The organism is Limosilactobacillus fermentum (assembly GCF_013394085.1).
Lineage (GTDB): Bacteria > Bacillota > Bacilli > Lactobacillales > Lactobacillaceae > Limosilactobacillus > Limosilactobacillus fermentum.
Genome location: NZ_CP040910.1, coordinates 767,509 through 813,543, shown reverse-complemented (window position 1 = coordinate 813,543; position 46,035 = coordinate 767,509). Strand labels below are relative to the sequence as shown.

The following is a 46,035-nucleotide window of genomic DNA, read 5'->3' as shown; positions in this document are numbered from 1 at the left end:
ATCGAGGCAGGGATTTTTTGTGTGTGACAGGAATATTTATGTCGAAACGATTTAATCATTGATTATTATGGATTTTATATTGTCAGTTTACTATAGTGATTGGTAAGAAACTTTCTTGGGGGGAGAATTATTATGGATATTCCAGAATGGTCGGTATATTTTCCTGAATTAAAAAATCATAGTGATGCGTGCAAAAAGGCTTACCAATATCTTAAAGAAAATTGGAAAAAAGGTAACAAGATTAGATTAGATGATAAGAGAAGTTCATACTTATTCTATTTTTGTTATCAACTTAATGATCAATTCTTGACAAAAGGCACAAAGACTGAGTTAAAAAAAGTATCTTTAAGCTATCGAAAATTTTTAAATATGTATGGGGAAGATTTTCCTAAACTAAATTATTATGCAACTAATTGGATGATGCTTATGTCAAAAGTTATTGAGAGTGAGGATATCGGAAATAAGTGGCTTAACTATTACCTAGATCACATTTGTAATGATAGGAAGACTTTAAATGATTTAGGGACTCTTTTATACAAGAATGAGAAAGAGTACGTTCCTACTAAATATTTTGCAGATATCTTTCCCATTAAATCAAAGCTTTCCTTATTCGGACAAACATTTGAGGATGAAATAAGGCAGTTTATTGAGCAAAAACTAGATAAGCACTTTCAAAAATTTCATCAAAACTTTATTGCTGAATTTTCAAATGTAACAGAAACTATTCACACTATTCCAACAACAGATACTATTCAAGATGATGACATAGTACAATCCGATAGAGTAAAAGGTTATTTTTTTAAGGCTAATAGACAAAAAGTACAAAAATTTATTAAAGATTAAGAAAATGAATGGAGAAAAAATAACAATTTACCTGAAATTGGGCAAGGATGGATTCATGAATCAAAACTTTATGAAGAATTGAAAAAAACTTTCTACTTTTTAGAAGTAGAGCAACACGCACGTCCAAAATTTTTAAGAAGGCAACATTATGATGTCTATTTTCCAAAATATAAAATAGCTTGTGAGTATCAAGGTATTCAACATTTTAAGCCAGTTAGTTATTTTGGAGGGAAAACCAGCCTTGAATCTAACAAAGAAAGAGATGAAAGAAAAAGGCGTATTTCAAAATTTAATAATGTAAAGTTAATAGAAGTACTTCCGGATTATAATTTAGAGCATTTAGTGAATGAGATTAGTGATTACATAGGTATTGATACTCCTAAAATTCAGTGTATAGATGAAAAAGATTTACCAAGTATAGATAAGTTGAATAAATATGGTAGATTGTAAGATTAAATAGAATTCTACCCAGACGAAAAATTTGGATAGAAAAAAGGCAATGGACCCGGTATTGTTTTAAGTGACAAAACTATAAACAATAGGAGTCCATTACCCATGAGTCACATTTTAACATTATCGGATAGAACTGTCATCCAAACGCTGCTTAAGGTTGGTTACTCACAAAAACAAATTGCTAAAGAAGTTGGTGTAGCTCCTTCAACCATCAACTATGAACTAAAGCGCTGTCCTAAGGGATACTATGACGCTGATCAAGCTCAGGAAGACTGCGAAAAGAAGCTAACTCGCCGGGGGCGGAAAACTCTTCTAACAGAGAATTTAAGAGAATTCGTCCGTGGGATCATTCTCGAACAGCGGTGGAGTTTTGAAGTCATCGCGCATATTCTCCAAATGCCATTCAAAACCCTCTATAACTGGCTGGACAAGGGCTGGTTGGACATCAAACGCGAGGTCCTTCCAGACCACGGTGTGCGGTACCGAAAGAGCCACGATGGTCGTGGTCAGTACACACGTGGGGCGAAGTTTATCGACCAACGTCCGGACGAGGCTAACCTGCGTCAAGAGATTGGTCATTTTGAAGTCGATACCATCCTATCAGGAAAAACCAGGGGCGAGGTCCTAGCTACCTTTACTGATCGTAAGTCCCGACTAATGATTATTCGTCGTTTACCGGGACGTGATAAGTAAAGCTATGACTAAGGCAATCCTAGAGCTTAACGAGGAGTTGCGCGGCTTGATCAAGTCAATCACCAGCGATCACGGTAAGGAATTCGCAGGCTTCAAGGAAATTGAAGCCTACGGAATTGCCCATTATTTTGCCCACCCGTATGCGCCACATGAACGCGGAACCAACGAACGGTTGAACCGCGAGCTTCGGCTACACATTCCAAAGAACCAGCCAATTGAGAGCGTTACGGACGAAGAGCTGACCATGATCTCAAAGTACTTAAATTGGCGTCCCCGGAAATGTTTGGGATGGAAAACGCCACTCCAAGTCTTCTTTGGTGACTTGTCCGAAAAATTCGATTAATTGTTGCAATCTACCATTTTCATAAAAATAGCCTCAAAAGTCATCACTTTTTATTTCTTAAAGTGACAACTTTTAAGGCTATTGTACGGCAGACCTAGTGCCTAAATACGACCTGCCCGGGAAGTCATTTGCCATCCTCCTTTACCCGGCACTCACCGTCGGCCGGCCCAGTTTAAACTGGCTTTTGAGCCGCCCGGCGATCATCATGGCGGCCACCAAGAAGATAAAGCAGGTGGCAAAACCGGCCTGGATCCCAAAGAGGGTCCCCCGGTGGCCCCACTGCCCCATTAAGCCGACGACAGAAACGAGCACCGCCGTTCCCAGCGAGGCCGCTACCTGACGGATGGTGTTAAAAGTCGCTACCCCGTCTGGCACCAGGTCAAAGGGTAAGATCCCCAGGGCGTGGGTTTGCAGGGGGATCAGCATCGAAACCAACCCCAGCTGGCGCACCGCCTGAAAGAGCGCTAAGACCACCGGCCCACTAGCGGCGCCAATCGTAGCTTGAAACAGGGTCCCCGCTCCGTCCACCACCAGTCCGAACAAGACCAGCCGCCGCACCGACAAGCGGTCGTACAACCGCCCGCTTAACCGCGACAAGAACCCCGTCACTAGCGCCCCCGGCAGGATCACTAGTCCTGACACCAGGGCGCTTTTTTGTTGAACGTTTTGCACTAGGAGCGGCAATAAGATGGTGTTGCCAAACATGGTCGCCACGATCAACATGTTGATCAAGGTTGCCACCACGAATTGATCATAGGCCATCACCGAGAAGTTAATCAAGGGCGCCTTAACCCCGCGTTGGCTGAAGTAAAAGATGACTAACGCGATCGCCCCGACAACTAAGAGCCCCAGCACCTGCCAGGTCCAAAACGGGCTGGTCGAAACGTTGGATAGCCCCATCAGTAATGCCCACAGGCCGATTGAGACAATCGCCATCCCGCGGGTGTCGAAGTGGGGGTTTTCGTTGTGGGGGATCCGGGGCAACTGGATCACCGCCGCCACTAAGGTGAGTACGGAGAAGGGCACGATTACCAAAAAGAGCCAGCGCCAGGATAGGTCGTCTAGGATTAGCCCCGACACGGTCGGACCAATGATCGGCGAGAAGTTAAAGGCCAGTCCAATGATCCCCATGATCGTCCCCTTTTTCTTGGGTTCGGCGTAGCGGATCGCCAAGACGTTGACCAGGGGCATCATGATCCCCGCCCCAGCCGCTTGAACCACCCGGGCAATCACGACCGTCCAAAAGGTGGGCGCCACCGCTCCCCCCACCGTGCCGACTAAAAAGACCGCCGTGGCGATGATAAAAAGGGTGCGAAAGGACCAGCGCCGAATCAGGTAGGCCGATAACGGGATCATCATGGCGTTCGTTAGCATGTAGGCGTTGATGATCCACTGCACCGTCCCCTCACTCACGCTAAAGACCCGCATTAACTGGGGCAACCCCGTATTCATCAGGGTGGAACACAATAACCCAAAGAAGGTCCCAAAGACCATAATGACTAGTGACCGTGCAATTCGTTGATCCTTCAATTTTCTTCTCCCGCTCCTAAGTAACGATAATTTCTTAAATATACCACTTAGCCGGGAACAAAAAAAGGCCGGGTAGCCCACCTTCCCCGGCCTCTTTAATCTTTATAACGCTGACTAATTTAACGGCCCCGCCGGTAAGGTCGGGGGGTTCCTTAAGATCGCTAGCGAGTTGATTTGGTCGGCGTGGAGCTGGTCAATTAAACCATCAACGCCGTCAAACTTAATTTCGCCGCGCAACCGTTGTATCCAACTGACGGTGACGTGCTCGCCGTAAATGTTACCCTTGAAATCAAAGAGGTAAACTTCGATCGTCTTGTGCTTATTTTGCCCAAAGGTGACGTTGTAGCCCACCGAGGCCATCCCGCCGTACCAGTGGCCGTCAACCAAGAAGTTGACCGTGTACACACCCACGGCCGGGATCCGTTCGAGCGGGTTCCAGGCGACGTTGGCGGTCGGAAAGCCGATCGTCCGGCCCCGGGCCAGACCGTGAACCACGATTCCGCTGGTTTGGTACCGGTAGCCCAGGAGCTGGTTAGCGTCTTCCACCCGGCCCTGGTCAATCAGGTCGCGGATCCGGCTGGAGCCAATCTTTGCGCCCCTGGTTTCCTGTTTTTTAACCGTCACCACGTCAAAACGGCCGGCCGCGTACCCCGCCAAGCGGTCCATCGTGGCGACGTCCTTTTTGCCATAGGTGTGGTCAAAACCGGCCACCACCGCCACCGCGTGCATCCTGACTAGGTAATCGCTGACGAACTCTTCGGGACTCAGGCTGCCGAGTTTGGCCGTGAAGTCAACCAGGTAAACCAGATCGGCGCCCAGCTGTTCCAGCAGGGCCAGCTTCCGGTCAATGGTGGTCAGGTAATGGACCCCCTCTTCGTAGCGCTGGTAGACGATCCCCGGTAGCTTTTCGTAGGTCAAAACGGCTAGGGGGACCTGGCGGCGGACCGCCTCTTCTTTGGCCCGGGCGATCACCGCTTGGTGGCCGCGGTGAACCCCGTCAAAAAAGCCCATTGCGACCACTACCGGACCGTCCGGTACCTGTTGCTCTAATAGTGGATGGTGTACCTTTATTACTTCCATTGTCTTCCCTCTAACTATTCTTAAACATCTTTTCGGGTTGGTAGTGGCGCTCAACGTGCTTATAAACGGCCTTGGTGTCCCCTTGGTAGGTAACCACCACCCGCGGCTCTTGGGGGGTTACCTCGCTTTGCTTGAGCCAGCCACCGTTTTGAACGGCTTGCCACTGCTCAGCGTTGAGTGCCAGGTGGGGCAGGTCCTTGACGGCGTAATCAAGCGGGTACAAGTTGACCATCCCGCTCGCCGTGACCATGTCTTGGATGTCATCAAGGCTCAGGGTCTGATCCAAGGTGAAGCCACCCGACTTTAACCGGGTCAAAGACGACATCACCCCCGGGTAGCCCAACTTGGCGGCCAGGTCGACGGCCAGGGTCCGCACATACGTCCCCTTGGAGCAGGCTACCTTAAAGCGGACCCGCTGGACTTGCCGTTCCTGGTCGTAACTGGTGGCTAGCAGGGTGAACCGGTCGATCGTCACTTGGCGCTTAGGGCGTTCCACGGTTTCACCAGCCCGGGCGTACTCGTATAAGCGCTTCCCCTTGACCTTCACGGCCGAATACATCGGCGGCACCTGGGTGATTTCCCCGGTCATTTCGGCCATTTTTTCCGCAATCATTTCTCGAGCGATGGGCGCCGGCACCGGCTTTTGGTCGACCACTTCCCCATCGAGGTCTTCGGTGGTCGTCGCTAGCCCAATCGTCAATTCGCCGGCGTACTCCTTACCCGAGGCCATCAGGTATTCCACGGCCTTGGTGGCGTTGCCGATCGCAATTGGTAAGACCCCGTCCACGTTGGGATCCAGGGTCCCCGAGTGGCCGACCTTCTTGGTGTGTAAAATCCGCCGCAAGCGGGCGATGCAATCAAACGAGGTCATCCCCCGCTCCTTATAAAGTGGAATGATTCCGTCCATTGGTCTTCCTTTCTGCTCTATAAAAAAGGCCCCAACGTCCACTAAACGAACGCTAGGGCCCAACTACTATTAGAGCTCGTTATTTTTGTGAAGCTCGTTCAGCAGCTCGTCAATGCGACTCCCGTATTCAATCGATGGGTCGCGGACAAACTTAATTTCCGGTGCCTTGAAAATATTCAGGCGGCTCCCCAGCTCGCTGCGCACCAGCCCGGTCGCCTTATCCAACCCGGTTTGGGTTTTCTCGGCGTCCGAAGCCAGCTTCGACAGGATCGTGTAGTAGATCGTCGCTTGCTGCAGGTCACCCGTTACGTCAACGCCGGTCACCGTTACCCCGTTGACCCGGGGATCGCGGACCCGCTTTAAGAGGATGTCGTCGACTTCGCGCTGAATCTGTTGCGCGAGCCGTTCCACCCGGAATTGCTTATTCGACATGGCGCTCCTCCTTTACTTAACCGGAACTTCTTTCATGTGGTAAGCTTCGATGACGTCGTTTTCTTTGACGTCGTTGAAGTTCTTGATCGTCAACCCACATTCAAAGCCCATCTTAACTTCCTTAGCGTCGTCCTTGAAGCGCTTGAGTGAGCCCAATTCGCCTTCGTAAATGACCACGCCGTCACGGATCAGGCGGACCTTGGCGTCGCGGGTGATCTTACCGGAGACAACCATCCCCCCGGCAATCGTCCCGATCTTGGACGCCTTGTAAAGTTGCCGCACTTCAACTTGACCCAGCACTTCTTCTTCGTAAACTGGTTCCAGCATCCCCTTCATGGCGTCTTCAACTTCTTCGATCGCGTTGTAGATCACCCGGTGTAAGCGGATGTCGATGTTGTTAGTTTCGGCTTCGGACTTCGCCAGCGGAGTTGGGCGAACGTTAAAGCCGATGATGATGGCGTTGGAAGCTTCGGCCAGGGTAACGTCTGATTCAGAGATCGCCCCAACGGCCTTGTGGATGATGTCGACCCGCACGCCGTCAACCTGGATCTTTTGTAGGCTTTGGGCGAGGGCCTCAACGGACCCTTGCACGTCGGCCTTGATGATGATCGGCAGGGACTTCATTTCACCCTTCTTCATCGTGTCAAAGAGGTTGTCCAGGGTCACGTGACTAGTGCGGCGCCGCTTTTCGTCTTCGGCCCGCTTAGCCCGTTCTTCCCCGGCGGCCCGGGCCGTCTTTTCGTCGTCAAAGACAACAAAGTGGTCCCCGGCTTCCGGCACCCCGTTGAGCCCGGTAATTTCGACTGGCGTCGATGGGGTGGCGTCCTTGATCCGCCGGCCGTTTTCGTTGGTCATCGTCCGGACCCGACCAAAGGTGTCGCCGACCACGATTGGGTCCCCTACGTGCAGGGTCCCTTGTTGAACCAAGAGGGTGGCTACGGACCCCTTCCCCTGGTCGAGGCGGGCTTCCACCACTGCCCCAGCGGCGTTTTGGTCTGGGTTCGCCTTTAATTCCATCACTTCGGCTTGCAGCAAGATCATGTCGAGCAATTCGTCGATGTTCTTGCCGAACTTGGCGGAAACCTTGACGTAAATCGTGTCCCCACCCCAGTCTTCTGGGATCAGGCCGTATTCGGTCAGTTGTTCCGTGACGTGGTCCGGGTTAGCGCCCGGCTTGTCGATCTTGTTCACGACGACGATGATCGGCGTGCCGGCTGCCTTGGCGTGGTTAATGGCTTCGATCGTTTGTGGCATCACCCCATCATCGGCGGCCACCACTAGAACGGTGATGTCGGTGATGTTGGCCCCACGCGCCCGCATTTCGGTAAAGGCGGCGTGCCCTGGGGTGTCCAAGAAGGTGATCAACTTGTCGTTGTACTTAACTTGGTAGGCCCCAATGGCTTGGGTGATCCCGCCGGCTTCGCCTTCGGTCACGTGGGAGTGACGAATCTTGTCTAGCAAGGTCGTCTTCCCGTGGTCAACGTGCCCCATGACCGTCACAACCGGTGGCCGGTCGGCGAGGTTGGCGTCGTTGTTGATCCGTTCGTCAAAGAAGTGGTCTAAGTCGGCTACGTCGACTTGGACCTTTTCCTTGGCTCTGATCCCGTAGTCGGCCGCCAAAATTTCAATCGTGTCCGCATCCAGGGATTGGTTTTGGTTCACCATCACCCCTAACATGAAGAGCTTCTTGATGATTTCGGCTGGTGACCGGTGCAAGATCTTCCCGAGGTCCTGGGCGTTCATGCCGTTCGTGTATTCCAATACGTCCGGCAGCGGCCGATCCTTGCGTTGGGTTGGGGCCTTAGGAGCCGTGTCGCGCAGGCGTTGGTTACCCTTGTTACGGTTCTTCTTCTTGTTGTTCTTCTTACCCTTTTTAAACCAGTGTGCACCCTGACCTTGACCGTTGTTATTGTTCCGGTTAGTGGCTTGGCCACCCTGGTTGTTGTTGTTTTGGTTCCGCTTTTGGTTCCGCTTTTGGTTCCGCTTTTGGTTGCCGCCGTTACCGTTAGCATTAGCGGAACCGTTATTGCTGTTGTGGCGGTTATTGTTGCCGTTGTTGTTCCGGTTCCCCCGGTTGTCGCGGTTCTGGTTGTTTTGGCTGCCTTGGTTGGCCGGACGGCTGGCTTCCTTCTTCGCCGGGGCCGACTGGTGTTCTTGGACCTTTGGTGCCGGCTTAACAGTAGCTGGCTTACCCGCCCCCTTGGCCATTGAACGCAGCTTGTTGGCTTCGTCGGAAGTGACGGAAGACATGTGGGTCTTAACGTCCATCCCCTCCTTTTTGGCTAAGTTAACCAGGTCCTTGCTTGGCATTTTGAGCTCTTTAGCTAATTCGTAGATTCTTTCTTTGGCCATACGCTCACTCTCCCTCATTTAGTTTGGTTGTTAATTGATGGATTTTCTTTGCAAACCCTGCCCCGGTAATTCCCACGATCGTGCGCGCCTGGCCGATTGCCTGGCTAATTTCCAGCCGGGTAAAATCGTTAACCACCCGCACTTGGTGGGTTTGACACTTATCGGTCACCTTTTTAATGGTTGCCTGGCCGGCGTCACTTGCGAGCAAGACAATCCGCACCTGGTCTTTTTGAAGGGCGGTTAAGACCATCCCTTCACCAGTCACTAGCTGTCCCGCGCGCCGGGCAAGCCCGAGGAGGTTTAAAATTTGCTGACGCTGATTAATCATTCTTACCGAACAGCTCTTGGCGTGCTTGTTGGTGATCAGCGTATTGAATTAACTCATCGTAAAATTCGTCAGTGAGCGTTACGCCAAAGGCCTTGTCAAAGGTCCGTTCCTTCTTAGCCTTTTGGGCAACCGCTACGCTCACGGCAACGTAGGCACCCCGCCCCGGCTTTTTGCCGGTTGGGTCAAGCGATACTTCGTTTTCCTTGTTCTTGACGACCCGGATTAATTCTCGCTTGGGCACCATTTCTCCGGTCACGATATCCTTACGCATCGGTATTTTTTTCTTTTTAACCATTTTTTCACCCCGTTGCTTTCTTGATAAGGATTAAGTCTAGTCTTCGTCTGCGAAGCTGTCAGCGGCTTGGTCAAGCTCTGGGGCTTGGGTTGGCTGCTCTACAACTTCTGCTGCTGGTTCTGGTTGCGCTTCTTCCAGGGCCGCCGCTTGGGATGACGACTTGATGTCGATCTTGTAGCCGGTCAGCTGTGCGGCTAAGCGAACGTTTTGCCCCCGCTTACCGATCGCCAGTGACAGTTGGTCGTCCGGTACGATCACGGTGCAACCACGGTGGATCCGTTCCTCGTGTTTGCGACCGTTTTCGTCGACGCTAGCCGGTTCATCGACTTCCCCGTTGTTTTCATCGAAGAGCACCCCTTCGACTTCGGCCGGGTTCAGGGCGTTGCGGATAAATTCTTCCGGCGCCTCTTCGTACTTAACGATGTCGATGTTTTCGCCGCCCAGTTGGTTGACGATCGCCTGAACCCGGGTCCCGCGTGGTCCCACGCAAGTCCCGACTGGGTCAACGTTTTCGTCGCGGGAGAAGACGGCCACCTTGGCCCGGTCACCGGCTTCACGCACGATCCCCTTAACTTCCACGATCCCCTGTTGAATTTCCGGCACTTCCTTTTCAAAGAGCCGCTTGAGCAGGTCCGGACTGGTCCGGGAAACGAAGACCAACGGCCCGCGGGCGCCGCTCTTGTCGTTGACCCGGGTCACGTAAACTTGGATCCGGTCGTGCACCCGGTAGTGCTCGTTTGGCATTTGGTCATGCTTGTTCATGGCCGCTTCCACACCGTCACCGAGGTTGACGTAGATGTAGCGTTCGTCTTCTCGTGAGACTTCCCCTTCGACTAAATCATCCTTTAACTTGTTGTACTTGTCAAAGATGATGTTTCGTTCTTCGTCCCGTAGCTTTTGCAACACCACGCTCTTGGCGGTTTGGGCAGCCAGACGACCGAAGTTGCGCGGCGTCACTTCTTCTTTGAAGATATCACCCAGTTCGTAACCGCGGTTAACCCGCAATGCGTCGGCCAAAGAAATTTCTTCCACGTCGTTAGTGACTTCTTCAACCACCGTCTTAGCGGCGTAGACCTTAAATTCACCGGTCCGGTCACTGATTTCGACTTCCACGTTGGCCGCGTTGTCTTCGTAATTCTTTTGGTAGGCGTTGGCCAGGGCGTCCTTTAAGGCCTCAATGATGACCTCTTTTTTGATTCCCTTTTCCTTTTCCAGGATGTCCATCGCGTCGAGTAGTTCTACCCGGTCTTCCTTCTTGCTCATTTTTCGACTCCTTCAACTCTTAAAACTTAATCGCTAAGCGGGCCTTGGCAACCTTGTCCCGCGGGATTACAACCTGCTTTTGGCGGGTTTTATCCATGTACTCAATGGTTAACTCATCCGGGCTCAATTGGCGAAGATACCCTTCAAACACCTTGTGGCCGTCAATTTGTTGGTACAAAGAAACGTTCACGTATTGGTCAAGGGCCCGTTGGTAGTCCACTTCTTTTTTCAGCGGCCGTTCAGCCCCTGGCGAAGAAACTTCCAAGAAGTAGGCCTGGGGGATCGGGTCTGGATCGGCGCTGTCCAGTTGTTCGCTCAACTGGTCGCTGACAAGGGCACAATCTTCCAGCGTGATGCCGCCTTCCTTATCGATGTAGACCCGCAAATACCAGCTCTTGGCTTCCTGGACGAATTCAACTTCGTACAGTTCAAAGTTGTGTTCAGCTAAGATTGGTTCCACCAGTGCCGTTACGGTCTCGACTACAGTCTTATTACTCATCTCGTCACCTCCCGTTTCATTACAATAAAAAGAGCGAGCATTTCTGCTCACCCCCTCAACGAGTTATTTCAAATACTAATATACCATTCTTTGCCCGCCCTGACAAGCTTGGCGACCAGCGATCTCTTTTCAGGGCTAAATTTTAGTCCTTTTTATAAATTAACCAGCGGCGCCCCCACCCTGCTTAACGACATGATTTCACTAAGGCTGGTGGCCGCCGTAAAGAGGGGCACCCCGTTACTCAGGGCGTAGTAGTTCAATGGTGCTATCGTGGTTTGCGCTTCGTCATCATTAACCACTGCCCAGACCCGTTGGTGTTCCAGCGTTGGCAATTGCTGGCTTGCCCAGACCTCGACCCGGAGCCCCGCTTGTTCAAGTTGAGCCCGTAATTTAGAGTTAGTAGCGGCAACTGGGTCAAGTAAGACGATTTGACCCTTCACCGGCGTTACTAAGCCATAACTATTAGCAAGCGCCTTGGCCAAAGCTACGGCCGGGCTTTCATCAATTCCAATTGTTTCCCCAGTTGACTTTATTTCCGGCGCCAACCGGCAAGTAAGTCCGGCCAACTTAGCAAAGGAAAAGACCGGCGCTTTGACGGCGAAGTGGTTACTTGGGGTTGCTAAACCACTTGGTAAACCTAAGTCGACCAAGGTTTCACCCAGGATTAGCCGGGTAGCTAGCTTGGCTAAGTGATACCCAGTCACCTTACTCATAAACGGTACCGTCCGGCTGGCCCGCGGGTTGACTTCAATCACATAGACCCGGTCGGCAACGATGAATTGAATGTTCATCATTCCCAGACAGTGGACCCGTTGACCAATTGCAATCGCAGTTTGAACAATTTCTTTTTGCTGGGCTGACGTCAGGCGAACTGGTGGGTACAGGGCCATCGAATCACCCGAGTGAATCCCGGACCCCTCCAAATGCTCCATGATCCCGGGGATCAAAACGTCGTGACCGTCGCTTAAGATGTCGACTTCGCACTCAAGCCCAGCTACGTAGTGATCAATCAGAACCGGTTGGTTGGGGGCCGCCTTCAGGGCCTTGTTGACGTAGGTTACCAATTCGGTTTCGTTTTCCACGACCGCCATTGCCCGACCACCCAGCACGAAGCTTGGCCGCACCATTACCGGATAGCCAACCACCGGTGCAATCACCTTGGCCTCGGCTAAATTGAGCGCCGTGGCCCCCTTTGGTTGGGCGATTCCAGCGTCCTTGAGTAATTCCTCAAACTGGTGGCGGTCCTCGGTCTGTTCAATCCCCTGGAGTGAGGTGCCCAGAATTTTAACCCCCCGTTTAACCAGTTCCTTGGTCAGGTTAATGGCCGTTTGACCCCCAAACTGAACGATCACCCCGCGTGGCTGCTCTAGGTTGACCACGTTCATGACGTGCTCAATCGTCAGCGGTTCAAAGTAGAGTTTGTCGGAAATTGAAAAATCGGTCGAAACCGTTTCGGGATTGTTATTGATAATGATCGCACGGTAGCCGGCCTCTTGAATCGCTTGAACGCAGTGGACGGTCGTGTAATCAAATTCGACCCCCTGACCAATCCGAATTGGACCAGAACCAAGCACTAACACACTATTACCCAGTGGCTGACTCTCGTTATTGCCCGGGAAATAACTGCTGTAATAGTACGGGGTCGCACTAGCAAACTCCCCGGCACTGGTATCAACGGTCTTGTAAACCGGGGCTAACCCCGCACTTTTAGCTAGCTGCTCAACGGTCGACAACGAACATCGGAGCGCACTGGCGAGCATGGCGTTGGTAAAGCCAAACCGCTTGGCACTAACCACTACCTCTCCCCCCTGCGATACTAATTCCCGCTTTAGTTGCCAAATGTGGGCCAGCTTGTGCAAGAAGAAGGGGCTGATCTTGGTCCATTCCGCTAAGTCAGCGGTTGAATAGCCCCGTTTAAGGGCGACGAAGAGCTCAAACAGTCGCAGGTCAGTTGGTGATTTAAGAGCTGCCACCAATTCCTGGTCGCTTAGCTGATCATCGTTAGCCGGCAGGAGGCTCGCCTGAACCCCAGGGTCAATTTCCAGCGAGTCAATTGCCTTTAAGAGCGCCTCTTCAAAGGTTAGACCGATGCCCATCACCTCCCCGGTTGCCTTCATTTGAGTCCCTAAGTGGCGATCGGCTCCACCGAATTTGTCAAAGGGGAAGCGCGGTAACTTAACAACTACGTAGTCGAGGGCTGGCTCGAAGGCAGCGATTGTGGTCTGGGTAACCGGATTGGTGATTTCACTCAAGTTAAGGCCAACGGCGATCTTAGCGGCAATCTTGGCGATCGGGTAGCCAGTCGCTTTGGAGGCGAGGGCCGACGAACGGCTAACCCGCGGGTTAACCTCAATCACGTAATAATCATCACTAATCGGTGACTGGGCCAGTTGAACGTTGCAGCCCCCTTCAATCTTTAGGGCGGCCACGATCGCTAGGGCTGCTGACCGAAGCCGTTGGTACTGAACATCCGGCAGGGTTTGGTTGGGCGCCACTACGATTGAATCACCGGTGTGAATACCGACCGGGTCGAAATTTTCCATGCAACAAACACTTATCTCGTCCCCGTTGGCATCGCGCATTACTTCAAACTCAATTTCCTTTAAGCCGGCGATACTTTGCTCAATCAGGCATTCCGTAACCGGCGACTGAGCTAGCCCCCGTTTAGCAATCAGCTCAAGCTCTTCCTGGTCGTTGGCGATCCCGCCTCCGGTTCCCCCAAGAGTGAAGGCCGGTCGAACGATTACTGGATAGCCCGCTTCTTCGGCAAACTGACAAGCTGCCTCGACAGTGTGAACGGTTAGGCTCGCCGGCACCGGTTGCCCAATCTCCTCCATTAACTGCTTAAATTGCTCTCGGTCTTCGGCCTCCTGGATCGTTTGTAAATCGGTGCCTAAAAGAGTGACGCCGAACTTCTTTAAGACGCCGGCTTGGTCGAGCTCGATGGCCAGGTTCAGACCGGTTTGCCCGCCCAGGGTTGGCAAGAGGGCGTCGGGGTGCTCCAGTTCAATAATCTCGGTTAATGACGGTACCGTCAGTGGCTCCAAGTAGACTTGGTCAGCAATTTGATCGTCCGTCATGATCGTAGCTGGATTGGAATTGACCAAGACCACCTGATAACCCTCTTCCTTAAGGCTGATGCAGGCCTGGCTGCCAGCGTAATCAAACTCAGCGGCTTGACCGATCACAATTGGTCCCGACCCGATCACTAAGATCTTGTGTAAATCCGTTCTCTTAGGCATTGACCGCCACCCCCGTTTCCATTAACTGTTTAAAGTGACTGAAAAAGTTCCGGGCGTCGTTTGGGCCCGGCCCGGCCTCTGGGTGAAACTGGACCGAAATGACCGGGTCGCCAACCAAGGTTAGCCCCTCTACCGTGTGGTCGTTGCCCTCAACGGCAGTTACCTTTAAGCCGGTCTTCTTGAGGCTGGTGGGATCAACGGCATAGCCATGGTTTTGACTGGTCATGATCGTTTGCTGTGAGGCCAACAGCGTCACCGGGTGATTAGCCCCCCGGTGGCCAAAAGGCAGCCGATAAGTGGTTGCACCATTAGCTAGGGCTAACAATTGGTGTCCCAAACATATTCCCGCCAGCGGGTAGTCGTGTTCCAAACCTCGAATTAGGGGTAAGACCGCCTGGTAGTCCAGCGGATCGCCGGGACCGTTTGAAATCAAGACCCCGGCCGGGTTGAGCTCATGGACCTCGGCGACCGCCGCCGATGGTGGTAAGACGACGACTCGACACCCACAGTCCACTAAATTATCAATAATCCCCTGCTTCACCCCAAGATCGATCAGGGCAACGGTCAGGTTGGCTGTTGGGTCCGTAGCACCAGCGTTTCGAGCGGGAAGTTTCTGCTGGCCGACCAACCGGCTATATAAGTTCGTAAACTCAGTTGGGGTCACCAGCTGATTAACTAGCAGGGTCTTAACGGTGCCGTCTTCGCGTAAGTGCATGGCAATCGCCCGGGTGTCAACACCCTCAATTCCCGGCACGTGATGGTCGACTAACCAAGCATCCAAGGTCTGGCCAGTCGGTCCCGGTTCGTTTTCGAGCTGACGGACGATCACGGCACCAGCGGTCACTTGCTTGCTTTGACTTTGGCCGGGCCAAATACCGTAAGTACCGATTAGGGGGTTAGTAAAGGTTAGTAGTTGGTTTAAGTAGGATGGATCGGTCAGGGATGCTTGGTAGCCAGTCATGGCGGTGTTAAACACCAACTCTCCGGCCACTTGCGCCCCCAGGTCCCCAAAGGCGGTCCCCGGGTAGGTGGTCCCGTCCTCTAAGATGAGGTATTTATTCATTTTAACGGCTCCTTTATTCGTGTTATGTGTATAAATATTTAGTGACGATCATAACGCCCTTTCACTCGCCACGCAAGGAGTAATTTTGAAATAGCGGAATTTATTGGTTATTTATGAATATTTAACGTATTTTATCCGTATTTTCTGGATAAAAATAAAAAAGATCTTGCTAATCCGGTCACTACGTTGTAGGCTGTTAGCAATCACAAAAATTTATAAAACTTGCATAAAAGAGATGAAGAAGATGAAAGTTGCCCTAATCGGGATCACCGGCTACGGCGGGATGGTCCTCTACCAAATGCTTAAAACCCACCCGGGGATCGACCAAGTTGATCTCTACGCCCGCCACTTGTCTGGCCCGACGCCCTTGAATCAGTTGGTCCCTAATTTATTTGATGACCAACCGGTGTACCCCTATGACAGCCAAAAAATCTTAGCTAACGACGGGGCGGTCTTTTTTGCCACCCCAGCCGGTGTCACGAAGACCGCTGCCCGACCATATTTAACCGCCCACTTCCCAGTAATCGACCTCTCTGGCGACTACCGACTGAAAAACGGGGCCACCTATGAGAAGTGGTACCACCAATCCCCGGCCGCCACCGCCGACCTCAAAGTCGCCCACTACGGTCTGACCGACTTCTGTGACGCTACTGACGAGAATTTGATTGCTAACCCAGGTTGTTACGCAACGGCGACCCTCTTGGGCTTGGCACCACTCATCATCGACCAGCTGATCGACCTTGATACCATTGTGGTAGACGCCAAGTCGGGAACCTCTGGCGCCGGCAAAAAGCCGACGTCAAGCACTCACTTTACTCAGGTTAATGAAAACGCCCAGCTGTATAACGTCAATCACCACAAGCACATCCCCGAAATTGTTCAACAACTGCAAGCTTGGGATCCGGCCGTTCATGCTATCCAATTCAGCACCACCCTCTTACCGATTACCCGCGGAATCCTAGCGACCATTTACGCTAAACCCAAACCGGGCGTTAACAAGGATCAGGTGGTGGCTGCCTTTAAACAAACCTACGCGACCGACCCCTTTGTCCGTTATACCGGTGAAAACTTACCCACCATTAAGCAAGTGGTCGGTACCAACTACTGCGACCTGGAGGTCTTGTTCAACGAGCGCGCCAACACGATCATGGTGGCCAGCGTAATTGACAACCTGATTAAGGGCGCCGGTGGCCAGGCAATCCAAAACTTCAACCAACGTTTTAACTTCGCACCGACCGCTGGTTTACCGACGGCTCCCCTCCTGCCGTAGCTTCAAAAGAGAAAGGAATTGTTACCATGACTAAACACGAAATTAACACCTTAACCACTTTCACTTGGCCCAAGGGTTTTTATGCCGACGGGATACACGCTGGTCTGAAGGAAGAAAAAAAGGACCTGGGCTGGCTATATTCCAAGGTGCCGGCCGCTGCCGCCGGGGTCTACACCACCAACCAGTTCCAAGCCGCCCCGACCAAGCTAACGAAGCAAACCGTCAACTTGGCCCACCAACTCCAAACGGTGGTTATGAACAGCGCTAACGCTAATTCTTGCACCGGGCCCCAGGGCATGGTTAACGCCAAAACAATGCAACACCTAGCAGCCAAGAAGCTGGGCTTAACCGATCAGTTGGTCGGCGTGGCCTCAACTGGGATCATCGGCGAACCACTACCAATGGATAAGATCACAAACGGGATTAGCCAACTCAGCCTAACCAAGTCCGCCGCCGTGACCGAGGCGGTTTTGACCACCGACAAGCACCCCAAGTCGATCAGCGTCCAGTTTGAGTTCAATAACGAACCAGTCACCGTGACCGGCTTTGCCAAGGGGTCGGGAATGATCCACCCCAAGATGGCGACCATGCTAGGCTTTGTGACCACCGACGCTAAGATTGACGGGGTGGCCCTACAGCAGCTGTTAAACCAGCAGGTTGACGAAACCTTCAACCAGATCACGGTTGACGGCGACACCTCCACCAACGACATGGTACTGGTCTTGGCCAACGGGATGGCCCAAACCTCACCAGTAACGGCAGATCCGGCTGGCTACGCCCTCTTTGCCGCCGCCTTCCACCAGGTGCTGAGTTTCTTAGCCAAGTCGATTGCTAAGGATGGCGAAGGGGCGACCAAGTTAGTCGAAGCCGACGTTTTGCACGCCTACAACCACGACGAAGCCCAAATGGTGGCTAAGGCCATTGTCGGCTCTAACCTGGTCAAGGCCGCCATCTTCGGCGAGGACCCGAACTGAGGGCGCCTGATGGGGGCAATTGGACAAACCAAGGCCCACTTGGACACCAACCACGTTGACGTTTGGCTCAACGACCAACCCGTCGTCAAGGACAGTCAGGCCTATCTGATTGACCCACAGGTGGTTGCCAGCCACCTCCACGAAAACCAGGTAAACGTTAAAGTCGACCTCCATAACGGCAAGGCGCTCGGCCAGGCCTGGGGGTGTGACCTGACCTACCAGTACGTCAAGATCAACGCCTCGTACCACAACTAGGAGGGGCTTATGACAGAGACCATCGTTATCAAAGTTGGCGGCCACGCCAGTAAACTCTTAGACGACCAGTTCTACCACCAACTTGCCAAGTGGCGCGCCCAGGAAAAACACGTCTTGATCATCCACGGCGGCGGACCCCAGATTAGCCAGTGGCTGGACCTGATGAAGCTGCCTAACCACAAGGAAGACGGGGTCCGGGTTTCCACCCCAGCCTGCCTAGAAGTGATTCAAGCCGTCTTATTAGGGGTGGTTCAACCGGCCCTGTGCCACCAGTTGACCACTCACCACCTCCCCGTGGTTGGCCTAAACACTAACGACCACCACTTACTAGCTGGTAATTACCTCGACCAGCCCCACTTTGGTGAGGTCGGCCAGATCACCGGGGTCAATCAGGCATGGCTGGACCAACTTCTGACCAACGAAATTGGCGTCTTAGCCCCGTTGGCCCAAACAGCCAGCGGTCAACTCTTAAACGTTAACGCTGACACGGCCGCCGCCGAAATTGCCACCCGACTTGGCGCCAGCAAGCTCGTCCTCTTAACCGACGTGCCCGGGGTCTTAAAGGCTGGCAAGGTCTTGCCACGCCTTGATCAGACCGGTGCCAACCAACTCTTCGCCCACCACCAAATCACGGCCGGTATGATGCCGAAACTAACCGCCGCTTTTTCCGCCCTAAAGAGGGGCGTTGCTAACGTTTCAATCACTAATGACCTCACCCAGTCAGGGACCGCCCTGGCCCACCAGGTCAGCGCTTAAAAGGAGCAGCCCATGAGTAATATTTTTAATACCTACAACCAATACCCCATTGACATCGTTGCCGGCCACGACTGGCACCTCACCGATAAAAACGGTCAGACCTACCTTGACTTCACCAGCGGGATCGGGGTTTGTAACTTTGGCTACAGCAACGAGCAAATCACCGATAACGTTTTCGAGCAAGCCACCAAGATTTGGCACACCTCTAACCTTTACCAAAGCCAATTGACCGAAGATGTCGCCGGCCTCCTTGCCGGTCCCGACAAGCTAGCCTTTTTCTGCAACTCGGGCACCGAGGCTAACGAGGCCGCAATGAAGTTCGCCCGTAAGACAACCGGGCGCTCCAAAATGGTCACCTTTCACAACAGTTTCCACGGTCGGACTTACGGGGCGATGTCCTTAACCGGTAACGAGGCGATTAAGGTTGGTTACGCCCCGCTGGTCCCGGACGTCACCTTTGGCGATTACAACAGCAATTCGGCCCTCTCCTTAATTGACGACCAAACCGCCGGCGTGATCTTGGAAGTCGTCCAGGGCGAAGGTGGGGTCATCAACGGTAAGCCAGACTGGTTGACCAAGGTCCAAACCGCCTGCCACCAAGCCGGCGCCCTCTTGATTATCGACGAAGTCCAAACCGGGATCGGGCGGACGGGCAAGAAGTTCGCTTACCAGCATTACAACCTGAATCCCGATGTGGTCACGGTCGCCAAGGGAATCGGCAACGGTCTGCCACTCGGGGCGATGCTCGGCAAAAAGAAGTTCGCCGCCACCTTTGGCCCCGGTTCGCAAGGGACCACCTTTGGCGGCAACAAACTTTCCTTGGCAGCGGCCAAGGGGGTCTTACAGCAGCTAACCCCGTCGTTTTTAGCGATGGTTGACGAAAAGGCCGCCAGCGTTTGGAACTACCTAAATGAAAAGATAGACACCCTGCCGGCGGTCGAAAGCATCTCGGGTTTCGGCTTGATGATTGGCGTTCACCTAAGCCCGGTGGTCGACGTCAATGACGTCATCACCCAACTGCAAGCAAAGGGCCTCTTAACCCTGTCGGCCAAGCACAACACTCTTCGCCTCTTGCCACCTTTGGTAATGACCGAACACGATCTAAAGAAGGGGCTGGACATGATTACGGATGTCTTAGAAAGCGCTGTAACTACGACTGCTTAAACAAAAAGAGACGATGACAAATTTGCCATCGCCTCTTTTTTATTCGCAGATATTAATGTAGTCGCTAACCCTTGCCTTAGCTTAGCCAGCCGACCCGCCGAGGAGGTTAGTTGCCACTCCCATTACAACATGTCAAACAAGGACAGCTGGTTTTCGTCTGGGAGTTGGTCTAAGACGTGGTTGACGGTCATAAACTCGATCAAGGTCTTGGAGACCTTCCCCCGTTCGGAGAGGTCTTGCTTGGACAAGAAGGGCTTTTCCTCCCGGGCGGCCACGATCTGCTTGGCAACGTTGATCCCCAGTCCCGGGATCGCCCGGAACGGCGCAATTAGGGTGTCGCCATCAATTAACCAGTCGGTGGCGTCGGAGCGTTCGATGTCGACCATCTTAAACTTAAAGCCCCGCTCCAGCATTTCGTTAGCCAGCTCCAGGATCGTCAGCAGTGACTTTTCCTTGGCCGTGGCTTCGTTGCCCTTGCTGGTAATTGCTTGCATCGCTGACTTAACGGCTTCCTTGCCGTGGCTCATGGCGACGACGTCAAAGTCATCGGCCCGCACCGAGAAGAAGGCGGCGTAGTAAACCAGCGGGAAGTAGACCTTAAAGTAGGCAATCCGCAGGGCCATCAAGACATAGGCGGCCGCGTGGGCCCGCGGGAACATGTACTTGATCTTCAAACACGAGTCGAGGTACCACTGCGGCACGCCGACTTCGGTCATCTTCTCTTGCCACTCTTCGGGGATCCCCTTTCCCTTACGGACGTGTTCCATGACCTGGAAAGAGGTTTCCGAATCCAACCCGTAGTGGATCAAGTCGGTCATGATGTTATCCCGGCACCCGATCACGTTGGCAATCGTGGCGGTGCCGTTTTTAATCAGTTCCTGGGCGTTATCGAGCCACACCCCGGTCCCGTGGGAGAGCCCGGAAATTTGCAGGAGTTGGGAATAGTTTTGCGGGTGGGTGTCTTCTAGCATCCCCCGCACAAAGCGGGTCCCAAATTCGGGCAGCCCGAGCGTCCCGGTCTTGGAGTTGATCTGTTCTTCGGTCACCCCGAGCGCTTCGGGGCTGGAGAAGAGGCTCATCACCCCGGGGTCGTCCATCGGGATCGACTGCGGGTTGATCCCCGACAGGTCCTGGAGGGCCCGGATCATGGTTGGGTCATCGTGGCCCAGGATGTCCATCTTCAAAATATTGTCGTGGATCGAGTGGAAATCGAAGTGGGTCGTTTCCCAGGCCGCCGATTGGTCGTCGGCCGGGTACTGAACCGGCGTGAAGTCGTAAATTTCCATGTCGTCGGGCACGATGATGATCCCGGCCGGGTGCTGGCCGGTCGTCCGCTTGACCCCGGTCGCCCCGCTGGCCAGCCGGTCCTCTTCGGCGCCGCGGAACTGAACTTCCTTGTCACGTTCGTAGGCCTTGACGTAACCGTAGGCGGTCTTATCGGCGACCGTCCCGATCGTGCCGGCCCGGTAAACGTTATTTTCACCGAACAAGACCTTCATGTAGTTGTGGGCGATCGGTTGGTAGTCCCCTGAGAAGTTCAAATCGATATCCGGAACCTTATTCCCCTTAAAGCCCAAGAAGGTTTGGAAGGGGATGTCGTGGCCGTCACCAATCATCTTGGTCCCACACTTCGGGCAGTCCTTGTCGGGCAAGTCAAAGCCCGAGGAGTATTCCCCCTTGGTGTAAAAGTGCGAGTACTGACAGTTCGGGCAGCGGTAGTGCGGCGGTAGTGGGTTAACCTCGGTAATCCCAGACAAAGTGGCGACCACACTGGAGCCGACCGACCCCCGTGACCCGACCAGGTAGCCGTCCTTAGTTGACTTGGCCACCAGCCGCTGGGCGATCAAGTAGTGGACCGAGAACCCGTTGGAAACGATCGAGTTCAGTTCCAATTCAACCCGGTCCTTAACCAGTTGCGGCAGCGGGTCACCGTACCATTCCTTGGCCGTCGTCCAGGTCCGGTCCTGAATTTCTTGTTCGGCCCCCTCCATGTGCGGCGGGTACAAGCCGGCCTTAACCGGGCGGATCCCGTCGTCGACCATGTCGGCAACCAGGTGGGTGTTATCAACGACAATCTGCTTGGCGACGTCCTCGCCCAGGAAGGAGAAGAGGTCGAGCATCTCGTCGGTGGTCCGGAAGTGCACGTCGGGGCGCTCGGTCCGGTTCAAGGGGTTGGCACCCCCCTGGGAGTTGATCAGAATCTTACGGTAAATGGCGTCTTCGGGGTTAATGTAGTGGGCGTCCCCGGTGGCCACGACCGGCTTATTCAGGGCGCTACCGAGTTTTACCATGTTCTTTAGGATGTCTTCTAAGTGGGCCTGATCCGTGATCACGCCACTCTCTAACAGTGGAGCATAATTAGGCTTGGGCTGGACCTCGATGTAATCGTAAAATTCTGCCAACCGTTTGGCCTCGCCGTAACCCTTTTGCATCATGGCGGTGAAGACTTCCCCGTCGGCACAGGCGGTCCCGAGCAAGAGCCCCTCCCGGTAGCGGTTCAAAACCGAACGCGGAATCCGGGGTACCCGGGCAAAGTACTCGACGTTGGACAAAGAAACTAGCTTGTAAAGGTTCTTCAAGCCAGCCTGGGTCGCCGCCAAGATGGTGACGTGGAACGGCCGGGCGTGGCGGTAAGCCCCGTTGTCAGTCATATGCTTGTTCAAGTCGTCGACGTAGGTCACCCCGTAGCGCTCCTCGGCGTCCTTTAAAAAGATCGCCAGCAAGTGGCCGGTGGCTTCGGAGTCGTAAGAGGCCAAGTGGTGGTGCTCCAAGGAGACCTTAAAGCGCTTGCTCAGGGTGTTCAAGCGGTAACCGCGAAAGTCCGGGTGCAAGAAGCGGGCCAGCGGCAAGGTGTCGATGACCGGCTGCTTGATTTGCCCCATCCCGTGCCGTTCGTAGGCCACGTTCATAAAGCCCATATCAAAGGAGACGTTGTGCCCGGCTAACAGCGAGCCGTCCGCAAAGTCGTCAAAGAGCTTGAGGACCTCTTCTTCGGTCTTGGACCCCTGCACCATGTCGTCGGTGATCGAGGTCAGGGCGGTCGTTTGTTCCGACAGGTGGAAGCCCGGGTCGATGAATTGGTCGAAGTGGTCTAAGACCTCGCCATCTTGCATCTTGACGGCCGAAACTTGGATGATCCGGTCGTAGATGGCCGACAGCCCGGTCGTTTCAATGTCGAAGATCACGTAGGGCTGGCCCTTGAGCGGCAGGTGGTTTTCGTTATAAACCAGCGGCACCCCGTCATCAACCACGTTGGCCTCGACGCCGTAGAGCATCTTAATCTTGCTTTCGTCCTTTTTCCCGTCGTACGAGGAGCTAAAGGCCTCCGGGAAGCCCTGTAAGCCGGCGTGATCGGTAATGGCGATCGCCGGTTGGCCCCACTTAATCGCCTGCTTAACGTATTCGCCGATCGTGTTGGTGGCGTCCATCGTCGACATGGTGGTGTGGAGGTGTAACTCAATCCGCTTTTGGTCGGCCGGCGCCGTGTCCTGGCGTTCCTGGTGGGAGACCTCGTTAATGTCGCGGGCGTTAATCACCAGGTCGCGCATGTAGGTGTCTTCTTGCACCGAACCGCGGACCTTGACCCACATCCCCTTTTCCAGGGCGGCAAAGAGCGGCTTATTGGTCCCCCGCCGGTCGGAGAACATCTTAACCGAAAACGAGGAGGTGTAATCGGTAATCTCTAGGATCAGGATCTGGCGCTCCGAGCGCAGTTCCTTGATCTCCTTGGCAAAGACGTACCCTTCGACGACCACCTGGCTCTCCTCTTCGGTGATCGTGGCCATCCGGGTCACCTGATCGTTCGGCCCGAGCTTTCTGCCGATCACAATTGGGCCGTCGGGGGCCGCACTGGCGGTCGCCTGTTTCTTTTGCTTGGCTTGTTCGATCTGGGTGCGGGCCTGTTTAACCAGCTCCTCGTCGGCCTTTTGTTGCTTGGCCTTTAATTCCTCAATCTTGGCTTGGGACGCACTCTGGTCGACCAGGGTGTGGATATGAAAGGCCGGAAAGCCCACCTGCTGGTAGCCCTCCTCGATCTTGCCTAGGAGCTTGGTGGCAAAGATCTGTTCGACGGCCTCGTTTTCCATCAGCAGGCTCACCCGCCCGTCGTCGAGCTCCGGCGAGGTCTTTAAGCAGATTTCCTGGGCCATCGGCGAATTGCCGGCCACCATCCGGACCACGTAAGGCCAGTAGTCGCTAATCAAGTTTGGGACCAGCTCCCCTTGGTCGGTCGTGATCTCAAAGCGGACCTGGGCCTTGGCCAGTTGGTGAAAGGAAACCGCCGTTTTTTGTTCCAGCTGGGTGAAGACGGCTAGCGGCAAGACCTCCCTTAAGTGAAGGTGCAACTCCCACACCCGTGACTGCTGGTGAACCACCACTTGGTCAATCGCCCCGCCCGTTAAGTGGGAGTCGGCATAGTCAATTTGCTCCAGTAACTTTTCAAACTGTTCCTGTTTGCTTAGGGCCACAAAATCCCTCCTCTTTCTAACACGCCGTCAGGGCGCACTCTTTCAAACGTTTGTTCGCAAACTAAATTCTAACATCTTACTGGGTGAATGCAAGAAAAAACAAAAGTGGCCGGTGAAATCCCCGAACCACTTTCGCTTGTTATTCAGCCGTTTGCTTAAGCAAGATGGCGATGTTGGTGGCCAATTCTTCCTTGTGCACTTCCAAGGTTTCACCGGTCTTGCGGATCTTGATTTCCACGATCCCTTCGCCGGCCTTCTTACCGACCGTGACCCGGATCGGCACCCCGATCAAGTCGGCGTCGGCAAACTTGACCCCGGCCCGTTCCTTGCGGTCGTCAACGAGGACTTCGTAGCCGGCCTCTTCTAGGTTGGCCGTAATTTCTTCGGCCATGGCCATCTGGTCTTCCTTCTTGGCGTTAACTGGAATCACGTGGATGTCAAACGGTGCCACGGCTTGCGGCCACACCAGCCCGTTTTCGTCGGCGTTTTGTTCGGAAATGGCGGACAGCAGGCGGGAAACCCCGATCCCGTAGCAACCCATGATCATCGGCACGTCGCGGCCATTTTGGTCCAGCACCGTCGCCCCGAAGACCTCGGAGTAGTGGGTCCCCAGCTTGAAGATGTGACCAATTTCGATCCCGTTGGTGAACTTGATTGGTAAACCGTCCGGCGCCGTTTCACCTTCTTGAACGGTCCGGAAGTCGCCAAACTGATCCACCTTAAAGTCGCGGTTGAAGTTGGCGTTGATGTAGTGGTAACCATCGTCATTAGCACCCAGGGCCATGTTAATCATCCCCTGCAGGTGTTGGTCAGCCAGGATGGTGACGTCTTCTTTGACCCCGATCGGTCCCAAGGAGCCCGGGTGTGCGCCTAGGTACTTTTCGGTGTCTTCTTCGGAGGCCATCAACAATTCTTCGCAGCCCAGGTAAGAAGCGACCTTGGTTTCGTTAACCTCGTCGTTGCCCCGCATCAGAACCATCACCGGCTTAAGCTCTTCGCCTTCAAACTTGGCTAAGAAGACCATGCTCTTTAAGATTTGGCTGGCTTCCAGGCCCAGGCTTTCGGCGGCTTCGTCAACCGTGTGGGCGCCCGGGGTCGCCTTCTTGGTCAATTCGGCCTCTTCACCGATTTGCTTCGTCGGGGTGAACTTGGTGGTTGCCTTTTCCAGGTTGGCGGCGTAATCGCCGTCCGTGTAGGCAATCACGTCTTCACCAATTGCGGCCGGGGCGGAGAATTCTTGGGAGTTCTTGCCCCCCATCGTCCCGGAATCGGCTAAGATCACCTTGTAATCAAGGCCAATCCGGTCAAAGATGTTGCGGTAGGCCTTAGCTTGCAGATCGTAAGCCTGGTCTAAGCCGGCTTGATCGGCAGAGAAGGAGTAACCGTCGAGCATTTCAAATTCCTTGCCCCGCAAGATCCCGTAACGCGGCCGGTCCTCGTCGCGGTACTTATCTTGTAGTTGGTAAACGACCAGCGGCAGCTTCTTGTAGGAGTGGATGGCGTCACGCAGGATGGAGGTGACCGTTTCTTCGTGGGTCGGCCCCAGGATGAAGTCGCGTTCCCGGCGGTCCTTTAACTTAAACAGGTTGTCCCCGTATGCCTCGTAACGGCCAGATTCCTTCCATAAGTCGGCCGGCAAGAGTCCCGGCAGGAGCATTTCGACCGCCCCGGCCTTGTCCATTTCCTCGCGGATGATTTGTTCAATCTTACGGATGACCCGGTAGGCCAACGGCAAGTAGGCCCACACCCCGGCGGAAACTTGGTAGATGTAGCCCGCCCGGACCATCATCTTGTGGGATAAGACTTCGGCGTCTGCCGGTGCTTCCTTTTGGGTTGGAATCAGCATCTGTGACTGCTTCATAAATCGATTCTCCTTCTTCTTCAAAAAAATTTGTTAATGGATAAAGTAGCGTTGAATGTCGTTATAGGTCACAAGGACCATCAGGATCATCAAGAGGGCAAAGCCAGCCAAATTCAAAATCCCCTCCACTTTTTCGGGAATTGGCCGGCGAATGATGCCTTCGACAATGTTTAAGAGGAGCTTCCCCCCGTCTAAGGCCGGGATCGGAATCAGGTTAACGATCCCTAGGTTAATCGACAGCATCGCCAAGAAGGCGAGGATGCCGTTAATCCCTAACGAGGTGGCCGGCGAGGTGCCGGCGTAAATTGCCACCGGCCCCCCCAGGTCGTTTAAGCTAAAGCCGTGCGTAATCATGTGGCCGAGCACCGCAAAGATCAGGGTGCCGGCGGTGATAAATTGGCGCCAGCCGTAGTTAATGCGGGCGACCGGATCAAACTTCTCCTCTTCTCTGATCCCGATCATCCCGACCGTTTGGCTCCCCTGTTTGGTGGCCTTAGGCGTCACGGTGGTGTGGTAGGTCTTGCCATCGCGCTGGTAGGTAACGGCGAGCTTCTTCCCCGGGTTAGGGGAAATTGCCTGGGAAATATCGTTCCAGGTGCTGACCTTGGTCGTCGCCACCCTGGTAATTTTATCGCCGCTCACCAGGCCGGCCTTGGCAGCCACCGAATCCTTGGTCACCCCGCCCAAAACGTTGGAGTTGGTGGGGATCCCGCTCAGGGTAAAGCCCAGGATGATGAAGACCAGCAGGGACAAGATGAAGTTGTTCATTGGCCCGGCAAAGTTGGTCATCATCCGTGCCGGTAAGCTGGCCGATTGGAACTGAACGTCCTTGGGGGCGATCCGCACCTCGGTCCCGTCCCGTTCGACGATCGTCGCGTCGTGATCAACCGGGTAGGTCTTGACGGTTTCTTCATCATCATTTTCGTACCCGGAGATGATTAACTTATCCTCCAGGTCGCTGTCAACGATCCGCAGCGGAATCCCCTCCAACAGGGTTTCCTTTTCGCTGGCGTTGATCAGGGTCACCTTGCCTTCCTCATTGGTTTGCAAGGTCACCGGCGTCCCGGGACGGAGTTCGTCTTCATCTTCATCGGCCCCGGCCAGGCGGACGTAGCCCCCAAGCGGCAGGATCCGGATGGTGTAGGTCGTCCCGTTTGAACGCCGCCACCAAACCTTGGGCCCCATCCCAATCGAAAACTCGCGTACTAAAATCCCGGCCCGCTTGGCAAAGTAGTAGTGGCCGAATTCGTGAACGAGCACCAGGATTCCGAAGACAATGATAAAAGTAATGATGGTGATGATCAAAGAATCACTCCCTTCGCTAGACTAGAGAATGCCCAGCAGCGCCATGGCCGGCAAGACCAGTAGCATGGAATCAAACCGGTCCAAGATCCCCCCGTGCCCGGGCAGGATCTTACCGGAATCTTTGACCCCATAGTACCGTTTGAGGGCCGATTCGACCAGGTCGCCGAACTGACCGAGGATTGACAAAAGCAGGGTCAAGACGATCATGACCGCTAAGTTGTCGTAACCAACCGGGAAGAAGGTCAAGTAGACGGCCAAAATGACGGTCGCCGCTACCGTCCCTAAGACGGACCCTTCCCAGGTTTTGTTGGGGCTGACGTTCGGGGCTAACTTGTGCTTACCAAACTGGCGTCCAAACAGGTAGGCCCCGGAGTCGGTTAACCAGACAATTAGCATCCCGTACAAGAGGGTTTGGAAGTTGACGGCCCGGGCAACGGTAAAGGCGTTAAAGCCCATCCCGATGTAGAGCATCCCGAGGGTCAAAACCCCGGCGTCGTCAAAGTTAAACCGTTGCTTACGAATGACGGTGTGTAAGAGTAGAAGAGCCACCATTACGTAAACCAGGGTGAGCCGGCCAATTTGCTCCGGCAAAAAGTCCAGCCAGGTCTGGGGCACGATCATCGCCGCCACCCCCAGGTAGGAAATAATCGCCTCAAAGGAGATCAAAAACATCTTCTTCATCAAGAGCAGTTCGCTCATGGCGACCATTCCCAAGACGATGGCAGCCAGCATCAAAGGCCAGCTACCGACGATAATCAGCGGGATAAATACAATTAAGGCGATCACCGCCGTAATAACCCGTGTTTTCAAATACGTTACCTCGTTTCTACTTATTATTTAAGCCACCGAAGCGTCGGTGACGAGATTGGAAGGTGGCCAAGGCCCGTTTGAGGGAGTCACCGTCAAAGTCGGGCCAGTGTTCGTCAACAAAGACTAATTCGCTGTAGGCCGCCTGCCAGAGCATAAAGTTACTAAGCCGTTCTTCCCCGCTGGTGCGGATAATCACCTCGGGGTCGGCGAATTGACCGAGCGGCGCCGTCATCATTTCCCGGGAAATCAACTCCTCGGAAATGGCGTCCGGGGTCAGCTCCCCAGTGGCGACTCGCTTTGCAACCGCCTGGGTCGCCCGAACGATTTCGTCACGCCCGCCGTAGTTTAGGGCGAAGTTTAAGACCATCCCGGTGCAATCCTTGGTCGCATCCAGGGCGCCTTGCACCGCCTTTTGGGTCCCCGCCGGCAACTTGGTGGTGTCACCCATCACCATCACCCGGACGTTATGGGCCACCAGGTCCGGGACAAAGGTATTAAAAAAGCGGATTGGCAGTTGCATCAAGAACTTGACCTCAGTTGAGGGGCGTTTCCAGTTTTCCGTTGAGAAGGCGTAGAGGGTTAAGGCTTTAATCCCCAGGTCGCTAGCGGCCATGGTTACCTTTTTGACCGTCTGCATTCCCTGTTGGTGGCCGGCCACCCGCGGGAGGTGGCGGGACTGGGCCCAGCGCCCATTGCCGTCCATGATAATGGCAACGTGGTGCGGAACCCGGCTCCGGTCTAACACCGGCTCACCAACCGGTTCCACTTGTTTTTGTGAATCCATCTTCATTCTCCATTTCAGAAAATTTTCGCATCATCAACATCTTACCAGATATTAGGGCGGGGGGCTACTCACCTTCGTAACGAAAAAAGCCCGCCGGCCACCCCGCGGGGTTAGCTGGCGAGCCAAAACTGCTTAGCCTTCCAACAGTTCCTTTTCCTTGTCAGCGGCGATTTGTTCCAGGTTCTTGATACCGGCGTCGGTTTCTTCTTGGACCTTCTTTTCCAGGTCGTGGAATTCGTCGTCGTTGAAGTCGCCGTCCTTGTTCCCCTTCTTGAGGTCGTCCATCGCTTCCCGACGAACGTTACGAACGGCCACCTTGGCCTTTTCCATTTCCGCCTTCACGTCTTTAACCAGTTCCTTACGACGGTCTTCGGTCAGTTGCGGAACCACCAGCCGAATCGTTTCCCCGTCGTTTTGCGGCGTCAAGCCGAGGTTAGATTCGTAAATGGCCCGTTCGATGTCCTTTAAGGTCGTCTTGTCGTACGGCGAGATCAACAGTTGGCGGGCTTCTGGGATCGTGATCGATGCCAGTTGGTTAAGCGGCGTCGGGGCGCCGTAGTATTCAACCGTTACCGTGTTTAAGAGGCTCGCGTTGGCCCGGCCGGCCCGAATGTCGGCTAAGGTCCGCTTCAAGGCATCACCGGACTTGGCCATCTTTTCCTTTGCTTCTGCGAGGATTTCTTTTCCAGTCATTATTTTTCCCCCTCAATCGTGGTCCCAATCTTATCACCGCGAACCACTTTCAAAATGTTACCAGGCGTGTTCAAGTTGAAGACGACTAGCGGAATGTCGTTGTCCATCGAAAGGGTCGAGGCCGTGGAGTCCATGACGTTCAAGCCCTTTTCGATGATGTCCATGTGGGTCAGTCGTTCAAACTTAACGGCGGATTCGTCCTTGTTTGGATCGGCGGAGTAAACCCCGTCAACGCCGTTTTTAGCCATCAAGATGGCGTCGGCGTTCACTTCGGCGGCCCGCAAGGCAGCGGTAGTGTCCGTTGAGAAGTACGGACTCCCCGTCCCCCCCGCGAAGATCACGATCCGGTTCTTTTCCAGGTGCCGGATGGCCTTGCGCCGGATGTATGGTTCAGCGATTTGACGCATTTCAATGGAAGTTTGGACCCGGGTTGGTACCCCGATCCCTTCCAGCGCGTCTTGAAGTGACAGGGCGTTCATGATCGTCCCGAGCATCCCAATGTAATCGGCCTGGGCACGTTCCATCCCCAGCTTTTCACCGGTGATCCCGCGCCACATGTTACCACCACCGACAACGATTGCTACTTGAACTCCCAGGGCGTAAACTTCCTTGAGTTCCTTTGCCACCGTCTTTAATTCCGGGGGGTTGATCCCAAAGCCTTGGTCACCGGCGAGGGCTTCCCCACTTAACTTCAATACTACTCGCTTATATTTTACGTCAGCCATTCCATATCCTCCTGGTCTGGGTCCTGTTTTTCGCACAAAGGGACGTACGAAATTGTACGCCCCCCACGGTCAACCGATAATTACTTGTTCAGTTGTTCTTTGATTTCTTCAGCCAGGTTAGTTTGCTTCTTTTCGATCCCTTCCCCAACTTCGTAACGGATGAAGGACTTGAGCTTCCCGTCCTTGGAATCAACGTACTTTTCAACCGTCAGGTCTGGGTCCTTAACAAAGTCTTGGTCTGCCAAGCAGATTTGGGAGAGGAACTTGTTGAGGCGGCCTTCCACGATCTTGTCAACGATGTTAGCTGGCTTGCCTTCGTTCAAAGTTTCTTCCTTGAAGATGCCGCGTTCGTGTTCCAGGCGTTCGTCGGAAACTTCGCTGCGGTCGAGAAATTCTGGGTTAACGGCAGCAACGTGCATTGCAACGTCCTTAGCAGTTGCTTCGTCAGCGCCTTCAACCACCGTTAAAGCGGCGATCCGGCCACCTTGGTGCAGGTAAGCACCAAAGTTTTCGTTGTCGTTCTTTTCAACGATCGTGAAGCGACGCAGGCTGACCTTTTCACCGGTCTTTTGGGTGGTGGCGATCAGGTCATCGTTGAGCGTCCCGTTAGCCGTCTTCAATTCCAGGGCGGCTTCCACGTCGGCCGGCTTGTTGTCAACGATCAGGTTAGCAACATCCTTCAAAACGGCCTTGAACGGGTCGGAAGCGGCCACGAAGTCAGTTTCGGAGTTCAGTTCAACGATCGCAGCGGTGTTACCCTTCACCACGATGTCAGTCAAACCTTCAGCGGCGATCCGGTCGCTCTTCTTAGCGGCCTTAGCGATCCCCTTTTCACGAAGGTAATCCATTGCCTTGTCCATGTCACCTTCACTAGCAACGAGGGCCTTCTTGGCGTCCATGATCCCGGCACCGGACTTCTTGCGCAGTTCCATCACTTGCTTTGCACTAATTTCAGCCATTAGAATCTCTCCTTAATTTTCAAAAAAGGCCGCTTTGCACTCAGGCCAGATAGGTCCTTTTGCAAAACAGCCTAAGTATTAACTATTTTGTTAGTCGTTGCCTTCGACGCTGTTCTTCAGATCTTGTAAGGATTCGTCAGAAACTTCTTCAGCTACGTCTTCTGCAGGGGCAACTTGTTGGTCGTCTTCGCCTTGCTTGCCTTCGATAACGGCGTCAGCCATCTTGGCGGTGATCAGACGAACGGCCCGAATTGCGTCGTCGTTAGAAGGAATGATTACGTCGATGTCGTCTGGGTCGGTGTTCGTGTCGACCATGGCAACGATCGGGATGTGAAGCTTTTGGGCTTCCTTAACCGCAATTTGTTCCTTGTGCGGGTCCACGATGTACAATACATCTGGGATCCGTGGCATGTCTTCGATCCCGCCTAAGAAGCGTTCGAGCTTTTCGCGTTGCTTAGTTAAAACAGCAACTTCCTTCTTTGGCAGACGGTCAAAAGTACCATCTTCGGCCATCTTCTTGAGTTCCTTGAGACGGCTGATCCGGGATTGGATCGTCTTCCAGTTGGTCAAGGTACCACCTAACCAGCGGTGGTTAACGTAGTATTGACCGGCACGCGTAGCTTCTTCTTCGATAGAATCTTGGGCTTGCTTCTTGGTCCCAACAAAGAGAACCACCCCACCGTCGGCAGCCACGTCTTTAACGTAGTTGTAGGCAGTGTCGATCATCTTAACGGTCTTTTGCAGGTCAATAATGTAGATCCCGTTCCGTTCCGTGAAGATGAATGGCTTCATCTTAGGGTTCCAACGACGAGTTTGGTGACCGAAGTGGACACCGGCTTCAAGCAATTGCTTCATGCTAACAACAGGCATAAATAATCCCTCCAAATAGTTTTTTCCTCCCCATTCACTCGCACGGCTTGGGCACCAATTGGCACTTCCCGAACCATCATGGATGGGTGTGAATTATGGATTTAACACCGAAAACCATTATACCCAATCATTGCGGTTTGGGCAAGGATTAAATCAAAAGCGCCCCTGCAGTTTTTCCGGGCTCACGCCATGGGCGAGTAAATAGGCTTCCTTTTGCCGGCGCGACTGGTGTTTAAAGGCGTACTCGGCCTTTAAAGCGGCCGATTTATCGGCGAATTCTTCTTGGTAGAGCAGGGTCAGGGGGTGGCGTTTTTTAACCCGGGTGTACTTGGCGCCCTTCCCCGCTTGGTGGGTGGCCACCCGTTTTTTTACGTCATCGGTAAAGCCACAGTACAGGGTCTGGTCGGCACAGTACAAGACGTAGATGTAGTAAGGCTTACTCATACAGGGCCTTCTTCATCGCCGGGGTGTATTCGCCGCTCGCGTCGGCCACCAAGAAGCCGGGCATGATTTTGCTGCCGCCGGTCTTGCCGTCCTTGATCACTTCAATTAAGACCATGTTGGCGTCCATTCCCGGTTTGGGGTAGACAAACTGGATCCGCTTGGGTTCGAGCCGGTGGTCCGCCAGGGTCGCTAAAATCTCGGTCAAACGGTCGGGGCGGTGGACCAAGTAGCCGTGCCCGTTCATTTTCAAGAGCCCACTCATCCGGTCGCACACCGTTGCCAGGTCAATGGTCAGTTCGTGCCTGGCAATCGCCAAGTAGGGGTTGGGATTTTTTTGACTCGCCGGTTGGTCCTTAAAATAGGGTGGGTTGCACACCACCACGTCGGCTTGGTCCTTGGCCACGTACTGGTAGACGTCTTTAACGTCGGCATTAATTACTTGGTAGCGGTCCGCCAAGTCATTTAATTGAATCGAGCGGTCCGCCATGTCAGCCAGCCGTTGTTGGAGTTCGACTTCCACCACCTGCCCGGCAAAGCGCCGGTTTAAAAAGAGGCCGACCGCCCCGTTGCCGGCGCACAGGTCGACCAACAGGGCCCGCCGCTTCTGGCTGGGTCGTACAAATGCCGCCAACAACACCGCGTCCAGGGAGAAGGCAAAGACCTCGCTTGATTGGATGATCTGAACCCCCTGGCTCGATAACTGGTCGATCCGTTCGCCAGCTTTTAACGTCACTTCTTGTTCCATGCTCCACACCTCTCTTGAATCCAACTTGCAAGTTGACGAATTCTTCTTCATACTATAACCGATACTTAATCTAGCTTAAATAAAGGTGAATGACAATGTTGTATAGTTTTTTAGTCCACTTCTTTGGTCCCTTGATCTCCCTGTTTAACGGGCGGCAAATCGTTGCTAACAAAGTGGACCTACCGGAGGGCAACTACGTGTTGGTGGCCCCCCACCGCACCTGGATGGACCCGATCTTTTTGGCCCTGGCCGTTTACCCCAAAAAACTGGGCTTCATGGCCAAAGAAGAACTGTTTAAGGGCAAGTTTGCCAACTACTTCTTGCGCAAGCTCAACGCCTTTCCGGTGAACCGGAAGAACCCGGGTCCCTCGGTGATCAAAAAGCCGGTCACGATGTTAAAAAAGACTGACCTGTCGACGATCATCTTCCCCTCGGGGTCGCGCTACTCTTCTAAATTAAAGGGCGGCGCCGTGATGATTGCCAAGATGGCGGGGGTGCCACTCGTGCCGGCCGTCTACCAGGGGCCGCTCTTTTTCAAGGACCTCTTCAAGCGCCAACGCCGCAAGGTGGCCATTGGTAAGCCAATCTACATTGACCGTAAGATGAAGCTGACCGAAGAGAACCTGGCCCAGGTCGAACAAGAACTCCAAACTGCCTTTGACGCCCTGGATAAGCAACTCGACCCAACCTACCATTACGTAGTACCAAAAAAGACGAAAAAAGACTAACTAAAAAAAAGACTAACTAATATGAAAGGGCCCCAGCCGTTCGGTCTTGCCGAGCAGTGCTGGAGCCCTTTTTTTGTTTTCACTTACTTGCGGTTGGCACGCTTAGCCTGACTCTTCATCGTTTGCATCATTTGGTGCAACTTGCGGTCAGACGGCTTTTGGCCCATTTGAAGCATCATAGTCCGCAGCATGTCTTCGGAAATTGGCGGATTGTTACGAAGGTAATTTTCCATGTAACGGCGCGCCCCGAAGAAGCCGATCAATGCCCCAACCAGGATCCCAAGGATTACTAAGGCAATAGTAAGACCCACGGTGATTTCCCCCCTTAAATTTATCAATACTCTTAATTATTGCACAAACCGACCCGCTTGACCAATTCTTTTTAGCCTAGTCGTCGCGGAGCCCCTTCTTACGTTGGATTTCCTTAACCTTTTCCGGCGTGAGTTCCTTGCCGTCCTTATCAAAGATTTGCATCATTTCGATGTTACTGCGAAAGGCCGCCCGGAAGTTCTTCAGGTATTGGTCGCGTAGGCGTTTGCGCTCGGCCTTTTCAGCGGTCGTTAAGCCCTCGGTCTTGTTCTTGTGGGCTAATTCATTGATCCGCTTGAGTAAGCGATCTTGTTCAGGTGATTCTGCCATTCTGCTACCCCTTTTTTACTTGTTTGCCTCTCAGTCTACCCAATCCGTTGCCCCATTTCAAGTTGGAGCGCCCCTTTCGAACGTACGTTTTACAAACGCCCGTTCATTATGTTAAAATATGCAATAAAGGTCACAATAATACGGAGGAAATAAACATGCCAAGGAATTCCACCAACAAACAAATGGCCGTGCTCAGCTTCATTCATAAGCAAGTTGACGCCCACGGCTACCCGCCGACCGTGCGGGAAATCTGCGGGGCCGTGGGGCTCTCTTCCACGTCAACGGTCCACGGCCACATCAACCGCCTGATCAAAAAGGGCTACCTAAAAAAGGACCCGTCCAAGCCCCGGGCCCTGGAAATCACCCCGGCTGGGCTGGAAGTCCTGGGAATCACCCCTAAGCAAACCCAAATCCCCCTCCTGGGGGTGGTGGCCGCTGGGGAACCAATTCTTGCGGTCCAAGACGCCACCGATTTCTTCCCGATTCCGCCTTCGATCCCGGATCACGATGACTTGTTCATGCTGACCATTCAGGGGACGTCGATGATCAACATTGGGATCCTAAACGGCGACAAGGTGATCGTCCGCCGCCAGGAAACGGCCAATAACGGCGACATCGTGATCGCCATGACCAGCGATAACGAAGCGACTTGCAAGCGTTTCTTTAAGGAACAGGGCCACATCCGCTTGCAACCGGAAAATGACACGTTGGCCCCAATTATTTTGGACGACGTCACCATCCTCGGTAAGGTAGTCGGCCTCTTTCGGGATGATATTTTTTAAAGGAAGTGAGTGCGACCCAACCATCGGGCAGGCCGTGGGCTAAGGATAGGACGGGGGTTAATGAGGCACGCATCGTTCTCCGGCCAGACTTAGCCACTAGGCTTGCGGTTGGGGAGCGCGTTATGGAAGTGCGACCCAACCTCTAAAGCAAGCCGTGGGCTAAGCTAGGGCGGGGGTTGATGCGGCACGCATCGTTCTCCGACCGTACTTAGCCACTAGGCTTGCGGTTGGGGAGCACGTTATGGAAGTGCGACCCAACCTTCTCGACAGGCCGTTGAGCCCTCATTCCCCACTTCAAACTCAAAATGCGGCTGGAAAGCAACCCGCTTTCCAGCCGCATTTTTATTTATTAATCCCGCTCGGCTAGGTCCCGGTACTGGCGCTGGTGGTCCTTTTGCCCCACCAAAACAAAGCGTTGACCAGCCGCCGGCGTTTTAAAGGTGACGTCTTCTTCCTTTAAACCTAACTGTTGGTTGAAGAGGTCTTCATATTCGGCCAGGCTCACCTGGGTCCGGGCGGCTAACTGCTCGTTTAAATCGCCCAGGCCTTCTTGGTAACCCGGTTGTAAGATCCCGGCGAAGAACTCGCCTTCCGCTCCGGAACCATAGGAAAACAGTCCGATCCGCTCGCCCGGTTTAACGTCGCCTTCCGTCAACAAGGACATTAAGCCCAGGTATAAGGAGCCGGTGTAGAGGTTACCGACCTGGCGGCAAGCCTCCTGGCCGGCCGTCAAGTTAGCCCGCAAGCGGGTCGCCACTTGGTCGTCCCGGTCGCCTAATTCCGCCTCCAGGGCCTTCTTGCCCATCTTGGTGAACGGCAAGTGGAAGGCCAACGCGGCGAAGTCCTCTAGCCCGTAGCCGGCCAGCTGCTGGTAACGGGTCCAGCACTGCTTGAAAAAGTCGATGTAGACGTTGGTCGAGTACTTGCCGTCGACCAGCGCTTCTTCGGCGTACAGTGGCCGCCAAAAGTCCATCACGTCCTTGGTGTAGGCGACGCTGGTTGGTTCAATTGCCAGGACCCGCGGGTTGGCGGTGATTAGCATCGCCACCGCCCCGGCCCCCTGGGTGACCTCGCCGCCGGTTTCCAGGCCGTAGCGGGCGATGTCGCTGGCGATCACCAGGATCTTTTCTTGGGGGTTGAGGGCCACCAAACCACGGGCAAATTGCAAGGCGGCCGTCGCCGAGTAGCAGGCCTCCTTAACTTCCACGGCCCGGGTAAAGTCGCTTAACTTCAATAGGTGCTTGACGTAAACCGCCGCCGCCTTGGAATTATCAATCCCGGATTCGGTCGCCACGATCACGGTGGAAACCTGATCCCTTTCAACCGGGTCCAAGAGCTTGTCGGCCGCCGCCGCCGCTAAGGTCACCACGTCTTGGGTCGGTGGAACCACCGCCTGCTTGCTTTGCCCAATCCCAATCAGATACTTATTTGGGTCAACGTTGCGTCCCTGGGCCAGGTCCTCCATCGCCAAGTAGTAAGGTGTCGTGGCGAAGGCCAACTTATCAATCCCGATTTTCACGAGTGAAACCCCCATTTAAATGAATTTTTTGCTCGGTCCTCGTTAACAGCGGGGCGCCGATCTTTTAACCATCAAATGCTACCACGGTTCGTCGCTAATTAGCAAGAAAGGACTCCCCAGACTATAACTACCGAACGATAAGTAATTAGGACTTTTCCCTAATTATTATTTATGAAAATAGCGCTTACGATTAAGGTAAGCGAACTGATTGAAAGGGGGAAGCTTAGCCAGGGTGCTGACTAAGCGTAACGAATGAAACAACCGCGAGTTTGTATTTTCTCCTCTTGCCTGGTGGACCTGATGTTTCCTAACGTCGGCCAAGCCATGGTGGAGGTTTTGGAGCGGCTGGGGTGTGAGACCTTTTTGCCCGAACAGCAGGTTTGTTGTGGGCAACCAACCTATAACAGTGGCTACTCCAAGGGCAGCATGAAAACCTTTAAAAACGAAATTGATGCCCTACTCAGTATCGATGCCGATTACATCGTGGGTCCTACCGGCTCTTGCGTCTTCATGATCAAGGAATACCCGGAAATCCTGGCTGACGACCCGGTTTACGGTCCCCGCGCTAAGGAAGCGGCCGCCAAGATTTACGAGTTTACCCAGTTTATTTACCGGGTCCTCGGCGTCGTTGACTGCGGGGCCGAACTCGCAGCCCTGTTTAGTGAGCAGGAAGGAAACTCGATCTTGTCCGTTTCCACCTAAGTAGCTTGATTCAACGAAGAAATCAGACGGACGCAATTTTGCGTCGGTCTCTAAAACACTGATGTACCGGCGGATGTCACGGATCAAGTCCGTGTGGCGCTTGCCAATCATCTTTGCCACATCTCGGCTATCCATAACTTCCCGATCGTTTACCTGCTTGACAATTTTTACTTGGTTTTCCATGTTTGCTCCTCCTATCCAGCTTTGTTCGATTTTTCGAACGAATTATCTAAAAAAAGATGCCAATTTCATTAGGGCCAAGTCCAATTAGCTTGCAAAAACTTGTAAGGTTATCAATTGTCCAGTTTGTATGGCCATTTTCCCGCAACGCGTACGATGAGCGAGTAATTTTAAGAGCTTCCGCAACATCAGCTTGTGTTAGCCCATTAGCGATGCGTTCAGCCTTAATCCTCTTTAGATTAAGTTTCATTTATTTCACCCCTTTCCCCTTTAAACTTGTTCGTTTTATCGAACAACTATATTATTGCACGGCCGTTCGATTTAGTCAACGTTTTGACTGCTTTTTTTGAAAGTTGTTTTATTTTAAGAACGATCGTGCTATTATTATATATGTATAAAGGAGGTGATAATGTGAAGTCGAATGAAGAAGTTATTAAGTACCTAAATGAATTAAGAAAACAGCAGAAAATATCAATCAGTGAGCTTGCTCGTAAAGTTGATATGTCAAAATCTACTGTGTCCCAATACTTTAACGGTAAGCTCCAATTCCCACTTAATCGAGCGCACGACTTTGCACGAGTTTTAGGAGTAACAACTGATGACCTATTAGGTCTTGATTTATCAAAAGTCAATCCTATTAACAGGTTAACTAAGATTCCCTTATTAGGAACCATCGCTTGTGGTGATCCGATCCTAGCCGATGAAAACATCACCGACTATCTAACTGAACCAGTCGATTACTTACCAAGTGGGAAACTTTTTTACTTGCGCGCTAAAGGTCAATCTATGGAACCAACAATTAAAAACGGTTCACTAGTGCTAATCCGGCAACAACCCGAGGTTGAAGATGGCGAAATTGCGGCCGTGCTCTTCACTGACGATGATGAAGCTACTCTTAAGAGGGTCAAACGATCCGGCGATACGATGATCTTACTCCCTGACAATCGCAGGTATGAGCCAATCATAGTTAGCAAGGATAACCCCGTTAGGATCTTGGGAAAAGCCGTCCGAGTGACGACAAATCTGTAAAAAACCCCCTAACGGCATCGGGTAGATAGCACCGCTAGAGGGAAATCGGGATCAAGTTAATTATATCACAGCTTGGTCCAATACATAATTTGACTTTTGGGAGGGACTGAAAATGGAAACTGCGTTATTTTTATCAGGCGTGGGCTATCTAGTGGCAATCATGGCCTTTGTGGTTGCGATCGGGTTTCTGATCACTCTACTTGTTGGCCAAACATCTGGAAATGAGATTATTTTTAAGGTTGGTAAAAAGGGAACACTAATTGCTGGAATTGTTTTAGCTGCTAGCTTGGTACTTGGCTTTGGCGCCGGAGCGGTTGAGAATAGCATCGCAACTCATCGTAACAACCGCTTTGATAACTATGCTGAAAAATACACTAAGCTGTATGCCAAAACGTCCACCGATGCCGAAGATATCGCCAACAACATTTACGATGCTTGGCAAGATGGAATCTTTGACGACACGTCAGATAATAATTTCGATCCAAGCACGGTCGTATCAGCATCCCTTGAAAAAGATGCCGATAAGGTCTACGCGCTAGAAAACAACATGAAGGAACTTAAAGATACGTTAGACAGCATGAAGGATTGCGATGCTCCAGACCGTAGCATCAAGCTTTACCAAAACTCCTACGATAAGATGAGTGAGATGGCTGACTACGTGACTAATCCATACGGCAATTTCACCAGTTTTTATGACACGACAAATAGCCAGGATAAAGCCGTTGGAAATTACTTACGGAAATTATTAAATAAGTAAACCCGAACGTTAGTAGTGAAGCTGGCCATATGACCGATTTGGAGAAATTGGAGGATCAGTACCCAGAACTACGGTTTTGGTCAATCGATGTACCTAACCCACACTTTCACGGGCTAATCAAAGGTGCAGACGTCTATATCAATGCCAACGACGATAATTTAACTCAACTTATGACGGCGTTGCATGAGGTCTTCCACCATGAATTAGACTGTGGCGATCTCTCAGACATCCAACGTGTGGGAGTAATAAAAGAAGAGGGACAGGCTATCCGGTTTGCCACCCGCCTGGTCAAGGACTTTATCCAACCATGATTAACAATAAATATAAAAATATAATTTATATCGGCTACGAAATCACGATGGCAGTACTATCGATCGCTTCGATTTTTATGATCGTATTGGATTATGCTAAGAGTATTGATATTACCGCCTATCCATACAACGTGTTTGACAACTTAATACTGACTATCTTTACAATTGATTATTTTGGTAGATTAATTGCATCAAAAAATAAACGAAAATTTATTACTAGCAACATTTGGGATCTACTTTCCATTATCCCTGTTAACCAGGCCTTCTATTTTTTCCGGGCCGCCAGGATTTTTCGTATCTTTATACTTTTAAAGCTGCTAAGACTGGTTCGGTTAGTTGGTCTTATCGGTAAGCTACGCAAGTTTATTAATACCAATGGTTTAATTTATTACATCTACGTAAGCATTGCAGTATTAATCATTGGCGCTTCTATGTATAGCATTTCAGAAAAGGTCGATTTTGCTACCGCTCTGTGGTGGTCAATTACTACTGCTACAACCGTTGGCTATGGTGATATTTCACCAACCACCTCTATGGGTAAGTTAGCTGCAGTTATGGTAATGATCATTGGAATTGGCTTTATAGGTATGCTAACCAGTTCGATTAGTAATTTCTTTATTTCCAACGATGAAGTTAACTTAAAGGAAGAATTAGCTAAACTACATAATGAGAATGTCCAGTTGAACGATAAATTAGATAGACTAGAGCAGATCATCAAGAAGAAAAACTAGGATTACAATTCCTAAAATATTAGCTACCCAGTTTTTTAATGCTGGATTGTTAACGTCCAACCCTGATTGACGTTAAAAGCTGTTGGGAGGATAAAATGTCACGAGGTATACTGCGCAAACCATCAATTAAAAAATCTTTAGCCGCAAAGTATAAGGGCGCATACACCAGAAAATTAAAGAAGAGTCTTATTCCTGGGTATGGGACAAAGACTGCAGGATGGCTTCATCCTAAGCGAAAACTATACAATAAAATTTATTACCGCACATCTATAGATACTAGAAAAGTTATTGCTGATGCTTTGACTAAAAAGAACGAGCGCAACACATCTTCTACATCTTCAAATGTTTCCCAAGGGAAAAAGGTAACTAATTACAATGAATATCATTTAAATGATGATGTCTCTTATTATCGTCGATATACAACGTATCAGCTAGTAACAGCCGGTATTACTATATTGCTTATTTTTTGGAATCCACTTATAGCACTAGTCTTCTGGATAGTTACTTGGTGTTTGGAACAAAAAGTCAAAGTATCGCCAATCGACGGTAGCGTTTGGTTTATCGTGCCTAAAAAAGAATGGATAGAATATAGAAAGTCACATAACGTACCTCTCTATAAGCAATACTATAAAAACCATATAGCGAAATTTGATACAGATGTGACTAATCAAAATAAAGTTAAGGCTCTCGAACAGCACGATCAGGAACTTCAAGCCGAATATCAAAAAACTGCTGCTCCATTTAAAAATGATGGAGCCTTAAAAGTTGGAAGGTACTATTTTGATCCTAGTAGAGAAGAAATACTTATGGACACAACATTATTGGACAAGCACTATAGGGTATACAAATTCTCTGATATTGTAAGTTACACTCCTATTGAAGAAGGTCACAACCAAACTAAAAAGCATGGCATTACTAGAGCTGTAGTTGGTGGTGCTATCGCTGGTGGTGCTGGGGCCATTGTGGGAGCCGTTACCGGAGGGAAAAATTATGATTATGTTGATAAGCTTGGTGTTGTAATCACTTTTAGTAACAACGAGAATATTCGTTTGATGTTTCTAAATTCTGAAACAAAGAAGGGCGGATTTGTAGCAAATGAATACTACAAACAGTTTCATGATGTTTGTGGTGTCCTTGATGCCACGATTAGTAAAAATACTCAGCGCTTGCAGCTTGAGCAGCAAAAAAAGCTTACTAACCAAAGTCAAAAATCTATTTCGGCAGCCGACGAAATTGTTAAATATAAGAAGCTAGCTGATGATGGCGTAATAACTCAAGAAGAGTTTGAAGCTAAGAAGAAGCAAATGTTAAACATTTAGAAAACAAAAAAGGCTCATCCCTACTACCATAGGGATGAGCTAAGGGGTTGAATTGAGGCGTAAATTGCGCCCTTATCAGACCATTCAACCCCTCAAGTATATCATAAGAATATACGAACGGTAGATTGCAACAATTAATCGAATTTTTCGGACAAGTCACCAAAGAAGACTTGGAGTGGCGTTTTCCACCCTAAACATTTCCGGGGACGCCAGTTTAAGTACTTTGAGATCATGGTCAGCTCTTCGTTCGTAACGCTCTCAATTGGCTGGTTCTTTGGAATGTGTAGCCGAAGCTCGCGGTTCAACCGTTCGTTGGTTCCACGTTCATGTGGCGCATACGGGTGGGCAAAATAATGGGCAATTCCGCAGGCTTCAATTTCCTTGAAGCCTGCGAATTCCTTACCGTGATCGCTGGTGATTGACTTGATCAAGCCGCGCAACTCCTCGTTAAGCTCTAGGATTGCCTTAGTCATAGCTTTACTATCACGTCCCGGTAAACGACGAATAATCATTAGTCGGGACTTACGATCAGTAAAGGTAGCTAGGACCTCGCCCCTGGTTTTTCCTGATAGGATGGTATCGACTTCAAAATGACCAATCTCTTGACGCAGGTTAGCCTCGTCCGGACGTTGGTCGATAAACTTCGCCCCACGTGTGTACTGACCACGACCATCGTGGCTCTTTCGGTACCGCACACCGTGGTCTGGAAGGACCTCGCGTTTGATGTCCAACCAGCCCTTGTCCAGCCAGTTATAGAGGGTTTTGAATGGCATTTGGAGAATATGCGCGATGACTTCAAAACTCCACCGCTGTTCGAGAATGATCCCACGGACGAATTCTCTTAAATTCTCTGTTAGAAGAGTTTTCCGCCCCCGGTGAGTTAGCTTCTTTTCGCAGTCTTCCTGAGCTTGATCAGCGTCATAGTATCCCTTAGGACAGCGCTTTAGTTCATAGTTGATGGTTGAAGGAGCTACACCAACTTCTTCAGCAATTTGTTTTTGTGAGTAACCAACCTTAAGCAGCGTTTGGATGACAGTTCTATCCGATAATGTTAAAATGTGACTCATGGGTAATGGACTCCTATTGTTTATAGTTTTGTCACTTAAAACAATACCGGGTCCATTGCCCTTTTTCTATCCAAATTTTTTGTCTGGGTAGAATTCTATTTAATCTTACAATCTACCATATCCTTAGTGTAATTACAAATATTTCTTTATAAGGGTTTGACTTATTAGTCGATTTTATCGATATCGATTATTAAATAAACATCTTTCGCTTAATCTATCTATGGACACAGATAGATAATCTTGCTAATATTCACCCTTACGAGGGGGACAAAATTAGATTAAAATTCGCTTAATTGGACGCAAAAAGGGCGCTCGCCGTTCGGTTATCAAACGACGAACACCCTCCTGAAAAAACAGCAGCTTCAATTTTAGTGGATCCCCAAGAGCAACCGGGCCTGGCGGCTCATCCGCGCCACCGTCCAGGCCGGCTCCCACACCAGGTCAATATTGACGTGGTGAACCTCCGGCACCGTTACTAACGCCTGGGTCACCTCCCGGCGTAAAATTCCCTGCAAGGGGCAGCCCATCATCGTCAAGGTCATCGAGAGGTCGCAGATCCCGTCATCCTTGAGGTCGACGCTGTTGATTAGACCCAGGTTCACCACATCGACGCCCAGCTCGGGATCGATCACTGAAGTCAAAGCGTCCATGATGTCTGCTTGGATCTCTTCCGGCGCCCTCATGACTCCAGGTCCTTTCCAAAGATCCGGAGCTTAATTTGTTGCCCGGTTGGGGTGCCGGCTAAGCCGCCTAGACCGGTCTCACGCAGTTCAACTGGCATTTGGCGGCCAATTTTATCCATCGCCGCGATCACCTCGTCGGCCGGCACTAGGGAGGTGCACCCGGCTAGGGCTAAGTCAGCGGCGATCAGGGCGTTACCAGCCCCGGTGGCGTTGCGGTTGACGCAGGGCACCTCGACCAGGCCGGCTAGCGGGTCGCACACCAACCCTAACAAGTTACTCATGGCAATCGCCAGGGCGTTGGCTGACTGAACGGGGGTGCCACCGGCGATTTCGACGGCGGCCGCCGCCCCCATCGCACTCGCCGACCCGACCTCGGCCTGGCAACCACCGGAAGCACCGGCAATGCTGGCCTTGTTGGCGATGATCATCCCCATCCCGCCGGCGGTGAACAAAAAGTGTAGCATTTGGTCTTCGGTCAACTTCAAGCGGTCGTTAAGGGCAAACAAGATCCCCGGCAGGGTCCCGGAAGAACCGGCGGTGGGGGTGGCGCAAATCACCCCCATGGCGGCGTTAACCTCGTTGGTGGCGATTGCCCCTTCCACGGCGGCCATCATGGCGTCCCCGGACAGGGTGCGGTGCGTCTGGCGATACTCCTTGACCTTCACGGCTTGACCACCCGTCAAACCGGTCGCCGAGTGGACGCCCTGACCGCTAGTCCCCCGCTCAACGGCCGCCTTCATGGTAGCGAGGTTGTTTCTCATCCGTTGGAAAATCTGTTCGCGCGACTTCCCGCTGGTTAAAATTTCTTGGTTGATGATCACTTCCGACAGCGGCAAACCCTGGTTGGTAGCGGTGGTGACCAGTTCATCAATCGATTTAAACATTTACGACTCCTCTAAACAAATGATGCCCGGGTAGGTTTGTAGTAAATAGGTCCGCAAGTCGTCTTGCAGGTAGTCCTTGAGGTCAAAGGTCCAAATCGTGCTGTGCGGGCTGGTAAAGACCTGTTGCTTGATAAAGGGGGCCTTCCACTCCAGGTCGTTAATTAACAAGCGCCCCTGCTCTTGCTTGGCTTGATCGGCGACCGGGGCCTGGAAGAGGACAATTGGCAGGGGGCCAGACGGTTGAATCGCCACCCCTTCCAGGACCAGTTCACGGACCTCAATGATTCCGCCGCCGACCGAGCAGCCGGACAGACTGGTCTGCTTGGTGGCGCCGACCAGGTCGAGCACCGCCGTGTTGGGGTGACCAATCGGGCTTGCGCCGGGTTCTTCGACGAAGTTGATCTCAATCCCGGCCTGGCTCGCCAGTTCGCGCGAATTGGGCACTCGCGGGTCAGCCGGATCCATTTGCAAGAGGCCGGCCACGATGGCGTAATCGGTGCCGTGGCCCTGGTGGGTCTGGGCAAACGATTCATAGTAGTGGACCGTCACCCGAACCGGCGTCTGACCGAGCACCTGGCGGGCCACCCGACCAATTGCAACCGCCCCGGCCGTATGTGAACTAGAAGGTCCAATCATGATCGGGCCAATGATATCAAAAACACTCCGGTAATTTTCCGTCATTTATACTTCCTCCGAATCTTGATTCAGTATACAGCGGTGGTGGCCGTAAGAAAAGGCTTCTCTAATCTTTGTCTCAAAGCATCTAAAAGCACGGCGCCGACTTTTGATTCTTTCGTTTTTAAGCGGTCAACCTAACGATCTTTAAATTTATCGATAGATAGTTATAATTCGTACTAAATCTCTATTGTTCAGGTATAATTAGCAAATAGATAGGGGTAATCACTATGGCTAATCACATTGAATCGCTATTCATCGACGATTTACTACTCAATTACCTAGACGACTTTTGTAATAACGCCGGGGTTTCCCGGTCGGTCTTCTTAAAGAACTTCTATACTACCGTCGCCAAGATGGGCGAGCTCCCCTTTGAACCAGCCGCCACCAGCCACTTTGCCACCCGGTTTAGTGGCTGCCCTCTCACCGAAGATGACTTTTCATCCGACAACGATCGCGGGGATTGGTTCAGTCAATTGGAATCTTAACCCAACGGAAGCTTACTTCCAGAAAGGAGCTCACCATGGACGAACGGCTGATCGACTTTTCGATCCCAGACGACGTGGCGAAACGGGCCCACCAGGTTTTTGAAAGCGGGCAAGGAAACACGTTCTTTTAAGGACGC

At 52.1% G+C, this 46,035-nt stretch carries 43 protein-coding genes and 4 pseudogenes; 16 read left to right on the top strand and 31 right to left on the bottom strand.

Translation table 11 applies throughout. From position 1 onward, the window contains the following. The first annotated feature begins 132 nt into the window (after window positions 1-132). The 3 genes and pseudogenes from FG166_RS04045 (at window position 133) to FG166_RS09755 (ending at window position 2,332) form a co-directional block, all read left to right on the top strand. Window positions 133-843, top strand: a complete 711-nt coding sequence (locus FG166_RS04045) for a hypothetical protein (RefSeq protein WP_003681917.1) — start codon at window positions 133-135, stop codon at window positions 841-843. A 78-nt stretch (window positions 844-921) separates the two neighbouring features. Beyond that, on the top strand, window positions 922-1,293 hold the full coding sequence (locus FG166_RS04040; protein WP_003681919.1) for a hypothetical protein: 372 nt from the start codon (window positions 922-924) through the stop codon (window positions 1,291-1,293). A 105-nt stretch (window positions 1,294-1,398) separates the two neighbouring features. Continuing rightward, window positions 1,399-2,332, top strand: a pseudogene (locus FG166_RS09755) (IS30 family transposase). 141 nt (window positions 2,333-2,473) lie between these two features. On the opposite strand, the gene FG166_RS04030 reads toward FG166_RS09755, so the two are convergent. The 11 genes from FG166_RS04030 to FG166_RS03980 form a co-directional block, all read right to left on the bottom strand. Next, the gene (locus FG166_RS04030; RefSeq protein WP_003681921.1) at window positions 2,474-3,862 is read right to left on the bottom strand and encodes a DHA2 family efflux MFS transporter permease subunit; all 1,389 of its coding nucleotides are present in this window, start codon (window positions 3,860-3,862) and stop codon (window positions 2,474-2,476) included. Between the two features lie 114 nt (window positions 3,863-3,976). Continuing rightward, window positions 3,977-4,942 (bottom strand): riboflavin biosynthesis protein RibF, encoded by a 966-nt coding sequence (gene ribF / locus FG166_RS04025; protein WP_003681923.1) that lies wholly within the window; start codon window positions 4,940-4,942, stop codon window positions 3,977-3,979. A 10-nt stretch (window positions 4,943-4,952) separates the two neighbouring features. Further along, on the bottom strand, window positions 4,953-5,849 hold the full coding sequence (gene truB / locus FG166_RS04020) for a tRNA pseudouridine(55) synthase TruB (protein WP_021349103.1): 897 nt from the start codon (window positions 5,847-5,849) through the stop codon (window positions 4,953-4,955). Window positions 5,850-5,918: 69 nt separating this feature from the next. Further along, window positions 5,919-6,281 (bottom strand): 30S ribosome-binding factor RbfA, encoded by a 363-nt coding sequence (gene rbfA / locus FG166_RS04015; RefSeq protein WP_003681925.1) that lies wholly within the window; start codon window positions 6,279-6,281, stop codon window positions 5,919-5,921. A gap of 12 nt (window positions 6,282-6,293) precedes the next feature. After that, window positions 6,294-8,633, bottom strand: a complete 2,340-nt coding sequence (infB, locus tag FG166_RS04010) for a translation initiation factor IF-2 (protein ID WP_035430788.1) — start codon at window positions 8,631-8,633, stop codon at window positions 6,294-6,296. A gap of 4 nt (window positions 8,634-8,637) precedes the next feature. Then, window positions 8,638-8,961 carry a YlxQ-related RNA-binding protein gene (locus tag FG166_RS04005; RefSeq protein ID WP_003681928.1) on the bottom strand — a complete coding sequence of 108 codons (324 nt, stop codon included), beginning with the start codon at window positions 8,959-8,961 and terminating at the stop codon, window positions 8,638-8,640. Then, window positions 8,954-9,256 carry an RNase P modulator RnpM gene (rnpM, locus tag FG166_RS04000; RefSeq protein ID WP_003681930.1) on the bottom strand — a complete coding sequence of 101 codons (303 nt, stop codon included), beginning with the start codon at window positions 9,254-9,256 and terminating at the stop codon, window positions 8,954-8,956. Before rnpM ends, FG166_RS04005 begins: the two co-directional genes overlap by 8 nt. A gap of 36 nt (window positions 9,257-9,292) precedes the next feature. Beyond that, entirely contained in the window at window positions 9,293-10,519 is a 1,227-nt protein-coding gene (gene nusA / locus FG166_RS03995) for a transcription termination factor NusA (RefSeq protein ID WP_003681932.1), read from the bottom strand. Window positions 10,520-10,538: 19 nt separating this feature from the next. Further along, window positions 10,539-11,018: a ribosome maturation factor RimP gene (rimP, locus tag FG166_RS03990; RefSeq protein ID WP_003681934.1), complete on the bottom strand. Its 480-nt coding sequence runs from the start codon at window positions 11,016-11,018 to the stop codon at window positions 10,539-10,541. A 152-nt stretch (window positions 11,019-11,170) separates the two neighbouring features. After that, entirely contained in the window at window positions 11,171-14,260 is a 3,090-nt protein-coding gene (gene carB, locus FG166_RS03985) for a carbamoyl-phosphate synthase large subunit (protein ID WP_003681936.1), read from the bottom strand. Next, complete coding sequence (locus FG166_RS03980) at window positions 14,253-15,323, bottom strand: carbamoyl phosphate synthase small subunit (protein ID WP_003681938.1); 1,071 nt, start codon at window positions 15,321-15,323, stop codon at window positions 14,253-14,255. The genes carB and FG166_RS03980 overlap by 8 nt, the downstream gene beginning before the upstream one ends. A 244-nt stretch (window positions 15,324-15,567) precedes the next feature. Between FG166_RS03980 and argC the strand changes: the two genes are divergently transcribed. The 4 genes and pseudogenes from argC (at window position 15,568) to FG166_RS03960 (ending at window position 19,742) form a co-directional block, all read left to right on the top strand. Continuing rightward, the gene (gene argC / locus FG166_RS03975; protein ID WP_035430790.1) at window positions 15,568-16,593 is read left to right on the top strand and encodes an N-acetyl-gamma-glutamyl-phosphate reductase; all 1,026 of its coding nucleotides are present in this window, start codon (window positions 15,568-15,570) and stop codon (window positions 16,591-16,593) included. 26 nt (window positions 16,594-16,619) lie between these two features. Further along, window positions 16,620-17,822: pseudogene (argJ, locus tag FG166_RS03970) on the top strand (bifunctional glutamate N-acetyltransferase/amino-acid acetyltransferase ArgJ). A gap of 9 nt (window positions 17,823-17,831) precedes the next feature. Further along, window positions 17,832-18,578 (top strand): acetylglutamate kinase, encoded by a 747-nt coding sequence (gene argB / locus FG166_RS03965; protein ID WP_003681943.1) that lies wholly within the window; start codon window positions 17,832-17,834, stop codon window positions 18,576-18,578. Between the two features lie 12 nt (window positions 18,579-18,590). Next, entirely contained in the window at window positions 18,591-19,742 is a 1,152-nt protein-coding gene (locus FG166_RS03960; protein ID WP_003681944.1) for an acetylornithine transaminase, read from the top strand. A 122-nt stretch (window positions 19,743-19,864) separates the two neighbouring features. Here FG166_RS03960 and FG166_RS03955 read toward each other — a convergent pair whose 3' ends face one another. The 11 genes from FG166_RS03955 to FG166_RS03905 all read right to left on the bottom strand — a co-directional run bounded on the left by FG166_RS03955 (window position 19,865) and on the right by FG166_RS03905 (window position 33,404). Continuing rightward, window positions 19,865-24,208 carry a PolC-type DNA polymerase III gene (locus FG166_RS03955; protein WP_003681945.1) on the bottom strand — a complete coding sequence of 1,448 codons (4,344 nt, stop codon included), beginning with the start codon at window positions 24,206-24,208 and terminating at the stop codon, window positions 19,865-19,867. Window positions 24,209-24,347: 139 nt separating this feature from the next. Further along, complete coding sequence (locus tag FG166_RS03950) at window positions 24,348-26,069, bottom strand: proline--tRNA ligase (protein WP_015638806.1); 1,722 nt, start codon at window positions 26,067-26,069, stop codon at window positions 24,348-24,350. Window positions 26,070-26,102: 33 nt separating this feature from the next. Further along, window positions 26,103-27,374 (bottom strand): RIP metalloprotease RseP, encoded by a 1,272-nt coding sequence (gene rseP, locus FG166_RS03945; protein WP_003681949.1) that lies wholly within the window; start codon window positions 27,372-27,374, stop codon window positions 26,103-26,105. A gap of 21 nt (window positions 27,375-27,395) precedes the next feature. After that, entirely contained in the window at window positions 27,396-28,184 is a 789-nt protein-coding gene (locus FG166_RS03940) for a phosphatidate cytidylyltransferase (RefSeq protein ID WP_003681950.1), read from the bottom strand. A gap of 16 nt (window positions 28,185-28,200) precedes the next feature. Continuing rightward, entirely contained in the window at window positions 28,201-28,974 is a 774-nt protein-coding gene (locus FG166_RS03935) for an isoprenyl transferase (protein ID WP_003681952.1), read from the bottom strand. Window positions 28,975-29,100: 126 nt separating this feature from the next. Next, window positions 29,101-29,661: a ribosome recycling factor gene (frr, locus tag FG166_RS03930; protein ID WP_003681953.1), complete on the bottom strand. Its 561-nt coding sequence runs from the start codon at window positions 29,659-29,661 to the stop codon at window positions 29,101-29,103. Beyond that, on the bottom strand, window positions 29,661-30,386 hold the full coding sequence (gene pyrH, locus FG166_RS03925; protein WP_003681954.1) for a UMP kinase: 726 nt from the start codon (window positions 30,384-30,386) through the stop codon (window positions 29,661-29,663). The genes frr and pyrH overlap by 1 nt, the downstream gene beginning before the upstream one ends. Before the next feature lie 80 nt (window positions 30,387-30,466). Next, a complete protein-coding gene (gene tsf, locus FG166_RS03920; RefSeq protein ID WP_003681955.1) occupies window positions 30,467-31,345 on the bottom strand; it encodes a translation elongation factor Ts in 879 nt (292 codons plus the stop codon). A gap of 90 nt (window positions 31,346-31,435) precedes the next feature. After that, window positions 31,436-32,215, bottom strand: a complete 780-nt coding sequence (rpsB, locus tag FG166_RS03915; protein ID WP_003681957.1) for a 30S ribosomal protein S2 — start codon at window positions 32,213-32,215, stop codon at window positions 31,436-31,438. 153 nt (window positions 32,216-32,368) lie between these two features. Beyond that, window positions 32,369-32,659: a GIY-YIG nuclease family protein gene (locus FG166_RS03910; protein ID WP_003681959.1), complete on the bottom strand. Its 291-nt coding sequence runs from the start codon at window positions 32,657-32,659 to the stop codon at window positions 32,369-32,371. Then, window positions 32,652-33,404 (bottom strand): tRNA1(Val) (adenine(37)-N6)-methyltransferase, encoded by a 753-nt coding sequence (locus FG166_RS03905; RefSeq protein ID WP_012391089.1) that lies wholly within the window; start codon window positions 33,402-33,404, stop codon window positions 32,652-32,654. Before FG166_RS03905 ends, FG166_RS03910 begins: the two co-directional genes overlap by 8 nt. A 95-nt stretch (window positions 33,405-33,499) precedes the next feature. On the opposite strand from FG166_RS03905, the gene FG166_RS03900 reads away from it, so the two are divergent. Next, on the top strand, window positions 33,500-34,132 hold the full coding sequence (locus tag FG166_RS03900) for a lysophospholipid acyltransferase family protein (protein WP_003685229.1): 633 nt from the start codon (window positions 33,500-33,502) through the stop codon (window positions 34,130-34,132). Window positions 34,133-34,215: 83 nt separating this feature from the next. Here FG166_RS03900 and FG166_RS03895 read toward each other — a convergent pair whose 3' ends face one another. Together FG166_RS03895 and FG166_RS03890 are read right to left on the bottom strand one after the other, a co-directional pair. After that, the gene (locus tag FG166_RS03895; protein WP_003685231.1) at window positions 34,216-34,443 is read right to left on the bottom strand and encodes a YneF family protein; all 228 of its coding nucleotides are present in this window, start codon (window positions 34,441-34,443) and stop codon (window positions 34,216-34,218) included. Window positions 34,444-34,519: 76 nt separating this feature from the next. Further along, on the bottom strand, window positions 34,520-34,771 hold the full coding sequence (locus FG166_RS03890; RefSeq protein WP_003681968.1) for a DUF896 domain-containing protein: 252 nt from the start codon (window positions 34,769-34,771) through the stop codon (window positions 34,520-34,522). Window positions 34,772-34,926: 155 nt separating this feature from the next. Here FG166_RS03890 and lexA point away from each other — a divergent pair, with 155 nt between their 5' ends. Beyond that, window positions 34,927-35,553 carry a transcriptional repressor LexA gene (gene lexA, locus FG166_RS03885; protein ID WP_003685235.1) on the top strand — a complete coding sequence of 209 codons (627 nt, stop codon included), beginning with the start codon at window positions 34,927-34,929 and terminating at the stop codon, window positions 35,551-35,553. A gap of 349 nt (window positions 35,554-35,902) precedes the next feature. Here lexA and FG166_RS03880 read toward each other — a convergent pair whose 3' ends face one another. After that, a complete protein-coding gene (locus FG166_RS03880; protein WP_021349108.1) occupies window positions 35,903-37,072 on the bottom strand; it encodes a hydroxymethylglutaryl-CoA synthase in 1,170 nt (389 codons plus the stop codon). Window positions 37,073-37,324: 252 nt separating this feature from the next. Here FG166_RS03880 and FG166_RS03875 point away from each other — a divergent pair. Then, a pseudogene (locus FG166_RS03875) lies at window positions 37,325-37,726 on the top strand (heterodisulfide reductase-related iron-sulfur binding cluster); the annotation flags it as partial. A gap of 48 nt (window positions 37,727-37,774) precedes the next feature. Here FG166_RS03875 and FG166_RS09545 read toward each other — a convergent pair. Together FG166_RS09545 and FG166_RS03865 are read right to left on the bottom strand one after the other, a co-directional pair. Next, window positions 37,775-37,885 (bottom strand): annotated as a pseudogene (locus FG166_RS09545) (phage regulatory protein); the annotation flags it as partial. Window positions 37,886-38,003: 118 nt separating this feature from the next. Further along, window positions 38,004-38,204, bottom strand: a complete 201-nt coding sequence (locus FG166_RS03865) for a helix-turn-helix transcriptional regulator (RefSeq protein WP_003681974.1) — start codon at window positions 38,202-38,204, stop codon at window positions 38,004-38,006. Window positions 38,205-38,365: 161 nt separating this feature from the next. Here FG166_RS03865 and FG166_RS03860 point away from each other — a divergent pair, with 161 nt between their 5' ends. The 5 genes from FG166_RS03860 to FG166_RS03840 all read left to right on the top strand — a co-directional run bounded on the left by FG166_RS03860 (window position 38,366) and on the right by FG166_RS03840 (window position 42,101). Beyond that, window positions 38,366-38,983 carry a LexA family protein gene (locus tag FG166_RS03860; RefSeq protein ID WP_035430792.1) on the top strand — a complete coding sequence of 206 codons (618 nt, stop codon included), beginning with the start codon at window positions 38,366-38,368 and terminating at the stop codon, window positions 38,981-38,983. A 112-nt stretch (window positions 38,984-39,095) separates the two neighbouring features. Continuing rightward, a complete protein-coding gene (locus FG166_RS03855) occupies window positions 39,096-39,740 on the top strand; it encodes a hypothetical protein (RefSeq protein ID WP_003681977.1) in 645 nt (214 codons plus the stop codon). A 29-nt stretch (window positions 39,741-39,769) separates the two neighbouring features. Continuing rightward, window positions 39,770-40,051 carry a M78 family metallopeptidase domain-containing protein gene (locus FG166_RS03850; RefSeq protein WP_003681979.1) on the top strand — a complete coding sequence of 94 codons (282 nt, stop codon included), beginning with the start codon at window positions 39,770-39,772 and terminating at the stop codon, window positions 40,049-40,051. Further along, a complete protein-coding gene (locus tag FG166_RS03845) occupies window positions 40,048-40,782 on the top strand; it encodes a potassium channel family protein (RefSeq protein WP_003681981.1) in 735 nt (244 codons plus the stop codon). The genes FG166_RS03850 and FG166_RS03845 overlap by 4 nt, the downstream gene beginning before the upstream one ends. 95 nt (window positions 40,783-40,877) lie before the next feature. Next, window positions 40,878-42,101 carry an SHOCT domain-containing protein gene (locus FG166_RS03840; RefSeq protein WP_003681983.1) on the top strand — a complete coding sequence of 408 codons (1,224 nt, stop codon included), beginning with the start codon at window positions 40,878-40,880 and terminating at the stop codon, window positions 42,099-42,101. A 134-nt stretch (window positions 42,102-42,235) separates the two neighbouring features. On the opposite strand, the gene FG166_RS03835 is transcribed toward FG166_RS03840, so the two are convergent. The 4 genes from FG166_RS03835 to FG166_RS03820 form a co-directional block, all read right to left on the bottom strand. Continuing rightward, window positions 42,236-43,168: an IS30 family transposase gene (locus FG166_RS03835; protein WP_048340501.1), complete on the bottom strand. Its 933-nt coding sequence runs from the start codon at window positions 43,166-43,168 to the stop codon at window positions 42,236-42,238. A 368-nt stretch (window positions 43,169-43,536) separates the two neighbouring features. Next, window positions 43,537-43,851 carry a metal-sulfur cluster assembly factor gene (locus FG166_RS03830; RefSeq protein WP_003681984.1) on the bottom strand — a complete coding sequence of 105 codons (315 nt, stop codon included), beginning with the start codon at window positions 43,849-43,851 and terminating at the stop codon, window positions 43,537-43,539. Then, window positions 43,848-44,735 (bottom strand): L-serine ammonia-lyase, iron-sulfur-dependent, subunit alpha, encoded by an 888-nt coding sequence (gene sdaAA / locus FG166_RS03825; protein WP_003681986.1) that lies wholly within the window; start codon window positions 44,733-44,735, stop codon window positions 43,848-43,850. The genes FG166_RS03830 and sdaAA overlap by 4 nt, the downstream gene beginning before the upstream one ends. Then, on the bottom strand, window positions 44,736-45,416 hold the full coding sequence (locus FG166_RS03820; protein WP_003681988.1) for a serine dehydratase beta chain: 681 nt from the start codon (window positions 45,414-45,416) through the stop codon (window positions 44,736-44,738). Window positions 45,417-45,640: 224 nt separating this feature from the next. Between FG166_RS03820 and FG166_RS03815 the strand changes: the two genes are divergently transcribed. Continuing rightward, window positions 45,641-45,898, top strand: a complete 258-nt coding sequence (locus FG166_RS03815; protein WP_003681990.1) for a hypothetical protein — start codon at window positions 45,641-45,643, stop codon at window positions 45,896-45,898. Window positions 45,899-46,035: the final 137 nt, after the last annotated feature.

What these genes read in the sequence shown, in the direction of transcription:
- FG166_RS04045 (WP_003681917.1), top strand. Translation starts at nt 133, where the DNA reads ATGGATATTCCAGAATGGTCGGTATATTTTCCTGAATTAAAAAATCAT.
- ribF (WP_003681923.1), bottom strand. Translation starts at nt 4,942, where the DNA reads ATGGAAGTAATAAAGGTACACCATCCACTATTAGAGCAACAGGTACCG.
- truB (WP_021349103.1), bottom strand. Translation starts at nt 5,849, where the DNA reads ATGGACGGAATCATTCCACTTTATAAGGAGCGGGGGATGACCTCGTTT.
- rbfA (WP_003681925.1), bottom strand. Translation starts at nt 6,281, where the DNA reads ATGTCGAATAAGCAATTCCGGGTGGAACGGCTCGCGCAACAGATTCAG.
- infB (WP_035430788.1), bottom strand. Translation starts at nt 8,633, where the DNA reads ATGGCCAAAGAAAGAATCTACGAATTAGCTAAAGAGCTCAAAATGCCA.
- FG166_RS04005 (WP_003681928.1), bottom strand. Translation starts at nt 8,961, where the DNA reads ATGATTAATCAGCGTCAGCAAATTTTAAACCTCCTCGGGCTTGCCCGG.
- rnpM (WP_003681930.1), bottom strand. Translation starts at nt 9,256, where the DNA reads ATGGTTAAAAAGAAAAAAATACCGATGCGTAAGGATATCGTGACCGGA.
- nusA (WP_003681932.1), bottom strand. Translation starts at nt 10,519, where the DNA reads ATGAGCAAGAAGGAAGACCGGGTAGAACTACTCGACGCGATGGACATC.
- rimP (WP_003681934.1), bottom strand. Translation starts at nt 11,018, where the DNA reads ATGAGTAATAAGACTGTAGTCGAGACCGTAACGGCACTGGTGGAACCA.
- carB (WP_003681936.1), bottom strand. Translation starts at nt 14,260, where the DNA reads ATGCCTAAGAGAACGGATTTACACAAGATCTTAGTGATCGGGTCGGGA.
- FG166_RS03980 (WP_003681938.1), bottom strand. Translation starts at nt 15,323, where the DNA reads ATGAATAAATACCTCATCTTAGAGGACGGGACCACCTACCCGGGGACC.
- argC (WP_035430790.1), top strand. Translation starts at nt 15,568, where the DNA reads ATGAAAGTTGCCCTAATCGGGATCACCGGCTACGGCGGGATGGTCCTC.
- argB (WP_003681943.1), top strand. Translation starts at nt 17,832, where the DNA reads ATGACAGAGACCATCGTTATCAAAGTTGGCGGCCACGCCAGTAAACTC.
- FG166_RS03960 (WP_003681944.1), top strand. Translation starts at nt 18,591, where the DNA reads ATGAGTAATATTTTTAATACCTACAACCAATACCCCATTGACATCGTT.
- FG166_RS03950 (WP_015638806.1), bottom strand. Translation starts at nt 26,069, where the DNA reads ATGAAGCAGTCACAGATGCTGATTCCAACCCAAAAGGAAGCACCGGCA.
- FG166_RS03935 (WP_003681952.1), bottom strand. Translation starts at nt 28,974, where the DNA reads ATGAAGATGGATTCACAAAAACAAGTGGAACCGGTTGGTGAGCCGGTG.
- frr (WP_003681953.1), bottom strand. Translation starts at nt 29,661, where the DNA reads ATGACTGGAAAAGAAATCCTCGCAGAAGCAAAGGAAAAGATGGCCAAG.
- pyrH (WP_003681954.1), bottom strand. Translation starts at nt 30,386, where the DNA reads ATGGCTGACGTAAAATATAAGCGAGTAGTATTGAAGTTAAGTGGGGAA.
- tsf (WP_003681955.1), bottom strand. Translation starts at nt 31,345, where the DNA reads ATGGCTGAAATTAGTGCAAAGCAAGTGATGGAACTGCGCAAGAAGTCC.
- rpsB (WP_003681957.1), bottom strand. Translation starts at nt 32,215, where the DNA reads ATGCCTGTTGTTAGCATGAAGCAATTGCTTGAAGCCGGTGTCCACTTC.
- FG166_RS03910 (WP_003681959.1), bottom strand. Translation starts at nt 32,659, where the DNA reads ATGAGTAAGCCTTACTACATCTACGTCTTGTACTGTGCCGACCAGACC.
- FG166_RS03905 (WP_012391089.1), bottom strand. Translation starts at nt 33,404, where the DNA reads ATGGAACAAGAAGTGACGTTAAAAGCTGGCGAACGGATCGACCAGTTA.
- FG166_RS03900 (WP_003685229.1), top strand. Translation starts at nt 33,500, where the DNA reads ATGTTGTATAGTTTTTTAGTCCACTTCTTTGGTCCCTTGATCTCCCTG.
- FG166_RS03890 (WP_003681968.1), bottom strand. Translation starts at nt 34,771, where the DNA reads ATGGCAGAATCACCTGAACAAGATCGCTTACTCAAGCGGATCAATGAA.
- lexA (WP_003685235.1), top strand. Translation starts at nt 34,927, where the DNA reads ATGCCAAGGAATTCCACCAACAAACAAATGGCCGTGCTCAGCTTCATT.
- FG166_RS03865 (WP_003681974.1), bottom strand. Translation starts at nt 38,204, where the DNA reads ATGAAACTTAATCTAAAGAGGATTAAGGCTGAACGCATCGCTAATGGG.
- FG166_RS03855 (WP_003681977.1), top strand. Translation starts at nt 39,096, where the DNA reads ATGGAAACTGCGTTATTTTTATCAGGCGTGGGCTATCTAGTGGCAATC.
- FG166_RS03850 (WP_003681979.1), top strand. Translation starts at nt 39,770, where the DNA reads ATGACCGATTTGGAGAAATTGGAGGATCAGTACCCAGAACTACGGTTT.
- FG166_RS03845 (WP_003681981.1), top strand. Translation starts at nt 40,048, where the DNA reads ATGATTAACAATAAATATAAAAATATAATTTATATCGGCTACGAAATC.
- FG166_RS03840 (WP_003681983.1), top strand. Translation starts at nt 40,878, where the DNA reads ATGTCACGAGGTATACTGCGCAAACCATCAATTAAAAAATCTTTAGCC.
- FG166_RS03835 (WP_048340501.1), bottom strand. Translation starts at nt 43,168, where the DNA reads ATGAGTCACATTTTAACATTATCGGATAGAACTGTCATCCAAACGCTG.
- FG166_RS03830 (WP_003681984.1), bottom strand. Translation starts at nt 43,851, where the DNA reads ATGAGGGCGCCGGAAGAGATCCAAGCAGACATCATGGACGCTTTGACT.
- sdaAA (WP_003681986.1), bottom strand. Translation starts at nt 44,735, where the DNA reads ATGTTTAAATCGATTGATGAACTGGTCACCACCGCTACCAACCAGGGT.
- FG166_RS03820 (WP_003681988.1), bottom strand. Translation starts at nt 45,416, where the DNA reads ATGACGGAAAATTACCGGAGTGTTTTTGATATCATTGGCCCGATCATG.
- FG166_RS03815 (WP_003681990.1), top strand. Translation starts at nt 45,641, where the DNA reads ATGGCTAATCACATTGAATCGCTATTCATCGACGATTTACTACTCAAT.